Genomic DNA, 54,978 nt, shown 5'->3' on the forward strand with positions numbered 1-54,978 from the left:
GTCTGGAACATCGACTCCTTCGACCAGTGGGGCGTCGAGCTCGGCAAGGTCCTCGCCAAACGCGTCGAACCCGCCCTCACCGAGGGCGCCGACGTGCCTGGGCTGGACGAGTCGACCAAGGCGCTGGTCGCCAAGTACCGCGAGCTGCGCGGCCGTTAGGCCCGATGCGGGGAAGCGGGCGGCGGGAGTCCGCCCGCTTCCCGTACGATCCCCCGCGATCACGTTGGACATCGTTCGGGGGAGCGGAAGTTGGCCGGCTCACGGGGGAGACGGACGAGCGACACACTGACGGCGCGGTCCCTGCTGCGGCCCAAGCAGGTGGCGAAGGCCGTGTTCCATCCGGCATGGATCGTCTTCATCCTGGGCGCCCCGGTCACGGTCACCGCCATCGCCGCCCTGGAGATGAACCGGCTGCGCCGCCGCTACGGGATCAGGCTGGGCGCGCACCCCGCGACCCTGCCGACACCCCGTCCCATGAGCCCGCCCGTCAGGCCGCCGCGCTGAGGGTGTCCGCCAGCCGGCGGCGGGCCGCTCGGGCGGCCGGCAGGGCGGCGAGTGCTGCGGCGCCCAGCACGGCGGCGCCGCCGAACAGCAGCAGAAGCAGGGCGGACGGTCCCCGCGCGACGCCCGCGCCGATGCCGCTCGACCTGCTCTGGGCATCGATCAGCCAGTGCGCGAGGGGCAGCCCCAGAGCCGTACCGACGACGACCGCCGCGAAAGCCGTGCACCCCGTGGCCGTCACGGTGATGGTGGTGATCTGCCGCGGCGTCAGCCCGATCGCCTTCAGCGCCAGCAGATCCCGCTCGCCCTCGCGGACCATGCCGCCGATCGCGGTGAGCAGCTCGATGAGCCCGATCAGGGCCAGTACGGCGATCAGTCCCACGACGACTCCGCGCAGCGGCGAGAGCCCGTCGGCGGGGTTCGTCACGGCGTGCACGTCGAAGCGTCCGTGCGCTGCGGTGGCCAGCTCCGCGGCCACCCGGTGCGGGTCCGCGCCGGGGCGCAGCTGGAGCTGGTAGAGGGTCGGCCGGAGTTCCGGGTCGTTCTCCTGGAGGGTGTCGAGCGAGGTGGAGATGACCCGGCCGCCGTTCTCCGGCTCGATGCTCCGCCCCACGATGTGCAGGACCTGCGGTTGAGTGCCCACGGTCACGCGCACCCAGTCGCCGACCCGCACATCCAGCAGGTCGAGCAGGCCCTGACCGGCCACCGCCTCGTCGGGCCCGCGCGCGGGGCGGCCCTCGGCCAGCGAGAACGGATAGGGGTCCTGGAGTGTGCCGAGGCCGCGCAGCGCGATCGTGCCGGTCTGGCTGGGGACCAGGGCGGGCACCTGGATGCCCGGGTGGACGCCGGTGACCTGCGGGTTCCGGTCGAGCAGGGCCCGTACGCCGGAATCGCTCAGACTCCCGTCCGGCCGGACGGTGAGCGCGGCCGCGAGACCGAGCTGGTCGGGCCTGCTGTGGAAGCGGTCGATGGTCGTCCAGGCGCTCATGGCCACCACGATCAGCAGCAGGGGCAGCGCGAGACGGGCGACCGTGGCCGGCGAGCGCGGCCGACGGGTGAACGCCTTGTGCCAGCCCAGGACCAACGCGGACGGCAGCCCCAGACCCAGCGCCCCGCGTGCCAGACGCGGCAGCCCGCCACCGAGCGGTGCCGCGGCGCGCAGCCCCGGCACCGGTGACACCCGTCCGGCCCGCCACGCGGCGAGCCCGGTCGTCGCGGCGATGAACAGCACCGCGCCCGCGGGCACCGAGAAGAGTGCCGCGGTGTGTCCCGGCAGTCCCTGCCACACACCGACCGCGTCCCCGAGACGCCCCGGGACCCGGCTGCCCAGCGCCTGCGTGAGCGCGCCCGCGAGCACGGCGCCCAGCAGGGCGAACGCCACGTGCTGCAGCAGGAAGATCCGTACCACCTGGCCCGGCGTGAAGCCGATCGCCTTCAGTACCGAGATGTCCCGCAGATGGCCACGGATACGGGTGCCGATCGCACCGTGCACGGCGAGCCCGGCGGCGACCAGCGCGCCCAGGCCGAACAGGCCGAGAACCTGCCCGAGCAGCCGGTTGTCGCCCTGCGCCTCGGCGCGCGCCTGCTGCCAGGGGGAGACCTCGGTGACCACACCGGCGCCGAGGAGGGTGGCGGCCCGCTGGACCGCGTAGTCCGTGTCGCCGGGATCGGTCAGCCGCAGCCCGATCACCTGCCCGGCGCGTCCGGCGGTGCCGTGCACCGCCGACGGGAGCGCCCACACCAGGCCCGACCGCTCACCCGGGCTGTACCGGGGCTCGGCGCTGTCGGCCACACCGAGCACGGTCAGCTCCCGGGAGGTGCCGGGCACGGTGAGGGTGTCGCCCGGTTCGGCCCACAGCGCCCGGGCGAGGCTGCTCTCCAGCACCACGCCGTCCGCCTCCGTCGGGTCGAGCCAGCGTCCGGAGGCGAGCAGCGGGCGCCCCATGGCGGGCTGCTCGGTGGCGCCGCGCAGTTCGACCACGGCACGGGCTCCCCGTGACTCGACGGCGGTCGCGGCCGTGGGGTAGGGGCCCGCGACGGAGTCCACGCCGTCCACGTCGGCGAGTCGGTGCGCGTCCGAGGACGGTCCGGTGTGGATCCACACGTGCGCGCCGTGCGACTCGGTGAACACCCGCTGCCAGGGGTTGGTCGCGTAGCCGAAGAGCGCGGTGGCCAGCAGCAACGAAGCGACGATCCCGGCGGTGGCGAGCACGATGAACAGCGCCTCACCCCGGTGGGTGCGCAGATCGGCGTGCGCCCAGCGCAACGTGGCACGCATCCCGGCTCAGCCTCTCGGCTCGCGGGCGGAGGGGGCGGAGGGGGCGGAGGGGGCGATGGGAGCGACGGGGGTCGCGGGTGCGAGGGAAGCGACCAGGCGCACGGGGGCCGAGGGCCTGGGGGACGGGGCGACCGGGGTCGCGCGTGCGGGGGAGGCGACGGGGGCCACGGAGGTCGAGGGTGCCAGGGAGGCCGGGGGTGCCAGGGAGGTGAAGCGGGCGGCCGGGGGCGCCGGTGCGAGGGAGGAGAAGGGGAGGTTGCGCATGTCGCCTCAGTCCTTCAGTTCCAGCACGCCGGATATCCCCAGGCCCCGCGACGGCGTGCCGTCGAGTTCCGCGTCGTCGGCGATCCGGCCGTCGAAGAAGCTGATCACCCGGTCCGCGGCACTCGCGAGCCGCGCGTCGTGGGTGACCAGCACGATCGTCTGGCCTCGCTGGTGGAAACGGGACAGCAGCCGGGTCACCTCGCGGGTGCCCTTGCTGTCCAGGCTGCCCGCGGGCTCGTCCGCGAGCAGCAGGGGTGGATGGTTGACCAGCGCCCTGGCCAGCGCGACGCGCTGCTGCTCACCGCCGGACAGCTCACCCGGCATGCTGCGCTCCTTGCCCTGAAGTCCCAGCTCGGCGAGCAACTGTTCGCGCTCGACGCGCGCCTGCTTGGGGGAGACCCCGGCGAGCAGGGCGGGCAGCTCGACGTTGTCGGCGACGGACAGGTTCGACACCAGGTTGAAGAACTGGAACACGATGCCGATGCGGCGCCGGCGCTCGACCGCCCAGCGGGCCTCGCCGTAGCCGTCCGTGCAGACGCCGTCCAGCCAGATGCTGCCGGAGTCCGGCCGCTGGAGCCCGCCGAGCAGATGCAGCAGGGTCGACTTCCCGGCGCCCGAAGGCCCGGTGACGGCCACGAACTCGCCCCGCCGTACGGAGAGGTCGACGCCGCGCACGGCGTGCGCGGGAGCCCCTTCGCCGTAGTGGGTCTTGACCAGGTTCTCCGCGCGCAGCAGAGCGGTCTCCCCGGCACGCGGAGAAGGGCTCTCGGGCCGCGCCGACGGGTTCTCGGCGCGCGGCGCGGGAGGGGTGCGGCTCATTGCTCCTCCAACTCCTCCTGGCAGCGTTCCAGCCAGTCGAGATCGGCCTGCAGATGCAGCATGGCGCCCTCGATGAGCAGCTGGGAGATGCGGTTGTCCCGGTTCTCGGTCGTGGCGAGCTTCGACAGTTCGCGCATGGTGTTCAGATACCGGCGCCGCTGCTTGTTGATCAGGGCGATCTGGTCGGCGAGACCGGTCTGCGGCGCGAGCGCGAGCTTCATGAAGAACTCGTCCCGTACCCGCGGTTCGTCCGCCGTCTCCTCGTACCAGGCGCGCAGCGCCTCACGCCCGGCGTCGGTGAGGTGATAGATCTTCTTGTTGGGCCGGCTCGACTGCTCGACTTCCTCGCCCTCGATCAGTCCCGACTTCTCGAGGCGGCCGAGCGTCACATAGATCTGGCCGACGTTCGGCTGAGGGTACGCGGAGCCCAGCAGTTGCTCAAGGTCCTGCTTGAGCTCGTAGCCATGGGCCGGGCCGCGCGCCAGCAGGGCCAGGAGGGGCAGCCGCACTCGTGCTCTCCTCCCCCTCTTCTCTCTCTTTTTCTCGGTTCGCCCTCGGGGCGTCCCGGCCGCTCACGGCATGCTCGTCATGTGTTGCGGGCCCATGTACCAGACACCCATGAACCGGGGGCCAATGTGCCGCAGGCCCTAGTATCGCCCATACCTAACAGGTATACATGGCCTCTGACTCCGGGCGAAGGTGCCCGGTGCCGGTGTACAGGGAGGAACCTATGCGGTGGATACGCGCCGCCGGTAGGGGCCTCCTGGTCGTCGCGGTGGTCCTGTCCGGTTACGTCGCCTCGGGCTCGCCAGGCGGCGGGGCGCGCGGGGGCGGGCGCGGTCCGCTGACGCTGGCCACCGCCGGTGACCTCACCAACTATCTCGGGCCGCTGCTCGACGACTGGAACCGCGCGCACCCCGGCGAGAAGGTCACCCTCGTCGAACTCCCGGACTCCGCGGACGAGACCCACGCGCAGATGACCACCGACCTGCGCGGCGGTGACCGGAGCCGCTTCGACGTCCTCAACATCGATGTCGCGTGGACCTCGGAGTTCGCCGCCGCGGGCTGGATCTCCCCGCTGCCCCGCGACCGCTTCCCGCTCGACGGCTTCCTGCCTCCGGTGGCCGACACGGCGAGGTACGACGGGAGGCTGTACGCCGTCCCGTACGTCACCAACGCCGGACTGCTCCTCTACCGCAAGGACATCCTGGCCAAGGAAGGCGTCGCACCGCCGCGGACCTGGGCCGAGCTGGAGAAGCAGGCGAGGACCATCGCGCCGAAGTACGGACTCGACGGATACGCGGGCCAGTTCCTGCCCTACGAGGGCCTCACCGTGAACGCCGCCGAGGCGGTCTACTCGGCGGGCGGCACGATCCTCGGTGACGAGGGCGAGCGCGTCACGGTGGACTCCGCGGCGGCCCGCGAGGGCATCGGCTTCCTCGCCGACGGCGTCCGCGACGGCTGGATACCGAGGAAGGCGCTGACGTACAAGGAGCAGGAGTCCAAACAGGCCTTCCAGGACGGCCAACTCCTCTTCCTGCGCAACTGGCCCTACGCCTACGTCAGCGCCTCCGCCCCGGGATCGGCCGTCGCGGGGAAGGTCGGCGCGGTTCCGCTGCCCGGCCCCGACGGGCCGGGGACGAGCGTGCTCGGCGGTTCGAACCTCGCGGTCAACGCGCGGGCCGGGCATCCTGATTCCGCCGCGCGTCTGATCGCGTACCTCACGAGTGAGCGGGTGCAGCGGCAGGTCCTCACCAAGGGCGCGCTGCCGCCCGTACGGGCCGACCTCTACGAGGATCCTGAGCTGATCCGGGAGTTCCCGTACCTGCCGACGCTGCGGGCCGCTGTGCGCGCCGCGGCGCCGCGCCCCAAGAGTCCTCGCTACGACCAGGTGAGCCTCGCCGTGCAGGCCGTGGTGCACGACGCGATGACCGGGCACCAGACGCCCGAGGCCGCCGTGCGCCGGCTGGCGCGCGAGCTGGCCGACATCTCGCGCCGGGGCTGAGCCCCTTCCTCGTCGCATTCCGTGAGCTCTTCCTAGTTACATGTTATGTAACGCCGTCATCTCATCTCGAGCCTGACAGGCGTAAAAATGCGCATTTAAAGGGCCGACTTCTCGCTACCTCCTGCCTACTCGTTGACATCTCCGTGACACGCCTACCTAACATGCATGCATAACCGAAGGCACGCACAGACAGGTCAACGGGTGACGCTCAACACGCACCGCTGGTGGCGCGACGCAGTGATCTACCAGGTGTACGTCCGGAGCTTTCTGGACAGCACCGGGGACGGCATCGGTGATCTCGCCGGCGTCCGGGCCGGACTGCCGTATCTGAAGAAGCTCGGGGTCGACGGCATCTGGCTGAGCCCCTTCTACCCCTCGCCGCAGCACGACCACGGCTACGACGTCGCCGACTACTGCGACGTGGACCCGCTCTTCGGCGACCTCGCCGAGTTCGACCTGCTGATGACGGACGCCCGGCGCCTCGGCGTCCGGGTGCTCCTGGACATCGTCCCCAACCACTGCTCCAGCGAGCACCCGTGGTTCCGTGAGGCGCTGGACCCGGCACCCGGCAGCACCGCCCGCGCCCGCTTCCACTTCGCCGACGGCCGGGGACCGGACGGCGCCGAACCGCCCAACAACTGGCACGCGATGTTCGGCGGCCCCGCCTGGAGCAGGGTCACCGAGCGGGACGGCACCCCCGGACAGTGGTACCTGCACATGTTCACGCCGGAGCAGCCCGACCTGAACTGGCGCAACCCCGAGGTCGGCGGTCACTTTGACCACGTACTGCGCTTCTGGCTCGACCGGGGCGTCGACGGCTTCCGCATCGACGTGGCCGCCGGGCTCTACAAGCACCCCGGCCTGCCGGACTCGGACGACCCCGAGGCCGACGCCCGCACCCGAGACTCGGTCAACCCCCTCGCCTGGAACCAGCCGGAGGTGCATGACGTCTGGCGCCACTGGCGGTCGGTGTGCGAGGAGTACACCGCGGAGGACGGCCGGGAACGGCTGCTCGTCGGCGAGGTCTCCGTGCCGACCGCCCGCGAACACGCCCGGTACGTACGCCACGACGAGCTGCACCAGGCCTTCTTCTTCGACCTGCTGAGCGCGCCCTGGAACGCCGACGCCTTCCGCAAGGTCATCTCCGAGGCCATGCAGGACATCGCCGGCACCGGCTCGACGGTCACCTGGGTGCTCAACAACCACGACCAGGTCCGCACGGTCACCCGCTACGGCGAACTGGGCACCGAGGGCAGCGGCCTCGGTGCCGCCCGCGCCCGCGCCGCCGCGCTGCTGATGCTGGCGCTGCCCGGAGCCGCGTACATCTACCAGGGCGAGGAGCTCGGGCTGCCCGAGGTCGTCGACCTTCCCGACGACGTGCTCACCGATCCGATATTCCGCCGCACCGGAAGCCGCGCACGCATCCGCGACGGCTGCCGGGTGCCGCTGCCGTGGTCGGGGCACGCGTCGCCGTTCGGCTTCACCTCGGGTGCGGAGAGCGCCAAGCCGTGGCTGCCGCAGCCCGCCTACTTCGCCGAGTACGCGACCGACCGCGCCCTCGCCGACACCCGCTCCTTCTGGCACCTCTACCGCGACGGACTCCAACTGCGCTCCGCTCTGCCCCAGTTGGGGGAGGGCGAGCTTCGCTGGCTGGACACCCAGCCCGGTGTCCTCGGCTTCGTCCGCGGCGACGGTCTGGTGTGCGCCGTCAACTTCGGCTCGGCGCCCACACCCGCGCCGGTCTCCGGAACCCCGCTGCTCTCCAGCGGCCCCTGCGCGCCCGGCGTCCTGCCCGGCTCGACGGCCGCCTGGTGGATCAGCGACTCCACCAACCCCTGAGCCCTCCGACCGAGTTCCTGTCCACGGCATTCCCTCCGAGCCCCCGCTCTCTCCGCTCAGCACTCCTTGACGATCCGTCAACTGTCATTTCCCCGAAGGGACATCAACGATGATGCGACGACGTACGACCCTGCTCGCGAGCTGCACCGCCCTCGCCCTGGCGCTCGGCGCGACCGCCTGTGGAGGCGGTCCCGTCTCCGCGGGCGGCGGCGACAAGTCGCTCGACGGCCAGGCGATCACCGTGGCCGGTGTCTGGTCCGGCAGCGAGCAGAAGAACTTCCAGAAGGTGCTGGACGCCTTCACCGAGAAGACCGGCGCCAAGACGCAGTTCGTCTCCACCGGAGACAACGTCTCCACCGTCATCGGCAGCAAGATCGAGGGCGGCAAGGCCCCCGACGTGGTGATGGTCCCGCAGGTCGGCGTACTCCAGCAGTTCGCGAAGCAGGGCTGGCTCGAGCCGCTCTCCAAGACCGCCGGAGCGGCGGTCGACGCCAACTACGCGAGCGTGTGGAAGGACTACGGCAGCGTCGACGGCACGCTGTACGGGCTCTACTTCAAGGCCGCGCACAAGTCCACCGTCTGGTACAGCCCCGACGCCCTCGACCAGGCGGGCGTCGAGCCGCCGACGACCTACGACGCGATGCTGAAGGCCGGGCACACGGTCTCCGACTCGGGTCTCGCGGCCTTCTCCGTCGCCGGACAGGACGGCTGGACGCTCACCGACTGGTTCGAGAACATCTACCTCTCCCAGGCCGGGCCCGAGAAGTACGACGCCCTGGCCACCCACAGGATCAAGTGGACCGACCCGACGGTGGTCGAGGCCCTCACCACCCTCGGCAAGCTCTTCAAGGACAAGCAGCTGATGGCCGGGGGCCAGAAGGGGGCCCTGAACACCGACTTCCCGGGATCCGTGGAGAAGGTCTTCGGGCCCAAGCCGGAGGCCGGCATGGTCTACGAGGGCGACTTCGTCGCCGGGGTCGCCAAGGACCAGTTCGGGAGGAAGATCGGCGAGGACGCGAACTTCTTCCCCTTCCCGGCGGTCGCCGGCGGCAAGGCCCCCGTGGTCAGCGGCGGCGACGCGGCCGTCGTCCTCAAGGACGGCAAGAACCAGAAGGCCGCCATGCGGTTCCTGGAGTACCTGACGACCCCCGAGGCGTCCGCGGTCTGGGCCGGGGCGGGTGGCTTCCTGTCCCCGAACAAGAAGCTCGACCTCGCCTCCTACGGTGACGACGTCACCCGCGAGACCGCCAAGTCCCTCGTCGCGGCCGGGGATTCGGTCCGCTTCGACATGTCCGACCAGGCGCCGGCCGCGTTCGGCGGTACCAAGGGTGCCGGTGAGTGGAAGATCCTCCAGGACTTCCTGCGCGACCCGTCCGACCCGAAGGGGACCGCGGCCGAGCTGGAGAGCGCGGCGGCCAAGGCGTACAAGGGCTGATCGCGCATGACCGCCACGCTCCTGAAAGAGACGGGCCCGCCGCCGGTCACCCCGGTCGACCGCAGACGGCGGGCCCGGCGCCGCGGCCGGGTCGTCGCCCTCGCCTTCGTCCTCCCCGCCCTGCTCCTGCTCGGCGCGCTCGTCGTCTACCCCGTGCTGTTCTCCGTGGGCCGCAGCTTCTTCGACGCCTCCGGCACACGGTTCGTGGGCGGCGACAACTACACCGAGATGTTCCGCGACCCCGCCACGGTCAAGGCCGTCCGCAACACCGCGATCTGGGTGGTCGTCGCACCGACCCTGCTCACCGGCCTCGGCCTCGTCCTCGCCGTCCTCGTCGAAAAGGTGCGTTGGGCAACGGCGTTCAAGCTGCTGCTGTTCATGCCGATGGCGGTCTCCTTCCTCGCCGCGGGCATCATCTTCCGGCTCGCCTACGACGAGGACCCCGGCAAGGGCGTGCTGAACGCCGCCGTCGTCTCCGTGCACGACGCCTTCACGGGAACCTCGACCTACCCGACCGCCCGCGCCCGCGACGGCCAGGGCCTCACCAAGGGCGCCGACGGCTCGTACGGCACGACCGCTCCCACGTCGCCGGGCCACACCGTCGGCCTCGGCCTGGTCGGCGTACTCCCCGAGGACCTGCCGCAGGGCGCGCGGTCCGCGTACGCCGCCGCCCGGCGCCCGGCGGCGTCCGACGAGCTGCGCGGTGTCGTCTACCTGGACTTCACCCGTGGCGGGGGAGGGGAGCAGGGCAAGGCCGACCGGACGGAGAGCGGACTGCCCGAGATGACGGTCGAGGCGGTACGCGACGGTCACGCGGTCGCGAGCACCGGCACCGCGGCCGACGGCTCCTTCCGCTTCCAGGACCTCGGCCCGGGCCCGTACACCGTGCGGCTGCCCGCGTCGAACTTCGCCCCGCCCTACGAGGGCGTGTCCTGGCTCGGACCCGCGCTCGTCACGCCGGCCGTCATCGGCGCCTACCTGTGGATCTGGACCGGCTTCGCCATGGTGCTCATCGGCGCGGGGCTCGCCGCGCTGCCGCGTGACGCGCTGGAGGCGGCCCGGATGGACGGGGCGAACGAGTGGCAGATCTTCCGCCGGATCACGGTACCGCTGCTCGCACCGGTGCTGACCGTCGTCTTCGTGACCCTCGTCATCAACGTGATGAAGGTCTTCGACCTCGTCTACATCATCGCGCCGGGCCCGGTGCAGGAGGACGCCACCGTCCTGGCCACCCAGATGTGGCTGGTGTCCTTCGGCGGCGGCAACAACCAGGGCCTCGGCAGCGCGCTCGGTGTCCTGCTCCTGCTCCTGGTGATCCCCGCCATGGTCTTCAACGTCCGCCGTTTCCGAGGGAGTCAACGATGAACGCGCTCAGGCGTGGACTCGGCAGCAGCCTGGTGCAGGCGTTCCTCGTCGTCGTGGGCCTGGTGTGGCTCACCCCGCTCGCGGGCCTGTTCCTGTCCTCGCTGCGGTCGGCGCAGGACACCGCGCAGGGCGGCTGGTGGACCGCGCTGAAGAGCCCCGGGCAGCTGTCCTTCGACAACTACTCCGCCCTGCTGGGCAACGCGGGGATGACACAGGCGTTCTGGAACACCGTCCTGATCTCCGTCCCGGCGACCGTCCTCGTCGTCGTCATCGCCGCGCTCGCCGGATACGCCTTCGCCTGGCTGGACTTCCCGGGGCGCGACGCGGTCTTCCTGCTGGTGGTCGCGCTGTTGGTGGTGCCCGTGCAGATCGGCCTGCTGCCGGTGGCCAAACTCTTCGGGCAGCTGGGGCTGTTCGGCACGATCCCCGGCGTCGTCCTCTTCCACGTCTCGTACGGCCTGCCGTTCGCGATCTTCCTGCTGCGCAACTACTTCGCGGAGATACCGAAGGAGATGCTGGAGGCCGCGCGCATGGACGGGGGGAGCGAGTGGCGCATCTTCACCCGGCTGGTACTCCCGGTGGGCCGGCCGGCCATCGCCAGCCTCGCCATCTTCCAGTTCCTCTGGGTCTGGAACGACATGCTGGTCGCGCTGCTCTTCGCCGACAGCTCCGCACAGCCGCTCACCGTCGAACTCCAGTCACAGATCCGGCAGTTCGGAAGCAACATCGATGTGCTGGCCCCGGGAGCGTTCCTGTCCCTGGTGGTCCCGGTGGCGGTCTTCTTCGCCTTCCAGCGGCACTTCGTGCAGGGGGTGATGGCGGGGTCGGTGAAGTGACGCCGAGCCCGCCGCCTCGCCCCTGTCCGCTTCCGGAGTTCCGCTCCGGGCCCCGCACGGCGAACGCCGGAGCAGCTGAGGATCAGCTGCTCCGGCGTTCGATGGAGCGGGTCCGGTCAGGCGGAAGCCGGCGGATAGAGGGACCGCGGCAGCTGTGAGGCCGCTGCCGCGTCCAGGAGCCACAGGGTGCGGGAGCGGCCCCGGGCGCCGGCGGCCGGGGCCTGGATCTCGCCCGCGCCGGACAGGGCGATGGCGGCCGCCTGCGCCTTGTCCTCGCCGGCCGCGAGCAGCCACACCTCGCGGGCGGAGCGGATCGCGGGCAGGGTCAGCGAGATCCGGGTCGGCGGCGGCTTGGGCGCTCCGTGCACGCCGACCACCGTCCGCTCCGTCTCCCGCACCGCGGGCAGCTCCGGGAAGAGCGAGGCCACGTGGGTGTCCGGGCCGACGCCCAGCATCAGGACGTCGAAGGCGGGAACCGAACCGTGGTTCTCCGGCCCGGCGGCCTTGGCGAGCTCCGCCGCGTACGCCTCCGCCGCTGCCTCCACATCGGCGCCGTACGGACTGTCGGACGCCGGCATCGCGTGCACCCGCGCCGGATCGAGCGGCACCGAGTCGAGCAGGGCCGCGCGGGCCTGCGTGTCGTTGCGGTCGGGGTCGCCCCCGGGGAGGTACCGCTCGTCGCCCCACCACAGGTCGAGGTGCGCCCAGTCGATGGCGTCCCGGGCGGGCGCGGACGCGAGTGCCGCGAGGAGCCCGTTGCCGTTGCGCCCGCCGGTGAGCACGATCGAGGCGTAACCGCGCGAGGCCTGCGCGTCCACGATCTTCGTGATCAGCCGCGCCGCCGCGGCCTGGGCCATCAGTTCCTTGTCGCGGTGGACGACGAGCTGCGGGGTGTTCACTCGGCGGCCGCCCTGTCCGCCGCGGCCTTCTTGGCGAGCGCCTTCTGGGCCACCCCCGCGGGGGACTCCTTGGCGGCCGGGGCCGCCTTCGTGGCGGTCGCGGTCCCACCCGGGGACCCGGCCTCGCCTGTGGCCGCCGCGTTCAGCCGGTCCACGCCGTAGCGCAGCGCCGAGGCGTAGGTGTCGTCCGGGTCGAGGCGGCGCAGCTCCTCCGCCATCAGCTCGGCCGTGTCGCGGCGCTTGAGCGCCACCGCGCGGTCGGGCTGACCCTGGATGGACAGCGTCGCGAGCGTGCCGTCGGCGCGGTCCAGGACGATCGGGCCGCAGCTCGTGTCCAGCCGCACCGCGGTGAGGCCGGGGCCCGAGGACAGCGAGCGCTTGACGGGGACGTCCAGCCGTTCCGCGAGCCACATCGCGAGCAGCTCGCAGCTCGGGTTGAACTCCTCGCCCTCCACCTCGACCGCGTCCACGTCGCAGGTGACCTGGTCCAGGGCCGCGGCCAGCATCGAACGCCAGGGCGTGATGCGGGTCCACGACAGGTCCGTGTCGCCGGGGGTGTAGGCGTCGGCGCGGGCGTTGAGCTCCCGTACCGGGGCCTCGGCCGCGTAGGTGTCGGTCACGCGGCGCTGGGCGAGCGAGCCGAGCGGATCCTTCGCCGGGTCGAGCGGCGCGTTCACCGGCCACCAGACGACGACGGGCGCGTCCGGCAGCAGCAGCGGCAGGACGACCGACTGGGCGTGGTTGATCACCTCGCCGTACAGGCGCAGCACCACCGTCTCGCCGGTGCCGGCCTCCGCCCCGAGCCGCACCTCGGCGTCGAGTCGCGACTTCGTGCGGTCGCGGGGTGAGCGGGAGACGCGCTTGATGACCACGAGGGTGCGCGAGGGGTGCTCGCGCGAGGCCTCGTTGGCGGCCTTCAGGGCGTCGTAGGCGTTCTCCTCGTCGGTGACGATGACGAGGGTGAGGACCATGCCGACGGCGGGGGTGCCGATGGCACGCCGGCCCTGCACGAGCGCCTTGTTGATCTTGCTGGCCGTGGTGTCCGTGAGATCGGTCTTCATGGGCGACGCCAGCTCCGTCCGTCTCGCTCGAGCATCTCGTCGGCCTCGACGGGACCCCAGGTGCCCGAGGGGTACTGCGCGGGCTTGCCGTGCTTGTCCCAGTACTGCTCGATCGGGTCGAGGATCTTCCAGGACAGCTCGACCTCCTCGGTGCGCGGGAAGAGGTTCGAGTCACCGAGCAGCACGTCGAGGATCAGACGCTCGTACGCCTCCGGGCTCGACTCCGTGAAGGACTCGCCGTAGGCGAAGTCCATCGAGACGTCCCGGATCTCCATGGAGGTGCCGGGCACCTTGGAGCCGAAGCGGACCGTGACGCCCTCGTCGGGCTGGACGCGGAAGACGATCGCGTTCTGGCCCAGCTCCTCCGTCGCCGTGTGGTCGAAGGGGGAGTGCGGGGCGCGCTGGAAGACGACCGCGATCTCGGTGACGCGGCGGCCCAGGCGCTTGCCGGTGCGCAGGTAGAACGGGACTCCCGCCCAGCGGCGGTTGTCCACCTCCACCTTGATCGCGGCGAACGTGTCGGTCTTCGACTTGGGGTCGATGCCGTCTTCCTGGAGGTAGCCGACGACCTTCTCGCCGCCCTGCCACCCCGCCGCGTACTGGCCGCGGACCGTGCTCTTGCCCAGATCCTTCGGCAGCCTGGTCGCGCCGAGCACCTTGGTCTTCTCCGCGGCGAGCGCGTCCGCGTCGAAGGAGGAGGGCTCCTCCATGGCGGTCAGCGCCATCAGCTGGAGCAGGTGGTTCTGGATGACGTCACGGGCGGCGCCGATGCCGTCGTAGTAGCCGGCCCGGCCGCCGATGCCGATGTCCTCGGCCATGGTGATCTGCACGTGGTCGACGAAGGACCGGTTCCAGATCGGCTCGAACATCGTGTTGGCGAAGCGCAGGGCCAGGATGTTCTGGACGGTCTCCTTGCCCAGGTAGTGGTCGATGCGGAAGACCTGGTCCGGGGCGAAGACCTCGTGGACGATCGCGTTGAGATCCTCGGCCGACTTGAGGTCGTGACCGAAGGGCTTCTCGATGACCGCGCGACGCCAGGAGCCGTTCGACTGGTCGGCCAGCTTGTGCTTCTTCAGCTGCTGGATCACCACCGGGAACGCGGACGGGGGCACCGACAGGTAGAAGGCGAAGTTGCCGCCCGTGCCCTGTGCCTTGTCCAGCTCGTCGATCGTGGAACGCAGCCGGTCGAAGGCGTCGTCGTCGTCGAAGGTGCCCTGGACGAACCGCATGCCCTGGACGAGCTGCTGCCAGACCTCCTCGCGGAAGGGCGTGCGGGCATGCTCCTTGACCGCGTCGTGGACCTCCTGGGCGAAGTCCTCGTGGGCCCACTCGCGACGGGCGAAGCCGACGAGGGAGAAGCCCGGCGGCAGCAACCCCCGGTTGGCGAGGTCGTACACGGCGGGCATCAGCTTTTTACGTGACAAATCGCCCGTGACGCCGAAGATGACCAGGCCCGACGGCCCCGCGATACGCGGGAGCCGTCGGTCTGCGGGGTCACGCAGCGGGTTGCTGCTCGACAAGATTTCAGCCCTCCGAAGGGGCGAGGCGCTGGAGCTCCGCCTCGGTCGACTTGAGCAGGTCGTTCCAGGACGACTCGAACTTCTCGACGCCCTCGTCCTCAAGGAGCTGGACCACGTCGTCGTACGCGATCCCGAGCTTCTCGACGGCGTCGAGTTCGGCGCGGGACTGCTCGTACGTGCCGGCGATGGTGTTGCCTGTGATCTGCCCGTGGTCCTCGGTGGCCTCGAGAGTGGCCTCCGGCATGGTGTTCACGGTGTTCGGCGCGACCAGGTCGTCGACGTACAGGGTGTCCTTGTACGCCGGGTCCTTGACGCCGGTCGAGGCCCACAGCGGACGCTGCTTGTTGGCCTGAGCCCTGTCGAGGGCGGCCCAGCGGTCGGAGGAGAAGACCTCCTCGTACGCCTCGTAGGCCAGCCGGGCGTTGGCGACGCCCGCCTTGCCGCGGGCGGCCTTGGCCTCGGGGGTGCCGAGGGCGTCGAGCCGCTTGTCGATCTCGGTGTCCACGCGGGACACGAAGAAGGACGCCACGGAGTGGATCTTCGAGAGGTCCAGGCCGCGGTCCTTGGCCTTCTCCAGGCCGGCGAGGTAGGCGTCCATGACCTCGCGGTACCGCTCGAGCGAGAAGATCAGCGTGACGTTGACGCTGATACCGAGACCGATGACCTCGGTGATCGCCGGCAGACCCGCCTTGGTGGCCGGGATCTTGATGAGGGTGTTCGGGCGGTCCACCAGCCACGCCAGCTGCTTGGCCTCGGCGATGGTCGCCGTGGTGTTGTGCGCCAGCCGCGGGTCGACCTCGATCGAGACCCGGCCGTCCTGGCCGCCGGTCGCGTCGAAGACGGGGCGCAGGATGTCGGCGGCGTCGCGGACGTCCGCCGTGGTGATCATGCGGATGGCCTCTTCGACCGTGACCTTGCGGGCGGCGAGTTCGGAGACCTGCTGCTCGTAACCGTCCCCGCTGCTGATCGCCTTCTGGAAGATCGACGGGTTGGTGGTGACGCCCACGACGTGCTGCTGGTCGATCAGTTCGGCGAGGTTGCCGGACGTGATCCGCTTGCGCGACAGGTCGTCCAGCCAGATCGCGACGCCTTCCTCGGAGAGGCGCTTGAGTGCGTCTGTCATGGAAATTCCATCTCCTACGTGTCGTATGTCAGCGTCAGCTCTGGGCTGCGGCGATCGATTCCCGGGCGGCGGCGACGACGTTCTCGGCAGTGAAGCCGAATTCGGCGAACAGCGTCTTGGCGTCGGCGGAAGCACCGAAGTGCTCCAGCGAAACAATGCGTCCGGCGTCCCCGACGAATCGGTGCCAGGTGAGACCGATTCCCGCCTCGACGGAGACGCGGGCCTTCACCGATGGCGGCAGGACGCTGTCCCGGTAGCCCTGGTCCTGCTCGTCGAACCACTCCACGCACGGCACGGACACGACCCGCGTGGGGATGCCCGCGGCCTGGAGCTGCTCACGCGCCTCGACGGCCACGTGCACCTCGGAGCCGGTGCCGATCAGGATGACCTCGGGCGAGCCGCCCTCGGCCTCGAACAGCACGTAACCGCCCTTGGCGGCGTCCTCGTTGGACTCGTACGTCGGCACGCCCTGACGGGTCAGCGCGAGACCGTGCGGGGCACCCTTGCCGAACACCTTGGTGTAGCGCTTGAGGATCTCGCGCCAGGCGATCGCCGTCTCGTTCGCGTCCGCGGGGCGGACGACGTTGAGGCCGGGAATGGCGCGCAGCGAGGCGAGGTGCTCGACCGGCTGGTGTGTCGGACCGTCCTCGCCGAGGCCGATCGAGTCGTGCGTCCAGACGTACGTCACCGGCAGGTGCATCAGGGCCGACAGACGGACCGAGTTGCGCATGTAGTCGGAGAACACCAGGAAGGTGCCGCCGTAGACGCGGGTGTTGCCGTGCAGCGTGATGCCGTTCATCTCCGCGGCCATGGAGTGCTCGCGGATACCGAAGTGGATCGTGCGGCCGTACGGGTCCGCCTCCGGCAGCGGGTTGTCCGCCGGGAGGAAGGAGCTGTTCTTGTCGATCGTGGTGTTGTTCGAGCCGGCCAGGTCGGCGGAGCCGCCCCACAGCTCGGGGATGACCGCGCCGAGGGCCTGCAGCACCTTGCCGGACGCGGCACGGGTGGCGACACCCTTGCCCGCCTCGAAGACCGGGAGCTTCTCCTCCCAGCCGGCCGGCAGCTCGGTCGCGGCGATGCGGTCGTACTCGGCCGCGCGCTCCGGGTTGGCGGTGCGCCAGGCGGCGTACCCCTTCTCCCACTCGGCCTTGGCCTGGGTACCCCGGTCCAGGGCCTGGCGGGTGTGGGCCAGCACCTCGGCGGCGACGTCGAAGGACTTCTCCGGGTCGAAGCCGAGGACGCGCTTGGTGGCCGCGACCTCGTCGTCGCCGAGCGCCGAGCCGTGCGCGGCCTCGGTGTTCTGCGCGTTCGGCGCGGGCCAGGCGATGATCGAGCGCATCGCGATGAACGACGGCTTGTCCGTCACCTTCTTCGCGGCCTCGATGGCGTTGTAGATGGCGTGCGGGTCGAGGTCGCCGTCCGGCTTCGGGGCGACGCGCTGCACGTGCCAGCCGTAGGCCTCGTAGCGCTTGACCGTGTCCTCGGAGACCGCGGTCTCGGTGTCGCCCTCGATCGAGATGTGGTTGTCGTCCCACAGCAGGACCAGGTTGCCGAGCTGCTGGTGCCCGGCCATGGAGGAGGCCTCCGCGGAGATGCCCTCCTGGAGGCAGCCGTCACCGGCGATCGCGTAGATGAAGTGGTCGAACGGGGACTCGCCCTGCGGTGCGTCCGGGTCGAACAGGCCGCGCTCGTAGCGGGCGGCCATCGCCATGCCCACCGCGTTGGCGACACCCTGTCCGAGCGGACCGGTCGTGGTCTCCACGCCCGGGGTGTGACCGTACTCGGGGTGCCCGGGGGTCCTGCTGCCCCAGGTCCGGAAGGACTCCAGGTCCTCCAGCTCCAGGCCGAACCCGGCCAGGTAGAGCTGGGTGTAGAGGGTCAGGGACGAGTGGCCGGCGGACAGCACGAAGCGGTCGCGTCCAACCCAGTCGGTGTCCGCCGGGTCGTGCCGCATCACCTTCTGGAAGAGGGTGTAGGCGGCGGGCGCCAGGCTCATGGCCGTACCGGGATGGCCGTTGCCGACCTTTTGTACGGCGTCGGCGGCCAGGACGCGGGCGGTGTCCACGGCCCGCTGGTCCAGCTCGGTCCACTCGAGGTCTGTGGTGGTCGGCTTGGTGCTCACCCTGGGTCAGGGCTCCTCTCCACATGTCACACATGTCGAAATGCCGGTGCATTGGGCGCCCCGGCCGTTGTCGAGCCTACCCCCGTAGGTACGTGCGTTTTTTCGACTCATTCCAGACTGCCGGGACTCGACGCGATCCGCCTCCCGACTGGGTCGTTCCGTGTTCGGCAAGTGAATACGGAGCCGCTCGTCCGAGTGCTCAATCGAGTGGCGATCAGCTCTTCCAGCGCCGCTGCCCAACACGAGCCCACCCCCGCGAATGCCGGGGTCTGGGCAACGTCTACAGTGGCGTGGTACGCGCGAGCCTTTACGGGGAGTTCACACCCGAGGCTTGCTGGGATGTCTCTGTCAGGGGTGTGCGTGACGGCCGTCGAATCCCGTCCAGCCGGTGTGCTCGGGACGAGCAGCAGCCGGGGCCAGCGGCCATTCGGGGCCCGTGTCAAGGCGTTCGTGGCGCTGACCAAGCCACGGATCATCGAACTGCTGCTGATCACCACCGTTCCGGTGATGTTCCTGGCGCAGCAGGGAGTGCCCGACCTGACGCTGGTCCTCCTCACCTGCCTCGGCGGCTACCTGTCCGCGGGCGGCGCCAACGCGCTCAACATGTACATCGACCGCGACATCGACGCCCTCATGGAGCGCACCTCGCAGCGCCCTCTGGTCACCGGCATGGTCAGCCCCCGTGAGTGCCTGGCCTTCGGCATCGCCCTGGCCGTCGTCTCGACACTGCTGTTCGGTCTCGCCGTCAACTGGCTGTCCGCCTGGCTGTCGCTCGGAGCGCTCCTCTTCTACGTCGTCGTCTACACGATGATCCTCAAGCGCCGTACGTCGCAGAACATCGTGTGGGGCGGCATCGCCGGCTGTCTGCCCGTGCTCATCGGCTGGTCGTCCGTCACGAACTCCATGTCGTGGGCGCCGGTCATCCTCTTCCTCGTCATGTTCTTCTGGACGCCGCCGCACTACTGGCCGCTGTCCATGAAGGTGAGGGAGGACTACGCGCGTGTCGGTGTGCCGATGCTGCCGGTGGTCGCGAGCAACAAGGTGGTCGCCCGCCAGATCGTCCTCTACAGCTGGGCGATGGTCGCGGTCTCGCTGCTGCTCACCCCGCTCGGCTACACGGGCTGGTTCTACACCGCGGTCGCGCTCGGCGCGGGCGGGTTCTGGCTGTGGGAGGCGCACGGTCTGCAGAACCGTGCCAAGGCCGAGGTGAAGGGCGGCAAGCTCAAGGAGATGCGGCTGTTCCACTGGTCGATCACCTACGTGTCGATCCTCTTCGTGGCCGTCGCGGTGGACCCCTTCCTCCGTTAGACACGGCTGCCAGACACGGCTGCCGCTTCCCCGCGGGTGGTGAGGGTGGCCGCCGCCCGAGCGGGGCCGAGAGTCCCGGGGAGCGTGGTCAAAGCCACGCACCCCTCCCGTCGCCGACCGGTCTACCCGTCGGTAGCATCCTGGCCATGGCAGACACCCAGCAGATCGACGAGACCCCCGGCGCCGTCCAGGACCCCAAGGCCGAGCGCGCCGCAGCCAAGCTCGCCCAGCGGATCGCCGCCTTCTCCAAGGCGCACGGCGGAGCCGAGGCGCAGGTCGCCTACATCGGGCAGCGCGGCGCCCGCATCGTGCTCGTCGGCGAGGACGGCGGCTGGGGCGACCTCGTGGCGGAGAGCTACGAGATCGCCGAGAGCGCCGTGCAGAAGGCCGGGATCACCGTTCACGAGGCGTTCGACGGTGAGTTCGCCGCCAAGGTGAAGACGGGCCCGTACGAGTGGAAGCGCATGGCGGGCATCCAGGTCGGAGGACCCTCGAACGGCTGACACTCTCCGGAGGCCGACGGGTCACCCGTCGCACGGACGGCCGACAATCGTCGGCTGTTCGCACGGGGTGTGCGGGACCAACACCTGACACCCGGCTCAACCGTTAGGACCTGAAAAGGAACGGTCCAGTCGCGGGGAGTCCGGATGATCGAAACGCCGTCCCTGGTGGACCAGTACTGCCACGGCGTACTGCGGACGGAGCTGGGCCTCGGCACGTTCGAGGCCCACCTCGCCAGAACCGAGGGGCCCCCGGCCCCCGGCACCACCTTCTTCGACACCCAGACCGGGTTCGCCTTACGGCGCTGGTGTCCTCCCCTGCTCGGGCTCGAGCCGCACTGCACGCCCGCCCGCTATCTGGCCCGGCGCCGTGAGCTCGGCGTACTGGAATCGGGCCGCAGACTGCTGCGCGGGAGCGGCATCACCACGTATCTCGTCGACACCGGGCTGCCCGGCGACCTGACCGGGCCGGGCGAGATGGCCTCCACGGGAGCCGCCGGGGCACACGAGATCGTCCGTCTGGAACTGCTCGCCGAACAGGTCGCCGACACCTCCGGAACGGTCGAGTCCTTTCTCGCCAATCTCGCAGAGTCCGTCCACGGAGCCGCCGCGAACGCCGTGGCCTTCACCTCCGTGGCGGGTGTGCGGCACGGCCTGGCACTGGCACCCGAACCGCCGGGGCCCGGGGAGGTGCGGGGCGCGGCGGGCCGCTGGCTGGCCGGCCGCCGGGTGGGCGGCACGCTCACCGACCCCGTCCTGCTCCGCCATCTGCTGTGGATCGCGGTCGCGTCCGGCCTGCCCCTCCAGCTGCACGCCGGACTCGGCGAGCCCGGCCTGCGCATCGACCGCACCGACCCCGTCCTGTTCACCGACTTCGCCCGTGCCACGGCCGGCCTCGGCACCGACCTGGTCCTCCTGCACGGCTACCCGTACCACCGGCACGCGGCCCACCTCGCCGGGGTCTTCCCGCATGTGTACGCCGATCTGGGCGCCGCCCTCGTCCGCACCGGCGCACGGGCCGCGGCCGTCCTCGCCGAGATCCTGGAACTGGCCCCCTTCGGCAAGCTCCTCTTCTCCAGCGGAGCACATGGCCTGCCCGAACTCCATGTGATCGGAGCACGCCTCTTTCGCGAGGCGCTCGCACGGGTGCTCGGCAACTGGGTCGACGAAGGAGCCTGGTCGCCGGCCGACGCGCAGCGGGTCGCGGCGCTGATCGCGGCGGGCAACGCGCGGCGGGTGTACGCGCTGGAGTGAGGCGACGGCCCTCGGCGGGCGCCCCGGCGGGCGAGGTCGCGGGAGCCGGTCGTGGGCCCTCTTCACCGGAGTGCCGGGCGGTTACAGACTGTGCGGATGACCGATGAAGCCACCGCCCGGTTGCTCGACCGTTTCCTCGCCGATCTGCGCGCCCTCGACCCGGTCGCCCTGTGGGCGCACGGTTCGCTGGCCGGCGGCGACTACCAGGAGGGGCGCAGCGATCTCGACCTGATCGCCGTGCTGGACGACCCCGTCCGGCTCGGCACCGTACGCGAACTGATCCGGCTGCACCGGCGGCTGCGGGCCGACGAGCCGCTGGCCGGGCAGCTGCACTGCAGCTATCTGACGCCCGGGACGGCGGCCGGCACCGAGACGTCGTACATCACCTGGGCCCACAACGGTCCGATGCGACGGCCGGTCACCCCCGTCACCCGCCGTGAGCTGCACGCCTTCGGACGCGTCCTGCACGGAGGACGGCCGGCGGACCTGCTGCCGCCGGTCCCGGACCCCGAGCTGCGCGCCTTCGTCGTCCGGGACCAGAAGGAGTTCTGGCGCCCCGCGGTAAACAGGGCCCGGCTGTGGACACGGGACGTGTGGGTCTGTCTGGGCACGATCACCTTCGCGCGGGCGACGGTGACGCTGCGGGACGGGCGGCTGATCTCCAAGGGGGAGGCCCTCGACCTTCTCCCCGGGCTCGGGGCGCCGGTGGAGGTGGTCGACGACATCAGGGAACGGCGCTACGGGAATCCCGCGCCGCCGGCACCGGAGTGGGCGGAGCGCAGGGGCGAGCTGACGAGAGGCTTCCTCGGTCCCGCGATCGACGGCCTGGTGACCGCCTACGCGGCCGCTACGCGCGCGTGAGCGCCGATTACGCCGATCCGGCCGCTACGCGCGCGTGAGCGCCGATTGCGTGGCGGGACCCGGCAGGTCCGCCACGACCTCCGGACGCTCGCGCAGGGCCAGCAGGACGCGCAGCACCCCGATCCACACCAGGCAGGAGCCGAGCATGTGCAGGGCGACCAGGGCCTCGGGCAGGTCGGTGAAGTACTGGACGTAACCGATGACGCCCTGGGACAGGAGGATCAGGAACAGGTCGCGGGTGCGCCGCAGGGGACCGGCGGGAGCGTCCACCGCCTTGAGGACGAACCAGAGGGCGAAGGTCAGCGTGACGACGATCCAGGCCAGCACGGCGTGCAGCTTGGTGACGTTCTCCCAGCTGACGTCCATGCGGGCGACCTCGCTGGAGTCGCCCGCGTGCGGGCCGGCGCCGGTGACGACCGTGCCGACCGCGATGAGCAGGACGGCGGCGGCGACCAGGAACCACACGAGCTGCTGCACCGACTTGCCGACGAGCGGACGCGCTGGCGCGTCGCCCTCGCGGGTGCGCTGCCACAGGAGCGCGGCGACGGTGATGAGCGCGGTGGAGAGCAGGAAGTGGGCGGCGACCGTGTAGGGGTTCAGGCCGACCAGGACGACGATGCCGCCGAGGATCGCGTTGCTCATGACGATCCAGAACTGGGCCCAGCCGAGCCGGGTGAGGCTCCGCCGCCACGGCTTCTGCGAGCGGGCGGCGACGATCGCCCACCCGACGGCGGCGCACAGGACGTACGTCAGCATGCGGTTGCCGAACTCGATGGCGCCGTGGAAGCCCATCGCGCTCGTCGCCGTGAGCGAGTCGTCCGTGCACTTGGGCCACGTCGGGCAGCCGAGGCCGGAGCCGGTGAGGCGCACGGCACCGCCGGTGACCACGATGACGACCGCCATGACGAGCGCGGACAGGGCCGCGCGCTGCACCGTCCGGGATGTCGGGGTCCAGCGTTCGGCGATGAAGGCGAGGGGGTTGCGCACCGCGCTGAGGGCGTCGGCTCGGGTCAGATTCGGCACGCGCACCATCGTAGGGGGCCGCTTGTGCACGCTTTCACGAGGGTCCGCCCCGCGGCAGTGCGTTCGGTCACTCCCAGCGGAAGAACCTGCCGGCCGCGCCGAGCCCCACGACCGCCCAGACGGCCAGGATCCCGAGGTCGGCCCAGGGCGTCCCGGCGCCGTGCTGGAGCACGTCCCGCAGTCCGTCGGAGAGCGCCGAGATGGGCAGCAGACCGAGAACGTCCTGGACGCCCGCGGGGAACTTGTCCATCGGCACGATCACCCCGCCGCCGATCAGGAACAGCAGGAAGACGAGGTTGGCGGCGGCCAGCGTCGCCTCGGCCTTCAGCGTGCCCGCCATGAGCAGGCCGAGTCCGGAGAAGGCCGCGGTGCCGAGGATCAGCAGGAGCAGCACGGCGAGCGGGTTGCCGTGCGGTGACCAGCCCAGCGCGAAGGCGATCACCGTCAGCAGGATCACCTGAAGGATCTCCGTGACCAGGACCGACGCCGTCTTCGCGGTCATCAGGCCCCAGCGCGGGAGCGGGGAGGCGGCCAGCCGCTTCAGGACGCCGTACCGGCGCTCGAAGCCCGTGGCGATCGCCTGGCCGGTGAACGCCGTCGACATCACGGCGAGCGCCAGGATGCCCGGCGCCAGGAAGTCGACCGCCTCGCCCGCACCGGTGTCGATGACGTCGACCGAGCTGAACAGGACGAGCAGGAGCGTCGGGATGACGACCGTGAGGAGGAGCTGCTCGCCGTTACGGAGCAGCATCCTCGTCTCCAGCGCGGCCTGCGCGCCGATCATGCGGGACAGCGGGGCGGCACCCGGCTTCGGGGTGTACGTACCGGCGGTGGTCACGAGCGCAGCTCCTTGCCGGTCGGTTTCCAGCTGTGCCTGGTTCATGAGCGCAGCTCCTTGCCGGTCAGCTCCAGGCTGTGCTGTCCCGGGGGACAACCCCCGGACCCCCGGCCGTTGTGCGGTCGAGCCTGGTTCATGAGCGCAGCTCCTTGCCGGTCAGCTCCAGGCTGTGCTGCCCCGGGGGACAACCCCCGGACCCCCGGCCGTTGTGTGGTCGAGCCTGGTTCATGAGCGCAGCTCCTTGCCGGTCAGCTCCAGAAAGACGTCTTCAAGGGTGTGGCGTTCGACCGAGATCTTCTCCGGCATCACACCGTGCTGGGCGCACCAGGACGTGACGGTCGCCAGCAGCTGGGGGTCGACCTTGCCGCCCACGCGGTAGGCCCCCGGTGTCAGCTCGGCCGCCGTGCAGTCCGTCGGGAGGGCCTTCAGCAGGGAGTGCACGTCGAGTCCGGGGCGGCCGGTGAAGCGCAGGGTGTTCTCGGCGCCGCCGCGGCACAGGTCCTCGGGGGAGCCCTGGGCGATGACCCGGCCCGCGTCGATGATCGCCACGTCGTCGGCGAGCTGCTCGGCCTCGTCCATGTGGTGCGTGGTGAGGATCACGGAGACGCCGTCGGAACGCAGGTCGCGGACCAGGTCCCAGGTGGCGTGCCGGGCCTGCGGGTCGAGGCCCGCGGTCGGCTCGTCCAGGAACACCAGCTCGGGGCGGCCGACGACCGCCATGGCGAGCGCGAGGCGCTGCTGCTGGCCGCCCGACAACCGCCGGTACGTCGTCCGGCCGCAGCTCTCCAGACCGAGCCGCTCGATCAGCGCGCCCACGTCCAGCGGATGGGCGTGCAGTTTCGCCACGTGGCGAAGCATCTCGTCCGCCCGGGCGGACGAGTAGACGCCGCCGGACTGGAGCATCACGCCGATGCGGGAGTGCAGCTCCCCGGACTGTCTCACCGGGTCGAGGCCCAGGACGCGCACCGTGCCGGAGTCCGGCTTCCGGTACCCCTCGCAGGTCTCGACCGTGGTCGTCTTCCCGGCGCCGTTGGGTCCGAGTACGGCGGTGATGCCCGCCGTGGCCACCAGGTCGAGGCCGTCCACCGCGGTCTTCGTGCCGTACCGCTTCACCAGGGCCTGGACCTGGACCACGGGCTCGCTTCGCATGAGGCGCAAGTCTAGGGACGTCCGCGCGGCCCGGAACCGCCGGGGGCCGCATCCACGTACAGGTCCCGCGGCCGGTGCAGCGGCAGCCACCGCTCCGCGTACGCCACCGCGTCGGCCACCGGGAACAGCCGCGCCCGGGCCGCGCCCACGGTGCCGCGTACGACGGGGCGGTCCCGCTCGAAGTCGGCGCCCAGCTCCTCGAACAGCTCGGAGGTGATCGACACCTCCCGGACCTTCTCCCAGCCCGTCGGGGACGGCCGCCCGACCTCCACGACGGGCGAGGGGACGCGGTATTCGGCCAGGTGGAAGCTGGTGCAGGTGTCGTAGCCCGCGCCGAGCAGCAGGACGCGGGCGCCGCCGGCCTCCAGGCGGGCCAGCGGGCTGCGCTCGCCGAGGCGGCAGTCGGGCGCGTGCCCGCCCACGACCGCCGTCGCGCGCGGGCCGAGCGCCGCGAAGGAGGTCTCCGGGTGCGCGCTGCGCAGGGCGCCGGGCCAGGTGCGGACGGTCTCGGGTATCACGCCGACCCCGCGGGAGGGCGTCACGCGGGGGTCGTAGGCGGGCATGGTCGCCCGAATGGTCGGCCACCACTCCTCGGGTACCGGCGGACGGCTCCACAGCGCCGGATCGGAGAGGTCGCCGGACTGTGTCGGCACCACCAGGGTGCCGTGCGGACCGAGTGCGTCGAGCAGTCCCTGGACGACGGCCACGGGTCCGCCGTTCACCCAGCCGAGGGCGCTGAGCGAGGAGTGGACAAGAAGCGTTTCTCCGGGTTGTACGCCCAGGGCACGCAGGTCCCCGGCGAGGGTGTCCCGGGTGACTAGTGGGCCGGTCGGAGGGGGTGTCGACATGGTTCCGGAGTCTCCCCGAGAGCCTGCCCGGACGCCACCCAATTGATCGATCAAAGATCGTTTGCCCAGGTCACGTTAGGTATACCTAAGTGATGCAGCGCACCGCCCGCTCCGGAGGGTGCGGCTTGTCAGGCCCTGAGGAATTACGCAACAATGGTGTTGTGAAAAACGTTGGCGAGGCTCGGGAGACCCCCACGGGGGCCCCGCAGGAGGAACTCGCGACCGGTGAGCGCTCGACGCGCAACCGGGTCGCGCGGTCCATCCTGGACCACGGCCCGTCGACCGTCGCCGACCTGGCGGGCCGACTGGGCCTGACCCATGCCGCCGTGCGCCGTCATCTCGACGCGCTGGTCGCCGACGACGTCGTGGAAGCACGTGAGCAGCGGGTCTACGGAGCGCGCACGCGCGGCCGTCCCGCCAAGGTGTTCGCCCTGACCGACTGCGGCCGGGACGCCTTCGACCAGTCCTACGACAAGCTCGCCGAGGACGCCCTGCGCTGGATCGCCGAGCGCGAGGGCGGGGACGAGGCGATCCTCTCCTTCGCCCGCGCCCGGATCGCCGAGCAGTCCGGGGCGTACCGCGAAGCCGTCGAGGCCGCGACCCCCGAGGAGCGCACGGAAGCGCTGGCCAAGGCACTGAGTGCCGACGGGTACGCTGCCACGGCGCGCAGCGCACCGGTCGGCGAGCAGCTCTGCCAGCACCACTGCCCGGTCGCCCACGTCGCCGAGCGGTTCCCGCAGCTGTGCGAGGCGGAGACGGAGTTCTTCTCCCAGTTGCTCGGCACGCATGTCCAGCGGCTGGCCACCATCGCCCACGGCGACGGGGTGTGCACGACGTTCATCCCCAAGATTTCGCAAACCACTCACAACGCATCTGCAAGCACCGCCGGGAGGAACCCCGCATGACGCTCCCCATCGAGGAGACTGCCCACCCCGAACTCGAGGGTCTGGGTACGTACGAATACGGCTGGGCCGACTCCGACGTGGCCGGTGCCTCCGCCAAGCGCGGCATCAACGAGGACGTCGTCCGCGACATCTCCGCGAAGAAGAGCGAGCCGGAGTGGATGACCAAGCTCCGTCTCAAGGGGCTGCGCCTCTTCGGCAAGAAGCCCATGCCCAACTGGGGTTCCGACCTGTCGGGCATCGACTTCGACAACATCAAGTACTTCGTGCGCTCCACGGAGAAGCAGGCGGAGTCCTGGGAGGACCTGCCCGAGGACATCAAGAACACGTACGACAGGCTCGGCATCCCGGAGGCGGAGAAGCAGCGCCTCGTCGCCGGTGTCGCGGCCCAGTACGAGTCCGAGGTCGTCTACCACCAGATCCGCGAGGACCTGGAGGAGCAGGGCGTCATCTTCCTGGACACCGACACCGCTCTCAAGGAGCACCCGGAGCTCTTCAAGGAGTACTTCGGCACGGTCATCCCGGTCGGTGACAACAAGTTCGCGTCGCTGAACACCGCCGTGTGGTCCGGTGGCTCCTTCATCTACGTGCCGAAGGGCGTGCACGTCGAGATCCCGCTCCAGGCCTACTTCCGTATCAACACGGAGAACATGGGCCAGTTCGAGCGGACGCTGATCATCGTCGACGAGGACGCCTACGTCCACTACGTCGAGGGCTGTACGGCGCCGATCTACAAGTCGGACTCCCTGCACTCCGCGGTGGTCGAGATCATCGTGAAGAAGGGCGCCCGCTGCCGTTACACGACCATCCAGAACTGGTCGAACAACGTCTACAACCTGGTCACCAAGCGCGCCGTGGCGTACGAGGGCGCGACCATGGAGTGGATCGACGGCAACATCGGCTCCAAGGTCACCATGAAGTACCCGGCCGTCTACCTGATGGGCGAGCACGCCAAGGGCGAGACCCTGTCCATCGCCTTCGCGGGCGAGGGCCAGCACCAGGACGCCGGCTCCAAGATGGTCCACATGGCGCCGAACACCTCCTCGAACATCGTGTCGAAGTCGGTGGCGCGTGGTGGCGGCCGTACGTCCTACCGCGGTCTCGTCGAGATCGGCGAGGGCGCCCACGGCTCCAAGTCGAACGTGCTCTGCGACGCGCTGCTCGTCGACACCATCTCCCGCTCGGACACGTACCCCTACGTGGACGTCCGCGAGGACGACGTGTCCATGGGCCACGAGGCGACCGTCTCCAAGGTCTCCGAGGACCAGCTCTTCTACCTGATGAGCCGTGGTCTGACGGAGTTCGAGGCGATGGCGATGATCGTGCGCGGCTTCGTCGAGCCGATCGCCAAGGAGCTGCCCATGGAGTACGCCCTCGAGCTCAACCGGCTGATCGAGCTGCAGATGGAAGGCGCGGTCGGCTGACACCCGCCCTCCGCACCAGCAGCCAGTGATTTCTGACGTAGGAAGAGAGCAGACCGACAGCCATGGCTGAGGCTCAGAACGCCCCCAAGTCCTCAACTCCGTTCGGACAGGGGGGACCCCCACCGATGGGCAGCACGACCGCCGGCCAGATCGCGGTGGCCGCCGAGTCGACCGTCGCCACGCGCATGAGCGCGCCCCCGTCCTTCGACGTGGCGGACTTCCCGGTCCCCCACGGCCGTGAGGAGGAATGGCGGTTCACCCCGCTGGAGCGCCTGCGCGGGCTGCACGACGGCACCGCCGTCGCGACCGGCGAAGGCGTACGGATCGATGTGGAGGCCCCCGAGGGCGTCACCGTCGAGACCGTCGGCCGTGACGACGCCCGGATCGGCAGGGCCGGCGCCCCGGTGGACCGCGTCGCCGCCCAGGCGTACTCGGCCTTCGAGAAGGCCGGTGTCGTCACCGTCCCCAAGGAGACGGTGCTCACCGAGCCCATCCGGATCGCCGTGCACGGCGAGGGCGGGGTCGCCTACGGCCACCAGGTCATCGAGCTGGGAGCCTTCGCCGAGGCCGTCGTCGTCATCGACCACACCGGTGACACCGTGCTCGCCGCCAACGTCGACTACATCCTGGGCGACGGCGCCAAGCTGACCGTCGTCTCCGTCCAGGACTGGGACGACAAGGCCGTGCACGTCGGCCAGCACAACGCGCTGATCGGCCGGGACGCCACCTTCAAGTCGTTCGTGGTCACCTTCGGCGGCGACGTCGTACGCCTCCACCCGCGCGTCGCCTACGCGGGCACCGGTGGCGAGGCCGAGCTCTTCGGCCTGTACTTCACGGACGCCGGCCAGCACCAGGAGCACCGCCTCCTGGTCGACCACAACACCCCGCACTGCAAGTCCAACGTCATGTACAAGGGCGCGCTCCAGGGCGAGGGCGCGCACGCGGTGTGGATCGGCGACGTGCTCATCGAGGCCAAGGCCGAGGGCACGGACACCTACGAGATGAACCGCAACCTGGTTCTGACCGACGGTGCCCGCGTCGACTCCGTGCCGAACCTGGAGATCGAGACCGGCGAGATCGTCGGCGCCGGCCACGCCTCCGCGACCGGCCGCTTCGACGACGAGCAGCTCTTCTACCTGATGGCCCGCGGCATCCCGGCCGACGAGGCCCGGCGTCTGGTGGTCCGCGGCTTCTTCGCCGAGCTGGTCCAGCAGATCGGTGTCGACGACATCGAAGAGCGCCTTCTCGTGAAGATCGACGAGGAGCTGGAGGCGTCGCTCTGATGCCCGACTCTTTCGACCGTGCCCATTTCCTTCGGGCCTGTGGGCTGAGCGAGCTGGAGGAGAACACCCCGAAGCGGGTGGAACTCGACGGCACGCCGGTCTCCGTCGTGAAGACCGAGGGGGAGGTGTTCGCGATCAACGACATCTGCTCGCACGCGAACGTCTCGCTCTCCGAGGGCGAGGTGGAGGACTGTCAGATCGAATGCTGGCTGCACGGCTCCGCGTTCGACCTCCGCACCGGCAAGCCGTCCGGCCTTCCCGCGACGCGCCCCGTCCCCGTATACCCCGTACAGATCGAAGGGGACGACGTGCTCGTCTCCCTCAACCAGGAGTCCTGAGGAACCCATGGCAACGCTTGAAATCCACGACCTGCACGTCACCGTCGAGGCCGACAACGCCACGAAGGAGATCCTCAAGGGCGTCGACCTGACCGTGAAGCAGGGCGAGACGCACGCCATCATGGGCCCCAACGGCTCCGGCAAGTCGACCCTCGCCTACTCGCTCGCGGGCCACCCGAAGTACACGATCACCGGCGGCACCGTCACCCTCGACGGCGAGGACGTCCTCGAGATGTCCGTCGACGAGCGCGCCCGCGCGGGTCTGTTCCTGGCGATGCAGTACCCGGTCGAGATCCCCGGCGTCTCGGTCTCCAACTTCCTGCGCACCTCCGCCACCGCCGTCCGCGGCGAGGCCCCCAAGCTGCGTACGTGGGTCAAGGAGGTCAAGGAGACCATGGAGCGACTCTCCATGGACCCGGCGTTCGCCGAGCGCAACGTCAACGAGGGCTTCTCCGGCGGTGAGAAGAAGCGCCACGAGATCCTTCAGCTGGAGCTGCTCAAGCCGAAGATCGCGATCCTCGACGAGACCGACTCCGGCCTGGACGTCGACGCCCTGCGCGTCGTCTCCGAGGGCGTCAACCGCGTCCGCGAGACCGGTGACGTGGGCACCCTGCTCATCACCCACTACACGCGCATCCTGCGCTACATCAAGCCCGACTTCGTGCACGTCTTCTCCGGCGGCCGCATCGTCGAGTCCGGCGGCGCCGAACTCGCCGACAAGCTGGAGAACGAGGGCTACGAGTCGTACGCACTCGACGCGAAGGGTGGCGTATCCGCGTGACACAGCTGCCGGGCCTCCTCGACACCGAGGCGATCCGCAAGGACTTCCCCATCCTGGACCGCCAGGTCCACGACGGTAAGAAGTTGGTGTACCTGGACAACGCGGCGACCTCGCAGAAGCCGCGTCAGGTACTGGACGCCCTCAGTGGTTACTACGAGCGCTACAACGCCAACGTCCACCGCGGTGTGCATGTGCTCGCCGAGGAGGCCACGGCGCTGTACGAGGGCGCGCGCGACAAGGTCGCCGCGTTCATCAACGCGCCGAGCCGCGACGAGGTGATCTTCACCAAGAACGCCTCCGAGTCGCTCAACCTCGTGGCCAACATGCTGGGCTGGGCCGACGAGCCCTACCGGGTCGACCACGAGACCGAGATCGTCATCACGGAGATGGAGCACCACTCCAACATCGTTCCGTGGCAGCTGCTGTCGCAGCGCACCGGTGCGAAGCTGAAGTGGTTCGGTCTCACCGACGACGGCCGCCTCGACCTGTCGAACATCGACGAGGTCATCACGGAGAAGACGAAGATCGTCTCCTTCGTGCTGGTCTCGAACATCCTGGGCACCGTGAACCCGGTCGAGGCGATAGTGCGCCGCGCCCAGGAGGTCGGCGCCCTGGTCCTGATCGACGCGTCACAGGCCGCGCCGCACATGCCCCTCGACGTCCAGGCCCTCCAGGCCGACTTCGTGGCCTTCACCGGTCACAAGATGTGCGGTCCGACAGGCATCGGCGTCCTCTGGGGCCGCCAGGAGCTCCTCGAGGATCTTCCGCCGTTCCTCGGCGGCGGCGAGATGATCGAGACCGTGTCGATGCACTCGTCGACGTACGCCCCCGCGCCGCACAAGTTCGAGGCGGGCACCCCGCCGATCGCGCAGGCGGTCGGTCTGGGCGCGGCGATCGACTACCTCTCCTCGATCGGCATGGACAAGATCCTCGCCCACGAGCACGCGCTCACCGAGTACGCGGTGAAGCGGCTCGCGGAGGTCCCCGACCTCAGGATCATCGGCCCCACCACGGCCGAGGACCGCGGCGCCGCGATCTCGTTCACGCTGGGCGACATCCATCCGCACGACGTGGGCCAGGTCCTCGACGAGCAGGGCATCGCGGTCCGGGTCGGCCATCACTGCGCCCGTCCGGTCTGCCTGCGGTACGGAATTCCTGCGACCACACGAGCGTCGTTCTATCTGTACTCCACGCCCGGCGAGATCGACGCTCTCATCGACGGCCTGGAGCACGTACGGAACTTCTTCGGCTGAGGGGCTGGCTGAGAACGTGAAGCTGGATTCTATGTACCAGGAAGTCATCCTGGACCACTACAAGCACCCGCACGGGCGCGGTCTCCGGGACGGCGACGCCGAGGTGCACCACGTCAACCCCACGTGCGGTGACGAGATCACCCTGCGGGTGAAGTACGACGGCGAGCGGATCGAGGACATCTCGTACGAGGGCCAGGGCTGCTCGATCAGCCAGGCCTCGGCCTCCGTACTGAACGACCTCCTGGTCGGCAAGGACCTGTCCGACGCGCAGAAGATCCAGGAGACCTTCCTGGAGCTGATGCAGTCCAAGGGCCGGATCGAGCCCGACGACGCGATGGAGGAGGTGCTGGAGGACGCGGTCGCGTTCGCCGGTGTCTCCAAGTACCCGGCCCGGGTCAAGTGCGCCCTCCTCAGCTGGATGGCGTGGAAGGACGCGACGGCCCAGGCTCTGGGCGAGAGCGCCGAGAGGAAGACGGCATGAGCGAGAACACTGTGACATCGGACGAGACCGCTGTGACCTCGGACGAGACCGCTGCGGCAGTGGACAAGGCCGCCGCGGCGTCGGACACGAGCGTTGTGGCGTCGGGCGAGACCCTGACGACGAAGCCGGCCTCCGAGGAAGAGGTCCGCGAGGCGCTCTATGACGTCGTCGACCCCGAGCTGGGCATCGACGTCGTCAACCTCGGGCTCATCTACGGCGTCCACATCGACGACGCGAACATCGCGACGATCGACATGACCCTGACGTCCGCGGCCTGTCCGCTCACCGACGTCATCGAGGACCAGGCCAAGTCCGCCACGGACGGCCTCGTCAACGAGCTGCGCATCAACTGGGTCTGGATGCCGCCGTGGGGCCCGGACAAGATCACGGACGACGGCCGCGAGCAGCTTCGGGCACTCGGCTTCAACGTCTGAGCCCTCGGGGCTTCGGCACGTCGTACTTCGGCACCTCGGTACTCGGGTGCCCCGGTACCTCGCATGGGGCGGCACCTTCGGGTGCCGCCCCATCGTGCTTTCCCCGGCGGGACTCGGGACTTGGGCTGGGCTGGGGCTCGGGTCTCAGGCCCAGCCCCGCACCAGGCGGAACGCCGAGTCCGCCCGGTAGAGCCCGCTGCCGTCGGAACGCTCCAGGCGGAGCTGGAAGTCGCGGTGGCGCAGGAAGCGGCCCGGGTAGTTGACCGCTTCCAGCATGACGGCGCCCGAGGAGGACGCGCGGGGGCAGAAGGTCGCGTCCTTCCGGAACAGGGCGGAGCCGTCGTCGCGGTCGGCGCGCAGGACGAAGTCGCGGTGGCGCAGATAGGCGCCGTCGGCGGTGGTGAAGGAGTAGCAGGAGGAATTCGCCAGCCCCGCGACCACCTTGAAGCTGGAGGCCCGCCGGGTCGCGGCCGAGCTGCCCGCGCCCACCGGGTCGAGCCGGACCTTTCCGTCGCTCAGATGCCAGAAACGGTCGGGGTAGTTGACCGCCTGGACCGACTTCCAGGAGGAGGCCGGCCGGGGCGGGGAAGCGGCGCCGGAGGGCGCGGACGTTCCGGGGACGGAACGGCCGTCCGAGCCCTGCTCCGACGGCCCTGGCGAGGCGGAACCGTGTGCGGTGGAACCCTGTGAGGCCGTGTCCTTGGTCCCGGGCGAGGACAGCGCGTTCTTGCCCGTCGGGGCCGTGGTCGCTCCGGCGGGCGCGCTGGGGGCTCCGGGGAGGAAGGGGTTCGTCGTGTCGGCCGCGGTCCTGTTGTCCGCCCGATTCTGTGATGGATCGTCAGAACGGTTGCTCTGTAGGGTGATCGCGGTCACGGCGACGATGGTCACGGCCGCCGCGAGCCCGCCGGCCAGCCAGAGCCGGCGTGTCCCGGGCAGCCTGCCCTCGTCGCCGGCCCTCTCCCAGGACGCCCGGGGTATCGGAACGAGATCGGTGGTCACCGGGTAGGGCGCGCCGTGCGGCGTGGGGCGCCAGGGCGTCAACTCCCTGGAGGGGCCGGGCTGTTCGGGCCCGGTCCCGGGCGTCACTTCGGGCATACGCGTTCCTAAGGGGGGAGGGTGGGCGCGCGAGAGGGCGACGCGAGGTGCGGAGAGTGCGGGCACACGGAGCGGGCGCGGTCATGGAGGCCCGGTGCGCGACTGGTGAAACAGTAGTGGAACTGGTGACTTCTGAGCAGTCGTTTCCGGCAGCGATACCGGCGAATTACCCGCCAGTACAGGGGAGTTGTCCGACAGTTCCGGGGAATCCCACGAAGCCGGGCGGCGGCGTGTGGTGCCGTGCCCGGTCCTGGTCTCGCTCGCGGTCGCGCGGCTCGATCGTGCTCCCGGTCCCGGGGGCCGGGGTTCACGGCGCCTCCTCGGCGCGATGGCCGGCCCGGCCTCATCGCGTCAGGACAGCGCGGCGCCGTGTCCGGTTCTGTGCGACCTCTCTTCGCCCTCGGCTGTCCCCGGGACCACGCTGCCGCGGCTGAAGGCGTCGCTAGTGGAGTGAGCCGGGCGCACCCGGAGCGCCCGGCGTCTCCGGCCCACCGGGCGTCTCCGGAACCCCGGCCACGCGTATCAGCACGTCCGCCAGGCCCTCCCGGCGGATGCGCTGGTCGATGTACAGAAGATTCGTCACCAGCGGCATGAACACCATGGAGAACAGCTGGGTGACGATGCCCGCGATCACCGTGAGCACCAGGTAGGGCCCGAGGTCGGGCACGCTCTGGTGGAAGGCGTCCGTGATGTCCGTGGGCGGCGGCGCCGAGGGGTCGTACGGCTGAGGGCTCGGCATGGCGAACATGACCGGCAGTCTGACCACGAGCGACCCGATGACCACGATCAGGCCGCCGAGCAGCGAGATGCCGAAGGTGCGCCACCACGCGCCGCGCATCAGCCGGACCGAACGCCGCATCGCCGTCAGGGGAGAGGCCGCCTCCAGCACGGCGGCGGCCGGGGCGAAGCTGAACAGGACGTACAGCCAGACCGTCAGCGGTACCGAGAGCAGCAGGAGCAGGAAGGCGACCCCGGCGGGCAGGAACGGCTCGGAGGCCAGGGACGCGAGCAGCGTCATGAGCAGCAGGGCGAACAGCGCCATCGGAACCAGCATGATCAGGCTCATCAGCAGCGTCACGCCGAGTACGGACGGGGTGCGCGGCCAGGCGCGCCGCCAGACGGCACCGATGCGGGCCCGCCGCCCGAGTACGGCCTCGTGCAGGGTCGCCGCGGACGAGGCCTGCATGAAGGCGTTGGCCATCAGGGTGGCCAGCATCCCGACGACCCACAGCGCGCCGAACGTGATCAGGACGGGCCGGGCGTCGGCCCACTCCGCTGAACCGGAATCCCTGAAGAGCCGGTGCAGATGGTCCGCCTCCGAGACGTAGGCGATGCCCCCCAGGCCCACGGTCAACGCCCCCAGGACCAGGCAGGCCAGGGCGGCGAGCCCGAACAGCGGCCGCGCGTAACGGCGCATCGTGACGAAGGCGCCGCCGAGGACCGTGTCCACGCCGAGCGGGGCCAGGGGGATCACCCCGGGCTTGGGCGGTGGTGGTGGCGGCATCCAGCCCCAGCCGCCCGGAGCGCCTCCGTACGGCCCCGACGGTCCCCACCCAGAACTGTCCGACATGCCTCGTGCGCTCCGTTGCTTCGGGAATCTGTGCGATTCCGGCCCCCACTGTGATCGCGAACGATATCCGGTGGGGTGCATGGTGCCCATGGGGTTTACGGGATCACTTTGTGTACGGATGTACACAGCGATGTGTACGCTTGTACGCATGGGATACGTACTGCTCGCCGGAGCCATCGCGGCGGAGGTCGGCGCGACCACCGCGATGAAGTACACGGAAGGTTTCAGCAGGCTGTGGCCGTCGCTGCTGACCGTCCTCGGATACGTCGTCGCCTTCGCGCTGCTCGCGCAGACCCTGAAGACCGTCTCGGTCGGCACCGCCTACGCGATCTGGGCCGGCGTCGGCACCGCCGCCATCGCGGCGATCGGCATGCTGTTCCTCGGCGAGGGGCTCACGACCGCGAAGGCCGCCGGGATCGCGCTGATCATCGGCGGAGTCGTGCTGCTGAACCTGGGCGGGGCACACTGATGGCCGGGTGCGGCGCGGCGGACGGTGGTCCGTGATGGCGCGCCGGTACGACCCCGGGCGACGGCAGCGGATCATCGACGCGGCGATCCGTGTCGTCGGCGCCAAGGGCATCGCCGGGCTCAGCCACCGCTCCGTCGCCGCCGAGGCCGATGTGCCGCTCGGCTCCACCACGTACCACTTCAGGACCCTCGACGAACTCATGGTCGCCGCCCTGCGCCAGGCGAACGAGGGCTTCGCCAAGGTGCTCGCAGCGCGCGGCGCCCTGGAGGACACCCGTGCCGACCTGGCCGCCGAACTCGCCGGGCTGATCGGCGAGTGGCTGGCCGGGGACCGGACGGGCGTCGAGCTGGAGTACGAGCTCTACCTCGCCGCCCTCCGCAGACCCGCCCTGCGTCCGGTCGCCGCCGAGTGGATCGACAGCCTCGTCGAGCCGCTGACCCGGCGCACGGATCCGGTCACCGCGCGGGCGCTCGTCGCGCTGCTGGACGGGATCTGCCTCCAGGTGCTGCTGACGGGGACGTCGTACGACGAGGGGTACGCGCGCGAGGTGCTGGCGCGGGTCCTGGTGTGAGGCGGGGCGGGCGGATGCGGTCCGGGATGCCACCCGGCGGCCCGGTACCTGAGACGTCCCGCGTACCGGTTCGCCCGGGCGGGCCCCGCCAAGTTAGGTTTCACCCATGACCGACTCGACTGCTTCTCGTACCACCGGCGCCGTCGCCGCCGGGCTCGCCACCCTCACCGCCGACGGCACCGTTCTCGACACCTGGTTCCCCGCCCCCGAACTGTCCGCCGAGCCCGGCCCGGCCGGTACCGAGCGGCTGTCCGCCGAGCGCGCCGTGGAACTGCTCGGCGAGGGAGCCGCGCAGGCGATCGGCCCCGACGCCCGCCGTGGCGTCGAGGTGGTCGCGGTCCGTACGGTCATCGCGTCGCTGGACGACAAGCCGCTCGACGCGCACGACGCGTACCTGCGCCTGCACCTCCTGTCGCACCGCCTGGTCAAGCCGCACGGCCAGAACCTGGACGGCGTGTTCGGGCTGCTCGCCAACGTCGCCTGGACCTCGCTCGGCCCGGTCGCCGTCGACGACGTCGAGAAGGTCCGGCTGAACGCGCGCGCCGCCGGTCTGCACCTCCAGGTGACCTCCATCGACAAGTTCCCGCGTATGACGGACTATGTCGCGCCCAAGGGCGTCCGTATCGCCGACGCCGACCGGGTCCGCCTCGGCGCGCACCTCGCCGAGGGCACGACCGTCATGCACGAGGGCTTCGTGAACTTCAACGCGGGCACGCTCGGCACCTCCATGGTCGAGGGCCGCATCTCCGCCGGTGTCGTCGTCGGCGACGGTTCGGACATCGGCGGCGGCGCGTCCACCATGGGCACCCTCTCGGGCGGCGGCAACGTCCGCATCACCATCGGCGAGCGCTGCCTCGTCGGCGCGGAGGCGGGCGTCGGCATCGCCCTCGGCGACGAGTGCGTGGTCGAGGCCGGGCTGTACGTCACCGCCGGAACCCGCGTGACGATGCCCGACGGAGACATCGTCAAGGCCCGCGACCTGTCCGGGGCATCGAACATCCTGTTCCGCCGCAACTCGGTCACCGGGACCGTCGAGGCGCGCCCGAACAACGCGGTCTGGGGCGGCCTGAACGAGGTCCTGCACAGCCACAACTGACCATCGGCGGCCGTGACTTGCGGCCGCTTACCGGATCAGCGTTCTGAACTGCCGCCGAGCTGTCGGCAGTTGTCGACGTTGGTCACCATCGAGCACCCTTCCACGGCCCCAGGACGGCCCGGGAGGGTGCTCGTGCGTTGGGGGATAGCGGCCTTGTAAGGGCGGACTTAACCCCAGGTCACTCCGGCTGCAACGACCCCCCAGGTCATGCGGCATCCCTGGAGCAGCATGCCGGGGTCTTTGCACGCCGACTTCGGCGCATGGGGCTGCACGGAGTAGAACCTCTTGGGCTGGAACGAATGGTGCAGCTCCTCCGCGAGCATGGCCGGCCGGTGCGCGGAGGGCTGATCGATTCTGCCGATCAGAAACGGACCTTCCTGCTCTACCTCACCGAAGACGGCAGCACACTGGTGGCCTGCGCCCGCCTGCAGCGGTGGGTCGAGCGATCACCGCTTCAGGAGTTCGATCCATGGGCCGTTCGGACCGCCCTGGACCCGGTCCGCATCGTGGTCGTCCTGCCCACCGTCCTCCCAGAGGCACACGGGGCAGATCTCGTAGCTCCCACGCTCATGGAGCGTCAGGAAGCCGCAGCAGGGACAGCGGTACGGGCCGTCCTCGGCTTTCCGTCATGTCGTCTCGCGCAGGTTGGGGAACAGGGCGCGGGGGCGGTCGGGGTCGGGTGAGATGAAGATGCCGTCCGCTGCCACCAGGGGTGTGGAGGGGTCGTGTTCCGTGGTGATCGAACCGGTCACTCAGGTCTTGCGTTCCTCGATTCCCGTGACGTGGGCGAGAACCCGCAGGGGGTGTCCAGGGGAACGGGGTGGTGGTACCGCATCTGCAGGGAGACGGTCATCCCGGGCCTTCCGGCGGCGCCACAGGCCCAACCCGTCAGCTCATCCAGGAGCATGGCACTGATGCCGCCGTGTCTGTAGCCGGGCGGTCCTTCGTGGGCGATGCCGAGGAGGCACTGTCCCACAAGGCCGCCGTCCCCCGCCGTGACGCGCATGGGCGGCGCGAGCGGGCTGCCGGCGCCGGTTACGGGGCTGTACATCGGCATTCCTCCGGGGAACTCATCCACGGCAGGGATCTCTGAACGGGTGCGCATCGGTTCCGTGAGGTCGGCGGCCAGTCGGCGGACGTCGTCTGCCAGGCGGTGCAGGGTGTGTGCCGGAGCGGTCGTGCCACGGCGATGTCGACCAGTGCCCGAAGCTCGTGTCCGAGTGCGGCGACGGCGGATCATTGGTGTTCCAGTTCGCTTTCCGTCTGTCGTCGGGGGCCGGAGTTCGTCGCCGGAGGGTCGGTCAGCTCTGCGTTCACCGGCTTTCTCGGTGTGGCGAGGTGGTGGGGTCGGGCGGCTCAGTTGACGGTGCGTACGAAGACGGGTTTGAGGTGGTTCTCCGGAAGCGCGTCGGGGAGTTGTTCCCAGTCGAGGACGTGGGAGACGACGCGTTCGGGCGCGACCTTCCCCGTGAGGGCGAGGTCGAGGGCATCGGGGATGTGCGCGCGGACGTTGTCGCGGGCGATGCGCAGGGTGACGCCGGTGAGGTACATGTCGAGCAGCGGCAGTTCGCCGGGCCGGAAGTGGTTGCCCGCCGATTCGCAGATGCCTTCGGGGGCGAGGGAGCGTACGGCGAGGGCGAGTTGGTCGACGCGGCCGGTGGCCTCGACGGCGAGGTCGAAGCCGTGCCGTACCGGTTCGAGGGTCTCGGCGGTGCGGGCGCCGTAGCTCTCGGCGAGGGCACGGTGCGTGGGGTCGGGGTCGACGTAGAGGACGTCGGAGGCGCCGAGGGCGCGGGCGATGTCGCACACGTACAGGCCGATGCTGCCGCGCGCGACGACCAGGACGCGTGCTCCGGGGCGGGTCTTGAGGTGCGGGGCGACCAGGCGCCAGGACAGGGACCAGTTGTCGCTGGCCGAGGCCATGGCCACCGGGTCGAGCCCCGCGGTCAGCGGCACCAGCATGGCGTCCGCGTAGGGGACGCGGACCAGGTCGGAGAAGAGTCCGCCCCAGCTGCCGCCGATCGGTGCGCCGTACATGGCCATGTGCGGCACGGATCCGCAGTGGGCAGTCAGTCCTGTGCGGCAGTGGTCGCAGGTGCCGCAGTTGATCGACCAGGGGACGACGACCAGGTCGCCGGGGGCTACGGAGGTCACCGCGTCGCCAACGTCGACGACCCGGGCCACGCACTCGTGGCCGAGTGCGAACGGCGGGTCGATGAAGCCGTGTCCGGCCAGGATCATGGAGTCCACGTCGCAGGAGGCGGCCGCGATCGGTGCGACGATCACCTCGCCGGCCGACCGGACCGTTGGATCGGGGGCCTCGCGCCACTCGACGGTGCTCCGGGCGGCGTAGATCAGTTCACGCATCGGCCTGTCCCTTCGCGAGAGCCACCAGGGCGGCGTAGCGGATCACCGAGCCGCCGGCGCCCCAGGTGCCGTCGGGCTGCTCGTGGACCAGTACCCACACACGCAGCGCCTCGGCTGGTGACAACCCGGCGGCCGCGAGCACGGTCTTGGTGGCGCCCTCGACAAGGCCGCTCTTGCGGCGCTCGGACAGCGCACCCTGAGGAACCGTCACCTCCACGAGGAAGCGGGGCGCGTCGTCCTCCGCGGTCACCTGGGCGCCCTCGGGCAACTCGGTCAGGTAGCTCCACGCCTGAGCGCGGAAGAAGGCGGTGTCCGGCGCTCCTTCCCAGTGCAGCAGCACCCGGGCCAGGTCGCGCTGAACGGTCGCGCGTCCCTGGTCGGTGAGGGCACCGGTCGGGACGGTCAGCCTGATCATCGGCATGGCAGCTCCTCCATCTCGCGACACCGTCACGCTATGACGGTCGTTATAAGCGATGGCCACGCTAGACTATGACGAGCGTTATAGCCAGAGGAGAGTGGAGCCAGGTGCCCAAGAGCAGCACGCCGTCCCGCGCACGGATCGTGGCCGGCGCCGCGGACATGATCAGCCGGCGTGGCCTGAGCGCCACGAGCATCCGAGAGATGGCCAAGCACGCCAAGGCGCCGCTCGGCTCGACGTACCACTACTTCCCCGAGGGCAAGCAGCAACTGGCAACGGAGGCCGTCCGGTACACGGGCGATTGGGTGGCCCGCAGCCTGCGCAACGAGCTGGAAGCGGGCCCGGCCGCCGGGCTGAACGCCTTCCTCGCCCTGTGGCGGAAGATCGTCGTCGACACCGACTTCCATGCCGGCTGCCCCGTCCTGGCAGTCGCCATCGAGGAACCCCCCGCCGACGAAGTCCCGCCTGCCCTGGCCGCCGCCGCAGAGGTCTTCGAGCAGTGGGAGGACCTGCTCGCCGGCTCCCTGCGGGAGCACGGCGCCGACAACGAACGGGCCGCGCAGATCGCCACGCTCATCGTCGCCGCCGTCGAGGGCACCGTGGCCATGTGCCGCGCCAAGCGCAGCACCGAGCCCCTCGACCGCACCGCGGCCCAGCTCCAGGCCCTCATCGCCACGGTCGTCGGGGAATGAGCGGGCCGCCGGCCTGCGGGCATCGCGCGGTTCGCCGGCCGAGCGCCCTTTGTGCGGATCAGAGTGCGAACGGCTCGTAGGCCAGAGCGCGATCGATGATCTTCTCGGCGGTCGGTTCCGGGTCGAAGTCCCAGTAGATGTAGTCGCTGATGTGAGGGCAGGCGAGTCCACGTTCGAGCTTGACCATGGCCTCGCTCGCCTCGTCCTCGTCGGTGAAGTCGGCGGCCATGAGGCGTCGCACGAGGGAGAGAGCTTCCTCGCGGTCCATGCTGCGGGGCGTTGCCACAGTCCGCCAGCTCCTATCCGATGTAGGGCTTCTGCCGGCCTGCCACGCCGTGCTCGATCCGCATGCGCTTGGACGGGTGGATGTTCAGCTCATCCAGCCTGCTCGGGTCCACGAAGGCAACTTCCTTGCTCTCGCTGCTGGTCCGCAGCTCGCCTCCGGCGATCCGGGCCGTGAAGCAGACCGAGAACTGCTGGCGCACCTCGCCGTCGTCATCGGCCATGACGTGACCGGGGTTCGTGCAGAGCCCGACCAGGCCTGTCACCTCGAGGTCGAAGCCGGTCTCTTCCTTCGTCTCCCGTACCGCCGCATCCGCGCGGACAAGTCGCGGTTGCAGGCCGCTCGCGGGCGGACGGGCGCGTACTCCCCGGCGGTTCATTCGCAAACTCGACTGGACGGCGGGACCGGGGACCACATGCCGAGCCACTGCTCGGCGCCCCAGGCCTCGAACCGCTCTACCTCGGTGAACCCCAGCTTCGCCGCGAGACGCATCGAGCCGACGTTGGCGGTCTGGGTGGTGAGCACCACCGGCTCACCGGGAAGCGCGCCGGCCAGCCAGCCGAGTGCCGCCGCGCACGCCTCGGCGGCGTACCCGAATCCCCACGCCCGCGGCAGGAACAGGTAGCCGAGATCGATCTTCCCCTCGGCAACCGGGCGACGGTGCTCGGGTGTTCTCCTGAGCAGGATCTGGCCGATCATCGACCCGTCGAGGTCAACGACGAAGCTCCCGGGCCACCGCTCGGGCGCCCCGGACATCTCGCGCTCAAGCGCGTCACGCGATCGGGGGCCGCCGAGGTAGGTGTGCACCTCCGGCGAGGCGAGCAGCTCGGTGAACGCCGCACGGTCCCGGGGCTCGGGCTCACGGAGCACGAGCCTCGCGGTCCTGATCGGCCCAGGCGGCCAGGCCACGGGTCCCAGATCTTCCATCCGCGCACGCTAACAGGTGGTCAAACCACCGAAAGGGAAACGCTTGACTCCACCTGGATCCGAACCCCGAACAGCACCTGGGCGGCTCGGCCTCGCTCCCACGCGTAGTCGAAGCTGCGCATGCAGTGCCGGAAGGTACGGGCACCGGGGATGTCGAGCGCCCTTCCGCGGCAGGAGCACGCCAGGGAGGGTGCTCGTGCGTCCGCCGGAGGCCTGCGGACGCACGATGCCGTGTCAGAGGGTCGTGGCGAACTCCCTCAGAGCCTCGAAGTCGGTCTCGCGCAGGCCGAGTCGGGGGTCGACGTGACGCAGCAGAGCGGGTGCGCGATGGTGGGCGGCGACGAACGCCTCGTCGGCCGGGCTCTGTTCGTCGTCCACCCAGGCGAAAGGGCGTCCCGCGGCGTGGGCCACGATGCGTTCCGTCTTCCAGTGGACGCCGTCGGGGCGCTCGGCGAACAGAGCGCCGGTGAAGTCGACGTACGGGAGCTCGGGGAGGCCGATCACGGGGGCGATCCAGCGGTTGGCGGCGTCCATCCAGGTGGTGGCCCAGCACAGGTCGTAGCCGAGGGCGAGCAGGGCGCGACCGTGGCCGGGATGGAGCCAGACGCGCAGCCGCCGGCCGGGTTCCAGGGCGACCCGGATCGTCGTGTACCCCTCGGGCCGACGCTCCTTCTGGGCCGCGTACGGGTTGAGGGGGCCGTCGACGTCGAGATACAGCAGCGGTCGGCTCACCTCGACAACGTACGGCAGGAACGGCGTGGTCCCGCGGGAATTACGCCTCGTACGGAGGCGGAGAGTCCTCCTTCGCCGGCGGGCCTCTGGATTTTCTCGCCGGGGCAGGCATAGCGGCGGGCGGGCGCGCGCGTCACAAGGGGCACAGGGGCCGGGCACAGAGCCCGCCGGGGAAGAGAAGGTGACGATGGATGCCGAAGGCCAGGAGAGTTTCCGGGAGTTCGTGGCGAACCGGTCGTCCGCGCTGCTGAAGACGGCCGTCCTCCTCAGCGGCGGGGACCGGCACGCCGCCGAGGACCTGCTGCAGAACGCGCTGATCAAGGCGGCGGGCCGCTGGAACCGGATCGACGAACCGGAGGCGTACGTACGCCAGATCCTCTACCGGCAGCAGGTCAGCCGCTGGCGGCTGAAGTGGCCGCGGCGCGAACTGAGCGTCGCCGAGCCGCCGGAGGCGAGCGCGGGAGCGGACACCGTGTCGGCTGCCGAGCTGCGCCTCGTGATGCGCGGGGCGCTGGCCCGGCTGACCGCCCGGCAGCGCACGGTTCTCGTCCTGCGCTACTTCGAGGATCTGCCCGAGGCCGACGTGGCCCGGATCCTGGGGTGCTCCGTGGGGACCGTACGGTCCACGACGCACCGCTCGCTGGCCCGGCTGCGCACCCTCGCGCCCGAACTCGTGGCGCTCGGCCCGGCCGAGGCCGAGACCGAACAGCCCCCGTCCCGTGACTACTCGCCCGTGGAGGTGCGTCCGTGAACGTCGATCAACTGGTGGGCGACGCCTTCCGTGAGCAGGCCGCCGACAGCATGCCCGCGCCTCCGTACTTCGCCGACCGGGTCCTGGCCGTACGGCGCCGCCGCCACACCCGCAGGCTCGCGGCCGTCGCCGTGGCCGCCGTCGCTGCTGTCGCCGTCGCGGTGGGTGTACCCCGCCTCGGCGGGGGCGGGGACGATGTGCGGCCCGCGAGCGAGATGAACAAGAGCGACATCATCGCCCACCCGGGCCAGACACCGCCCCGGGACCTGGTCGCGGCGGGGGACACGGCGCTGGCGGCCTACTACATCCGGGACAGGGTCGAGAAGTCCGCGAAGGTCGCCGTCAACGAGCGCACCTACCGCCTTCTCGACCAGAGGACCGGCAAATACGTGAAGACCACCAAGTGGTCGTATCTCAGCGTGGCACCCGGGATGCGGACCGCCGCCGTCCTGGAGAAGGAACTGCCGGCCAAGCGGATCGGCCTGCTCGACCTGCTCACCGGCAAGGTCGAGCGCTGGATCCCCGTGGACCACGGTGTCGCATCGGTCGAGTTCTCCTCCGACGGCCGCAAGCTCGTCGCGACGACGTACGCCAAGAACCCGGATCTCGTCCACAAGGTGGACTACGACGCCGACGGGGACGGCAAGAAGAACGACTGGAGCCCGCACTACGACGCATCGGACCGGACCGGTTTCTCCATCGTCGACGTGAGCACCGGCAAGAGCTCCTGGAGCGAGGTCACCGACAGACAGGACCTGAACACCCGCCAGGACTTCGGCTTCAGTCACGACGCCCAGCTGGTCTACTCGGGGCTCACCACCGCGCCCGACAACCAGTTCTACGACCTCGACGGCAACAAGGTCGCCACGCCGGCGAACGAGAAGTACCTGCACTGGTTCGTCCAGGCGCGGCTGTCCCCGGACGGCAAGCTCGCCGCCGGTGACTTCGCGGGCGGGCGGAAGACGACGGCGTCGGAGATCAACGACCCGTACACCGGCGAGCGGGTCGCCAAGGTGCGCGGGCAGCAACTGCTCGCCTGGGCCGACAACAAGCGGCTGATCGCCTGGGACATCGCGCCCGGCACCAACGAGTTCCACCAGCGGCTGGTGCTCATCACCATCGGCAGCGACACCGAGGTCCCGCTCACCGGTTTCCGCAAGGGCAACGACGGCGCGGACGGGCGCTGGAATCCGGTCTTCGCGCAGCGCTGAGGGGCCGGGCCAGGGGGCGGCGGGACCGGTCGGAGACCACCGTCGCCCCGTCCTGACGGCAGGGGGCGGACGGGGGTCGGTCCCACCCGTCAGGACACCGCGGCGACCAGCTCCTCGTAGGTCGCCAGCAGCCCGTCGGCCGTCTCCCGGCCGGCGGGCCGCAGCGGTGCGCGGACCGGGCCCGCGGGCAGACCGAGCCGGCCGAGCAGCGCCTTCGCCGTGACGCTGCCCGGCAGCCCGGCCGACATCATCGACTCGATGAGCGGGACGGCCTGTCGCTGGTGGCGCGCCGCGCCCGCCGGGTCGCCCGCGTCGAACGCGTCGAGGATCGACCGGAAATGACGCGGCACCGCGTTCGCGACCGTGCTGACATACCCGGCCGCGCCGATCGCGTACAGCGCGAGGACGTACTCGTCGCAGCCCGCGTAGTACGCCAACTCCGTGCGGGCCAGCACCTTCTGGGTGCCGAGGAGGTCGTACGCGCAGTCCTTGACCGCCACGATCCGCGGATGCTCCGCCAGCCGGATCATCGTCTCCGGTTCGATCCGGGTCCCGCTGCGCCCGGGGATGTCGTACAGCACGAGGGGCAGCCCCGAGGCGTCCGCGATCTCCCGGAAATGAGCCTCGACCGCGTCCTGCGGAGGCCTGCTGTAGTACGGCGTGACCACCAAAAGCCCGTCCGCGCCCGCCTTTTCGGCCGCCAGGGCCAGCTCCACGGTGTGCCGGGTGTCGGCCGTCCCCACCCCCGCCACGATCGACGCCCGGTCGCCGACGGCCTCCCGCACCGCCCGCACCAGCGCGGCCTTCTCGGTGTCCGTCGTGGTCGGCGACTCGCCCGTCGTCCCGGAGAGCACGAGCCCGTCGCAGCCCTCGGCCACCAGCCGCCCGGCGAGCCGCTGCGCGCCGTCGGCATCCAGCGCACCCGCCTCCGTGAACGGCGTGATCATCGCGCAGAGGGCACGGCCGAAGGCGGGAACGGGCCGCGTCGCGTGCCGGGCGGCCGGGGAGGCGGTGACGGTGGCGGCGGTCGGGGGAACGGTCCTCGAATCGGTCATGGAAGTAGTCTCGGCCGCTCGACTGTGAAGCTCCACTTAATTCTTCTACGAGGTAAAGGCAACGGATGCTACGCCTTTCGGGGATGGCGGCGAAGGCGGAGGCGGGGACGGGGGCTGCCGCGGGCCGGCCGGGTCCGCCGGAGCCGGGTCGAGGCACTGGTGCCAAACCGGCCCGTCATGGGTCACCATGGCGAGGACGGCAGTCGTCGGCAGAGCGGGAGGCGTCATGAGGCTGGGCAAGGCACTCGCCACCGGAGTCGCGGAAGAGCAGGCCCACACCCCCGGGGACGAGTTCGAACTCCCCGAGATCATCGAGGAGTCGGAGGCGTCCGTACCCGAAGACGTTCCGGCCGGACGATGAGGCTGCGGCTCCCCGAGGAACGTCCGACGGAGCCGCCGACCGGATACAAGATCGCCCACCCGGTGCTGTCCCAGGACGGCACCCGGGCCGGGTTCACCGGCGTATCGCTGGGCCGCGCGCTGCCGTACGGAGTCCTGGACGAGGCGCGCTGCGTCTACGGACGGCGGCACCGCGCGCCGCACCGCCGCTGCGACTGCGGCTTCCACTGCGTGCACGACTCCACCACCGCCGAGGCGATGCTGTGCACGGCCGAGCACCGGGCGGCCGTCCTCCTCGAAGTCTCCGTCCTCGGCGCCTACATCCGCTTCGAGCGGGGTTTCCGCTACGCCCGCCAGCGGGTGCGCACCGCCACCGTAGGCCCCTGCGCCTGCGGCGCCGTGGCCGGAGCGCTGGCCGACGCGGGCTGGGGACGTCCGGGCCGGCGCGCGCTGACGGCCGCCTGCGCGGGATGCGTTCGGGGTCGTACGTCCCTCTCGCTCGCCTCCTTCGCACGGCTGGCGGGTGACGGCTTGCGGGTCCGGGCCGCCGGCGGTCCCGTGGTCGCCACGTCCGGCCCCGGGGTCACCACGGCCGGTCCCGGGGTCTCCGAACTGGTCGCGGAGGCGGCACTCCTTCAAGCCCGACTCGACTGGTTCCAGAGCCAGTTGGCCCGTCTGAACGATCCGGGCCCGCAGGGATAGCCCGGGCGGCTCCGGGTACCCGTGCCTCCGCGAGCGAGCGAGTGCAGGCGGGGTCCTCCTCGCCGTGAGCCCGCTCCGAGGGCGGTTCAACGGTCGTCGAGGGCGCCGTTGGGGGCCCCGTCCCAGGAGCTGGAGGGGAGCGATGCGGCGGCGGACCGGACACCGGTCCGCCGCCGCATCGTGTGCCGTCCTCCCCGTCCCGGCGTCACACCCGCTCGGCGGCGTCCCGCTCGGGTCCCTTGCGCATCGGCGTGATTCCCGTCTCCACCTTTTCCCGGGCCGCGCGCAACGCCTGCAGACGCGGGGGCCACTTGCGGGTGTCGCGGGGCTCGACGTAGGGCTCCTCGGACGGGAGCCTGCCGTGGGTGATGGCCCGCTGGCGGGCGAGTTCCGCGTCGAACTCCAGGCCCAGGAGGATGGCCAGGTTGGTGAGCCAGAGCCACACGAGGAAGATGATGGCGCCCGCGAGCGTGCCGTACGTCTTGTTGTAGGAGCCGTAGCCGGCGGCGTAGACGGCGAATCCCGCGGACGCGCCCAGCCAGATCACCGTGGCGACGACGCTGCCGGGACTGAACCAGCGGAAGCCGCGGCCGGAGACGTTGGGAGCGGCCCAGTACAGCAGGGCGATCATCAGCTCGACGAACACCAGCAGGACCGGCCACTTGGCGATCGACCACGCCGTGATCGCCGCGTCGCCGAACCCGATCGCGGTGCCGGCCCGTTCGGCCAGCGGCCCGGTGAACACCACGATGATCGCGCTCGCGGTGAGGAGCAGCATCAGCGTGACGGTCAGTACGAGCCTCAGCGGGGTGATCTTCCAGACCGGACGGCCCTCCGGCAGGTCGTACACCGCGTTGGACGCGCGGATGAACGCGCCGACGTAGCCGGACGCGGACCACAGCGCCACGAGCAGTCCGACGATCGCGAGCACGCTGCCCGTCCCGCCGCTGTCGCCCAGTTGCGCCACCGCGTCACGCAGGATCTCGCGGGCCGGGCCCGGCGCCAGGTCCCCCACGTTGTCGAGGAGCCTGTTCGTGACGCGCTGCCCCATGACGCCCAGCAGGGACACCACCAGCAGCAGGGCGGGGAACAGCGACAGCACGCCGTAGTACGTCAACGCGGCCGCGCGGTCGGCGAGTTCGTCGTCCCGGAACTCCTTCACCGTGCGCCATGACACGGCCCACCAGGCCCGTGCGGGCAGCCGGGCGGGACGGTCCTTCTCGGCGGACCCCGCCGTCTCCGTGTCCGTGCCCGTGTCCGGAAGAGCCTGCCGCTTCGATTCCGGTCGCTTCTCGTCCATGACCGGCGTGTTGCCCGAATCCGGCCGATGAAGCCCCCGGGGGCATCCGGGCCGGGGAATTCCGGTCGCCCAGCCACCCCGGCCGCCGCGGGACGGCGACTCGCCGACGACTTGTGTCGTCTGGACAAAAAAAGTTTTCGGTGGGATGGTGGAGTCATGTTGGACGTGACCGTGATCGAGGACGCCGAGGCCGCCGCCGCATCGCTGGACCCCACCAGGGCCCGGCTGCTGGCCGAGCTGGCCGCGGGACCCGCGTCGGCCGCCATGCTGGCCGGCAGGGTCGGCCTGCCCCGGCAGAAGGTGAACTACCACCTCAAGACGCTGGAGCGGCACGGTCTGGTCGAGCTGGCGGGCGAGCGCCGCAAGGGCAATGTCACCGAGCGGCTGATGCGCGCGACCGCGGCGTCGTACGTCATCTCGCCGCTCGCGCTGGCCGCCGTGCAACCGGATCCGGACCGCTTCCGCGACCAGCTGTCCGCCCGCTGGCTGCTCGCGCTCGGCGCCCGGCTCGTCCGGGACGTCGGCTCGCTCATCACCGGCGCCGCGAAGGCCCGCAAGCGGCTGGCGACGTACGCGCTCGACGGCGAGGTGACCTTCGCCTCGGCCGCCGACCGGGCCGCGTTCATCGAGGAGCTGACGGCCGGGGTCGGCGCGCTCATCCGCAAGTACCACGACGGGGACGCGGAAGGCGGGCGCCCGCACCGGATCGTCCTCGCCGTCCACCCCACGGTCAAACCGGAGGCCGTGGCCGGACCCGAAGCCGTGGCTGGACCCGAAGCCCCCGCGGACGGCGAAGCCGCCCACTGATCACTCAGGAGTCATGATCATGCCCAAGGAATTCGAGATCGCCCGCGAGTACGAGGTCGACGCCACGCCGGACCAGATGTGGGACGCGATCACCAGCGGCAGCGGCGGCTGGCTGTGGCCCATGGAGTACGAGCCCCGCGAGGGCGGGGCCGGCCCCTTCGGCAGCACCATCACCGCCTGGGACCCGCCGCACCGGCTGACCGTGCGCAGCGAGGACGTCGGGTTCCCGACGCAGAGTCTCAACCAGATCGACCACACCATCGAGGCCCGTGACGAGGGCCGGCGTTCCTGGGTGCGCTATGTGCACAGCGGCATCTTCACCGACGACTGGGACAACCAGTACGACGGAGCCGACAAGCACACCGACTTCTACCTGCACACCCTGCGCGAGTACGTGACCCACTTCGCGGGCCGCCCGGTCGCCTTCGCGACCTTCGAGGGGCCCGGCGCGTCCACGGCGTCCGACGCCTTCGCCGCCGTCGGACGGGCCCTCGGCCTCGCGGACGACACCGCCGAGGGCGCGCGGGTCCGGGCCCAGGGACCCGGCGGCCAGGTCTTCGACGCCGTGGTCGACTACCGCAACCCGTACTTCATCGGGCTGCGCACCGACAACGCGCTCATCCGCTTCTTCGGGCGAGGCCGCTGGGGCGCGCCGGTCGGCATCAGCCTCCACGACTTCGCGCCCGACGCCGACGCCAAGGGCAACGAGACCGCCTGGAAGGGCTGGCTCGACGGAGTCTTCGCCGGCTGACCCGCACCAGGGCGGGCACGACGAGCCCGGCCGGGCGGGAGTTCCGGTGGGCGAGGAGAGCCGTCGCCCGCGGAAGTTCCCTCGGGCGACGAGATCCGCCCGCCGGGACTCCGCGCAGGCGACGAGATCCGCCCGCGGGACTCCACGCAGGCGAAGAGCCCGGCCCCCCGGACGACGGGGCCGGGCTCTCGCGTACCCGGGCGACTACGGACGGAACCGCAGCACCTGCGGGTCGTGGTCGCTGATCTGGTCGGAGAACTCCGAGTTGATGTGCACGCTGTCGTACTCCAGGTCGCAGCCCTTGCGGATCGAGGGGCTGACCAGGATCTGGTCGAGGACCTGGGCGTTGCCCTGGTAGTCGTACGTGTAACGCTCGCTCTTCGGCAGCGACTTGATCGCCGACCAGAGCTCGCCGTCGCCCTCCAGGATCTTGGCCGTGTCGGAGAACTCGAAGTCGTTGATGTCGCCGAGCGTGATGACGTCGGCGTTCTTCTGCGACTTCAGGATCTCGTCGACGAAGGCGTTCACCGCGGTCGCCTGGGCGTGCCGCTGGACCTCCGAGCTGCGCGCCGGGGGCTGGTACTGCGCGGTCAGCCCCTGGTCGCCACCCTTGGAGTTGAGGTGGTTGGCGATCACGAAGACGGTGTGGCCGCGGAAGACGAACTCGCCCGCGAGCGGCTTGCGGCTGCTCTTCCAGGCCGTGTTGGCCGGGTCGACGCGTCCGGGGGACGCGGTGAGCTGCGCCTTGCCGTGCACCTTCGTGACACCGACGGCGGTCGTCGAGTCGCCGCCCGCGCGGTCGGTGAAGGAGACCCGCTCGGGGTTGAAGAGGAAGACCTGGCGGATGTTGCCGCCGGGCTCGCCGCCGTCCTGGTCGTTGACCGGGTCGATGGAACGCCAGTCGTACGCCGGGCCGCCCGCCGCGACGATCGCGTCGATCAGCTTGCGCACCGTCTGGTCGGCGGAGACCGTGCCGTCGTCCGTCGCGCCGTTGTCGTCCTGGATCTCCTCCAGGGACACGATGTCGGGCGACTTGAGGTTGTTCACGATCGCGGACGCGTGGGCGTCGAAGGTGGCGTCGCCCGGGTCCAGGTTCTCGACGTTGTACGTCGCCACCGCCAGCTCGCCGCGCGCCTGCTTCTGCGTCGTCTCGCGCTCCAGGCCACCCTTCTCCAGGGTGCCCAGCTGGTTGGCGACGAGGGTGTATCCGCCGAACTGGTTGTAGTCGAGCGGACCCGCGGTGGTGCCGGCGAGCTTGTCGCCGACGTTCGCGGTCGGGAAGTCGGCCGTCGCGCCCAGGGACTGGATCTGTATCCGGCCCGTGTTCTGCGAGGTGTACGAGCCGTACACCGTGCCGCCGCGGTGGGTGGCGTGCTCGCGCGGCTTCACCGTGACCCACAGCTCCGTGTACGGGTCGGTGGCGGTGACCACACGGGTGTCGGAGACCTGGACGTTCATGCCCTCGAGGGACTCGTAGTAGTCCAGGGCGTACTTCGCCGGCTCCAGGGTGAGGCCGTTGACCGAACCGCTCGCGGCGGTGTCGCCGGTGGGGGCGTAGGCGTTCGGCACGGACCTCGCGTCGACGACCGTCGCGGCCGGGACGGCGTTGCCGCTGGAGACGACGGTGACCGTCGGCTTGGTGATCTCCGTGACGGACTGGTTGCCGGTGGAGGCGCCGCCCGGGACGTACTCCGAGACCGTGCCCGTCACCGTGACCGAGTCGCCGACGGCGACCTTGGGGGCGGAGCTGGTGAAGACGAAGACGCCCTCACTGGTGGCCGGGTCGGCGTCCGGGGCGGAGTCCTGGAGCCAGAAGCCCTTGGACGAACCGTAGGTCCGCACGCCGGTGACGATGCCGGCCACGTCCGTGACCTTCGCACCCGCGAGCGGGGAGGTCCGGGTGGTGCCCTGGATGTCGTGGATGTGGACGGTGTCCGCGTGGGCCGGTGTGGTGAGCACCACGGCGGAGATGGTGGAACAGACCGCGGCGACGGTCAGCGCGCCGATGCGCGCGGTTCTCTTGCTCGGCAAGGGAATCCCTCCGGGGACGTTCATGAGCGCCGGGACGAGGGTGGACTGTGGGGGGAACGCGCACTGCGTGCGGGCCAGTGACGCGCGTAGAAGTGGGCGGACCGCATGGCCGTTGAACTTCTACGCGCGTCAATCTCGTGTGTGGTGAGGGGAGTTGTCAAGGTTTCAGCGGTGTACGAGACCTGTCGGACACATGAACCGGGCGGCATGGGTGGAAATCCGTCTAGGCTGAGCCGTTGGCACGGATTTCCCGGGCCGCCTTCGGATTCCCGAGTCCACCGGCGCCCGGCGGGATGCGATGCCCGCCGCGGTCGACGGTGCCCGCCACCGTTCGGCGCGGCTTCGGGCGAACCCCCGCCCGAACCGCTTGCCCTGCTTGTCGTGGTTGTTCGGAGGAGAACTCAGCCGATGTCAGACAGCTCTTCCCTGCCGCCCGTGCGGCTGCACTCCGAGGCGCGGCTGGCGCGGGACGCGCTCGCCGCGCCGCTGCTCTCCCGCGCCGCGCGGCTGGCCCGCTGGGCAGGCCCCGGCACCCGGGTGGGCGCGGGGGGCGAACTCGTCGACGAGCAGCTTCCCGAGGCGGCCGGTGTCCTCGGCCTGTCCGGCGACGACGCGGCCGCCTTCGCCGGTGAGGCCTGGCGGGTGGCCGTCGACACCGGGCTCGTCGAGATCGTGGACGAGCAGGAGGGCACCGTCGAGGCGGGCGAGGACCTCGCCGCGCTCACCTCCGGCGCCCCGCAGGACGTCCTCGGCGTCTGGCTCGGCGCACTCGACACCGTGCTGGCCGACGCGAGCGTGCCCGACCTCGACGATCTCGTCGAAGCCATGGGCGAGGGCGGCGAGATCGACCTCTCCTCCCTGGACTGGGACCCCGAGGCGGAGGCCGAGTTCCTCGACGGAGTGCTCGGAAATCTGTATCTGCTGACCGTCGGCGAGAACGCGCTCGGCGAGGTGCCGGTGCCGCTGCCCGCGCTCGCCGCCTCGATGATCGTGCCCGACGACATGGGAGAGCCCACCAACGACGTCCTGGAGCAGGTCTCGGACGCCATGATGCGGCTCGACGACCAGTTCCGGCTGCTGGAGCCCATCGGCCTCGTCGACTTCCAGCCCGTCGACGAGGCCCTGATGGCGGACGCCGACGAGGAGCCGGCCGCCCCCGTCGACGACACGGACGTATCGCGGTACGGCGTGGTCCGCCTGACACCGCTCGGTCTGTACGGACTGCGCGCCCGGCTGACGGAGGCGGGCTTCTCCGCCCCCGTGGTGGGAGAGCTGGCGGACAAGGGCGCGGACACGCTGCTGGACGGGACGGCCGGCTTCCCCCCGGCCGCCGCTCAGGCCGAGATCGAGCAGTGGCTCGCCCGGCGCGAACCGCTCCCCGCCGCCCGGGAACTGCTCTCCGCGGCACGCGGCGCCGACCCGGGCGGCCCGCTGCGCCGCCTGCACTGCCAGCAGGCGCTCTCGCTGGTCGGCATCGAGGCCGAGCCCGCGCTGCGCGAGGTCCTCGACGACGCCGAACTGGGCGGCCTCGCCCGCGTCTGGCTCTCCGAGAACGGCGCCCCCGACGTGCCCCCGCCGTCCGAGACGATGGTCTTCTGGCTCACCATCGACACGGTGGCGGCACAGCTCGCCGCCGAAGGGAACTCCACCGAACTCCAAGCCCTGGTCGAGGGACTGGCCCAGCAGCACAGCGGCTTCTTCGACATGGCCTGGCGGGTCGAACACCCCGCCGCCCCGGACGTCCTGGAAGCCATGGGCCGGCTGCACCCCGACAAGAAGGTCGCCAAGGAAGCCCGCAAGGCGGCGTTCAAGGCACGGTCGCAGCAAGGAGGGTGAGCGGCCGGTGACGCCGGGCGCCCGGCGCCCGGACGGACTGCTCCCCGGAGGCACGCGTTCCCCCGCGCCGGTCGGGTGGATTCACGGAAGCGGGACCCCTGAAGTCGGCGGGCGTTCAACTCGCGTTCAGACGGGGGCGGGACCGTGTGGCCGCGAACCGAGGCCGCCACCCGCCCCCCACGCAGTCCGAGCCCACCGTCACAGGAGACATCACATGTCGCTCACCCGCAGGGACTTCGCCAGACAGTCCGCGATCACCGGTGCAGGCGTGGCCCTGGTCGGCAGCGTAGGGGCCCTCGCCACCGCCCCCAACGCTCTCGCCGCCACGGAGACGGACACGGACGCCACGGCCGGGGAATCGGTGGCCGCCGGGCACGGAGGCGTCGGCTACGGTCCGCTCGTCACCGACCCGCAGGGCCTTCTCGCGCTGCCCGCCGGGTTCTCCTACCGCGTCATCACCTACAGCGGCAGGACCAAGCTGGAGTCGGGCGAGTTCACGCCCTCCAACCACGACGGGACATCCACCTTCGAAGGCCCGCGCGGCGCCACCCTCCTGGTCAACAACCACGAGCTCTCCGGCGCCCGCTCCAAGTGGCCCTACCCGGTGCCGCTCACCGAGGGCCTCGTCTACGACCCCGCCGCCTCGGGCGGCTGCACGGTCGTCGAGGTCCGCAGGGAAAAGGTCGCCGAGTGGGTCGGCATCGCGGGCACCGCCACCAACTGCGCGGGCGGCAACACTCCTTGGGGTACCTGGCTCACCTGCGAGGAGACCGAGGACAAGGCCGGCGTGAACGGCATGACCAAGGATCACGGCTACGTCTTCGAGGTCGACCCGGAGGACCGCCGCCGCAACAGGAACCCCAAGCCCATCAAGGCGCTCGGCCGCTACGCGCACGAAGCCGTCGTCGTCGACCCCCGGCGCGGCCGGGTCTACCTCACCGAGGACGCCTCGGGCCCCAACGGCCTGCTCTACCGCTGGACGCCCCCGCAGGGCTTCGAGCACGGCCACGGGCAGCTCCGCACCCTCGCCGACGACGCCGGATCGCTCCAGGCCTTCAAGTGCTTCGACTCCGGCGGCAAGTTCGTCGACGACCTCTCCCGGGCCACGAAGATCGGCACGGTGTACGGCGTGGACTGGGTCGACGTCCCGGACCGTGACGCCAGGACCGTGTCCGTCCGCAAGCAGTTCACCGACGGCCAGGTCACCCGAGCCCGCAAGCTCGAAGGCATG

Annotated in this window: 57 protein-coding genes (1 of these 57 only partly in view); 31 read left to right on the forward strand and 26 right to left on the reverse strand. The window is 70.7% G+C overall.

What is annotated here, in order from left to right; genetic code table 11:
* Nucleotides 1–159: hypothetical protein (locus tag ACWD68_RS21690; protein WP_451808157.1), on the forward strand; the 159-nt coding region annotated here is incomplete at its 5' end.
* A gap of 90 nt (nt 160–249) precedes the next feature.
* Nucleotides 250–504 (forward strand): hypothetical protein, encoded by a 255-nt coding sequence (locus tag ACWD68_RS21695; protein ID WP_451808165.1) that lies wholly within the window; start codon nt 250–252, stop codon nt 502–504.
* On the opposite strand, the gene ACWD68_RS21700 is transcribed toward ACWD68_RS21695, so the two are convergent.
* Genes ACWD68_RS21700 through ACWD68_RS21715 form a run of 4 tightly spaced genes read right to left on the reverse strand, consistent with a single transcriptional unit; the run spans nt 488 to nt 4,371 of the window.
* A complete protein-coding gene (locus tag ACWD68_RS21700; protein WP_451808061.1) occupies nt 488–2,779 on the reverse strand; it encodes an ABC transporter permease in 2,292 nt (763 codons plus the stop codon). The two genes, ACWD68_RS21695 and ACWD68_RS21700, sit on opposite strands and share 17 nt — an antisense overlap.
* 6 nt (nt 2,780–2,785) lie before the next feature.
* Nucleotides 2,786–3,043: a hypothetical protein gene (locus tag ACWD68_RS21705; protein ID WP_451808062.1), complete on the reverse strand. Its 258-nt coding sequence runs from the start codon at nt 3,041–3,043 to the stop codon at nt 2,786–2,788.
* A 6-nt stretch (nt 3,044–3,049) separates the two neighbouring features.
* Nucleotides 3,050–3,862, reverse strand: a complete 813-nt coding sequence (locus ACWD68_RS21710) for an ABC transporter ATP-binding protein (protein ID WP_451808063.1) — start codon at nt 3,860–3,862, stop codon at nt 3,050–3,052.
* Complete coding sequence (locus ACWD68_RS21715) at nt 3,859–4,371, reverse strand: PadR family transcriptional regulator (protein ID WP_151470323.1); 513 nt, start codon at nt 4,369–4,371, stop codon at nt 3,859–3,861. The genes ACWD68_RS21710 and ACWD68_RS21715 overlap by 4 nt, the downstream gene beginning before the upstream one ends.
* Before the next feature lie 221 nt (nt 4,372–4,592).
* Between ACWD68_RS21715 and ACWD68_RS21720 the strand changes: the two genes are divergently transcribed.
* The 5 genes from ACWD68_RS21720 to ACWD68_RS21740 all read left to right on the forward strand — a co-directional run bounded on the left by ACWD68_RS21720 (nt 4,593) and on the right by ACWD68_RS21740 (nt 11,342).
* Nucleotides 4,593–5,867 (forward strand): ABC transporter substrate-binding protein, encoded by a 1,275-nt coding sequence (locus ACWD68_RS21720; protein WP_451808064.1) that lies wholly within the window; start codon nt 4,593–4,595, stop codon nt 5,865–5,867.
* Nucleotides 5,868–6,032: 165 nt separating this feature from the next.
* The gene (locus ACWD68_RS21725; RefSeq protein WP_451808065.1) at nt 6,033–7,706 is read left to right on the forward strand and encodes a glycoside hydrolase family 13 protein; all 1,674 of its coding nucleotides are present in this window, start codon (nt 6,033–6,035) and stop codon (nt 7,704–7,706) included.
* A 109-nt stretch (nt 7,707–7,815) separates the two neighbouring features.
* The gene (locus ACWD68_RS21730; RefSeq protein ID WP_451808066.1) at nt 7,816–9,141 is read left to right on the forward strand and encodes an ABC transporter substrate-binding protein; all 1,326 of its coding nucleotides are present in this window, start codon (nt 7,816–7,818) and stop codon (nt 9,139–9,141) included.
* 6 nt (nt 9,142–9,147) lie between these two features.
* Nucleotides 9,148–10,506 carry an ABC transporter permease subunit gene (locus tag ACWD68_RS21735; protein ID WP_451808067.1) on the forward strand — a complete coding sequence of 453 codons (1,359 nt, stop codon included), beginning with the start codon at nt 9,148–9,150 and terminating at the stop codon, nt 10,504–10,506.
* Nucleotides 10,503–11,342, forward strand: coding sequence for a carbohydrate ABC transporter permease (locus tag ACWD68_RS21740; RefSeq protein WP_451808068.1), 840 nt, complete (start codon nt 10,503–10,505; stop codon nt 11,340–11,342). The genes ACWD68_RS21735 and ACWD68_RS21740 overlap by 4 nt, the downstream gene beginning before the upstream one ends.
* Nucleotides 11,343–11,458: 116 nt before the next feature.
* On the opposite strand, the gene pgl is transcribed toward ACWD68_RS21740, so the two are convergent.
* Genes pgl through tkt form a run of 5 tightly spaced genes read right to left on the reverse strand, consistent with a single transcriptional unit; the run spans nt 11,459 to nt 18,067 of the window.
* Nucleotides 11,459–12,241: a 6-phosphogluconolactonase gene (gene pgl, locus ACWD68_RS21745; RefSeq protein WP_451808069.1), complete on the reverse strand. Its 783-nt coding sequence runs from the start codon at nt 12,239–12,241 to the stop codon at nt 11,459–11,461.
* A complete protein-coding gene (opcA, locus tag ACWD68_RS21750) occupies nt 12,238–13,302 on the reverse strand; it encodes a glucose-6-phosphate dehydrogenase assembly protein OpcA (protein WP_451808070.1) in 1,065 nt (354 codons plus the stop codon). Before opcA ends, pgl begins: the two co-directional genes overlap by 4 nt.
* Nucleotides 13,299–14,825 (reverse strand): glucose-6-phosphate dehydrogenase, encoded by a 1,527-nt coding sequence (zwf, locus tag ACWD68_RS21755; protein ID WP_451808158.1) that lies wholly within the window; start codon nt 14,823–14,825, stop codon nt 13,299–13,301. The genes opcA and zwf overlap by 4 nt, the downstream gene beginning before the upstream one ends.
* Nucleotide 14,826: 1 nt before the next feature.
* Nucleotides 14,827–15,945 (reverse strand): transaldolase, encoded by a 1,119-nt coding sequence (tal, locus tag ACWD68_RS21760; protein WP_451808071.1) that lies wholly within the window; start codon nt 15,943–15,945, stop codon nt 14,827–14,829.
* A 34-nt stretch (nt 15,946–15,979) separates the two neighbouring features.
* Nucleotides 15,980–18,067, reverse strand: coding sequence for a transketolase (tkt, locus tag ACWD68_RS21765; protein WP_451808072.1), 2,088 nt, complete (start codon nt 18,065–18,067; stop codon nt 15,980–15,982).
* Nucleotides 18,068–18,421: 354 nt separating this feature from the next.
* Here tkt and ACWD68_RS21770 point away from each other — a divergent pair, with 354 nt between their 5' ends.
* The 4 genes from ACWD68_RS21770 (at nt 18,422) to ACWD68_RS21785 (ending at nt 21,990) form a co-directional block, all read left to right on the forward strand.
* Complete coding sequence (locus ACWD68_RS21770) at nt 18,422–19,375, forward strand: heme o synthase (protein WP_451808159.1); 954 nt, start codon at nt 18,422–18,424, stop codon at nt 19,373–19,375.
* A gap of 146 nt (nt 19,376–19,521) precedes the next feature.
* Complete coding sequence (locus ACWD68_RS21775) at nt 19,522–19,878, forward strand: hypothetical protein (RefSeq protein ID WP_451808073.1); 357 nt, start codon at nt 19,522–19,524, stop codon at nt 19,876–19,878.
* Between the two features lie 144 nt (nt 19,879–20,022).
* Nucleotides 20,023–21,129: an amidohydrolase family protein gene (locus tag ACWD68_RS21780; RefSeq protein WP_451808074.1), complete on the forward strand. Its 1,107-nt coding sequence runs from the start codon at nt 20,023–20,025 to the stop codon at nt 21,127–21,129.
* Nucleotides 21,130–21,225: 96 nt separating this feature from the next.
* The gene (locus ACWD68_RS21785; protein WP_451808075.1) at nt 21,226–21,990 is read left to right on the forward strand and encodes a nucleotidyltransferase domain-containing protein; all 765 of its coding nucleotides are present in this window, start codon (nt 21,226–21,228) and stop codon (nt 21,988–21,990) included.
* Nucleotides 21,991–22,014: 24 nt separating this feature from the next.
* Here the strand turns inward: ACWD68_RS21785 and ACWD68_RS21790 are convergent, their stop codons facing one another.
* The 4 genes from ACWD68_RS21790 to ACWD68_RS21805 all read right to left on the reverse strand — a co-directional run bounded on the left by ACWD68_RS21790 (nt 22,015) and on the right by ACWD68_RS21805 (nt 25,848).
* A complete protein-coding gene (locus ACWD68_RS21790; protein WP_451808076.1) occupies nt 22,015–23,022 on the reverse strand; it encodes a COX15/CtaA family protein in 1,008 nt (335 codons plus the stop codon).
* Between the two features lie 58 nt (nt 23,023–23,080).
* On the reverse strand, nt 23,081–23,896 hold the full coding sequence (locus ACWD68_RS21795) for an ABC transporter permease (protein WP_451808077.1): 816 nt from the start codon (nt 23,894–23,896) through the stop codon (nt 23,081–23,083).
* Nucleotides 23,897–24,076: 180 nt separating this feature from the next.
* Nucleotides 24,077–25,000, reverse strand: coding sequence for an ABC transporter ATP-binding protein (locus ACWD68_RS21800; protein WP_451808078.1), 924 nt, complete (start codon nt 24,998–25,000; stop codon nt 24,077–24,079).
* Between the two features lie 11 nt (nt 25,001–25,011).
* On the reverse strand, nt 25,012–25,848 hold the full coding sequence (locus ACWD68_RS21805) for an aminoglycoside N(3)-acetyltransferase (protein ID WP_451808079.1): 837 nt from the start codon (nt 25,846–25,848) through the stop codon (nt 25,012–25,014).
* Between the two features lie 161 nt (nt 25,849–26,009).
* On the opposite strand from ACWD68_RS21805, the gene ACWD68_RS21810 reads away from it, so the two are divergent.
* The 8 genes from ACWD68_RS21810 (at nt 26,010) to ACWD68_RS21845 (ending at nt 32,744) form a co-directional block, all read left to right on the forward strand.
* Entirely contained in the window at nt 26,010–26,753 is a 744-nt protein-coding gene (locus ACWD68_RS21810; protein ID WP_451808080.1) for a helix-turn-helix transcriptional regulator, read from the forward strand.
* Nucleotides 26,750–28,174, forward strand: coding sequence for a Fe-S cluster assembly protein SufB (sufB, locus tag ACWD68_RS21815; RefSeq protein ID WP_451808081.1), 1,425 nt, complete (start codon nt 26,750–26,752; stop codon nt 28,172–28,174). The genes ACWD68_RS21810 and sufB overlap by 4 nt, the downstream gene beginning before the upstream one ends.
* Before the next feature lie 62 nt (nt 28,175–28,236).
* Nucleotides 28,237–29,457, forward strand: a complete 1,221-nt coding sequence (sufD, locus tag ACWD68_RS21820) for a Fe-S cluster assembly protein SufD (RefSeq protein WP_451808082.1) — start codon at nt 28,237–28,239, stop codon at nt 29,455–29,457.
* A complete protein-coding gene (locus ACWD68_RS21825; protein ID WP_451808083.1) occupies nt 29,457–29,795 on the forward strand; it encodes a bifunctional 3-phenylpropionate/cinnamic acid dioxygenase ferredoxin subunit in 339 nt (112 codons plus the stop codon). The genes sufD and ACWD68_RS21825 overlap by 1 nt, the downstream gene beginning before the upstream one ends.
* A gap of 7 nt (nt 29,796–29,802) precedes the next feature.
* On the forward strand, nt 29,803–30,576 hold the full coding sequence (sufC, locus tag ACWD68_RS21830) for a Fe-S cluster assembly ATPase SufC (protein ID WP_451808084.1): 774 nt from the start codon (nt 29,803–29,805) through the stop codon (nt 30,574–30,576).
* Nucleotides 30,573–31,829: a cysteine desulfurase gene (locus ACWD68_RS21835; protein ID WP_451808085.1), complete on the forward strand. Its 1,257-nt coding sequence runs from the start codon at nt 30,573–30,575 to the stop codon at nt 31,827–31,829. Before sufC ends, ACWD68_RS21835 begins: the two co-directional genes overlap by 4 nt.
* A gap of 16 nt (nt 31,830–31,845) precedes the next feature.
* A complete protein-coding gene (sufU, locus tag ACWD68_RS21840) occupies nt 31,846–32,310 on the forward strand; it encodes a Fe-S cluster assembly sulfur transfer protein SufU (RefSeq protein WP_356470336.1) in 465 nt (154 codons plus the stop codon).
* 95 nt (nt 32,311–32,405) lie between these two features.
* Nucleotides 32,406–32,744 (forward strand): metal-sulfur cluster assembly factor, encoded by a 339-nt coding sequence (locus ACWD68_RS21845; RefSeq protein ID WP_451808160.1) that lies wholly within the window; start codon nt 32,406–32,408, stop codon nt 32,742–32,744.
* Nucleotides 32,745–32,888: 144 nt separating this feature from the next.
* Here the strand turns inward: ACWD68_RS21845 and ACWD68_RS21850 are convergent, their stop codons facing one another.
* Both ACWD68_RS21850 and ACWD68_RS21855 read right to left on the reverse strand, forming a co-directional pair.
* Nucleotides 32,889–33,839 (reverse strand): AbfB domain-containing protein, encoded by a 951-nt coding sequence (locus tag ACWD68_RS21850; RefSeq protein WP_451808086.1) that lies wholly within the window; start codon nt 33,837–33,839, stop codon nt 32,889–32,891.
* Nucleotides 33,840–34,281: 442 nt separating this feature from the next.
* Nucleotides 34,282–35,409, reverse strand: coding sequence for a DUF7847 domain-containing protein (locus ACWD68_RS21855; RefSeq protein WP_451808087.1), 1,128 nt, complete (start codon nt 35,407–35,409; stop codon nt 34,282–34,284).
* A gap of 148 nt (nt 35,410–35,557) precedes the next feature.
* On the opposite strand from ACWD68_RS21855, the gene ACWD68_RS21860 reads away from it, so the two are divergent.
* From ACWD68_RS21860 to dapD, 3 genes are all read left to right on the forward strand, one after another.
* A complete protein-coding gene (locus ACWD68_RS21860; RefSeq protein WP_451808088.1) occupies nt 35,558–35,878 on the forward strand; it encodes a DMT family transporter in 321 nt (106 codons plus the stop codon).
* A 34-nt stretch (nt 35,879–35,912) separates the two neighbouring features.
* Nucleotides 35,913–36,449: a TetR/AcrR family transcriptional regulator gene (locus ACWD68_RS21865; RefSeq protein WP_451808089.1), complete on the forward strand. Its 537-nt coding sequence runs from the start codon at nt 35,913–35,915 to the stop codon at nt 36,447–36,449.
* Between the two features lie 106 nt (nt 36,450–36,555).
* Nucleotides 36,556–37,545: a 2,3,4,5-tetrahydropyridine-2,6-dicarboxylate N-succinyltransferase gene (gene dapD, locus ACWD68_RS21870; RefSeq protein ID WP_451808090.1), complete on the forward strand. Its 990-nt coding sequence runs from the start codon at nt 36,556–36,558 to the stop codon at nt 37,543–37,545.
* A gap of 446 nt (nt 37,546–37,991) precedes the next feature.
* On the opposite strand, the gene ACWD68_RS21875 is transcribed toward dapD, so the two are convergent.
* The 4 genes from ACWD68_RS21875 to ACWD68_RS21890 form a co-directional block, all read right to left on the reverse strand.
* Nucleotides 37,992–38,126 carry a CPCC family cysteine-rich protein gene (locus ACWD68_RS21875; protein WP_451808161.1) on the reverse strand — a complete coding sequence of 45 codons (135 nt, stop codon included), beginning with the start codon at nt 38,124–38,126 and terminating at the stop codon, nt 37,992–37,994.
* Between the two features lie 45 nt (nt 38,127–38,171).
* Nucleotides 38,172–38,297 (reverse strand): hypothetical protein, encoded by a 126-nt coding sequence (locus tag ACWD68_RS21880; RefSeq protein WP_451808091.1) that lies wholly within the window; start codon nt 38,295–38,297, stop codon nt 38,172–38,174.
* A 604-nt stretch (nt 38,298–38,901) separates the two neighbouring features.
* Nucleotides 38,902–39,912 carry a zinc-dependent alcohol dehydrogenase gene (locus ACWD68_RS21885; RefSeq protein WP_451808092.1) on the reverse strand — a complete coding sequence of 337 codons (1,011 nt, stop codon included), beginning with the start codon at nt 39,910–39,912 and terminating at the stop codon, nt 38,902–38,904.
* Nucleotides 39,905–40,333, reverse strand: coding sequence for a tautomerase family protein (locus tag ACWD68_RS21890; protein ID WP_451808093.1), 429 nt, complete (start codon nt 40,331–40,333; stop codon nt 39,905–39,907). The genes ACWD68_RS21885 and ACWD68_RS21890 overlap by 8 nt, the downstream gene beginning before the upstream one ends.
* A gap of 104 nt (nt 40,334–40,437) precedes the next feature.
* Between ACWD68_RS21890 and ACWD68_RS21895 the strand changes: the two genes are divergently transcribed.
* The gene (locus ACWD68_RS21895; RefSeq protein ID WP_451808094.1) at nt 40,438–41,022 is read left to right on the forward strand and encodes a TetR/AcrR family transcriptional regulator; all 585 of its coding nucleotides are present in this window, start codon (nt 40,438–40,440) and stop codon (nt 41,020–41,022) included.
* A gap of 58 nt (nt 41,023–41,080) precedes the next feature.
* Here ACWD68_RS21895 and ACWD68_RS21900 read toward each other — a convergent pair whose 3' ends face one another.
* The 4 genes from ACWD68_RS21900 to ACWD68_RS21915 form a co-directional block, all read right to left on the reverse strand.
* Nucleotides 41,081–41,308: an e9imm peptide gene (locus ACWD68_RS21900; protein WP_451808095.1), complete on the reverse strand. Its 228-nt coding sequence runs from the start codon at nt 41,306–41,308 to the stop codon at nt 41,081–41,083.
* 13 nt (nt 41,309–41,321) lie between these two features.
* Nucleotides 41,322–41,684, reverse strand: coding sequence for an NUDIX hydrolase (locus tag ACWD68_RS21905; protein WP_451808096.1), 363 nt, complete (start codon nt 41,682–41,684; stop codon nt 41,322–41,324).
* A complete protein-coding gene (locus ACWD68_RS21910; RefSeq protein WP_451808097.1) occupies nt 41,681–42,232 on the reverse strand; it encodes a GNAT family N-acetyltransferase in 552 nt (183 codons plus the stop codon). The genes ACWD68_RS21905 and ACWD68_RS21910 overlap by 4 nt, the downstream gene beginning before the upstream one ends.
* A 234-nt stretch (nt 42,233–42,466) precedes the next feature.
* Nucleotides 42,467–42,964, reverse strand: coding sequence for a hypothetical protein (locus ACWD68_RS21915; RefSeq protein WP_451808098.1), 498 nt, complete (start codon nt 42,962–42,964; stop codon nt 42,467–42,469).
* A gap of 187 nt (nt 42,965–43,151) precedes the next feature.
* Here ACWD68_RS21915 and ACWD68_RS21920 point away from each other — a divergent pair, with 187 nt between their 5' ends.
* Entirely contained in the window at nt 43,152–43,715 is a 564-nt protein-coding gene (locus tag ACWD68_RS21920) for a SigE family RNA polymerase sigma factor (RefSeq protein ID WP_451808099.1), read from the forward strand.
* Nucleotides 43,712–44,926 carry a WD40 repeat domain-containing protein gene (locus tag ACWD68_RS21925; RefSeq protein ID WP_451808100.1) on the forward strand — a complete coding sequence of 405 codons (1,215 nt, stop codon included), beginning with the start codon at nt 43,712–43,714 and terminating at the stop codon, nt 44,924–44,926. Before ACWD68_RS21920 ends, ACWD68_RS21925 begins: the two co-directional genes overlap by 4 nt.
* An 89-nt stretch (nt 44,927–45,015) precedes the next feature.
* On the opposite strand, the gene dapA is transcribed toward ACWD68_RS21925, so the two are convergent.
* Nucleotides 45,016–45,981, reverse strand: a complete 966-nt coding sequence (dapA, locus tag ACWD68_RS21930; RefSeq protein WP_451808101.1) for a 4-hydroxy-tetrahydrodipicolinate synthase — start codon at nt 45,979–45,981, stop codon at nt 45,016–45,018.
* Between the two features lie 226 nt (nt 45,982–46,207).
* Between dapA and ACWD68_RS21935 the strand changes: the two genes are divergently transcribed.
* Together ACWD68_RS21935 and ACWD68_RS21940 are read left to right on the forward strand one after the other, a co-directional pair.
* Nucleotides 46,208–46,342, forward strand: coding sequence for a hypothetical protein (locus ACWD68_RS21935; protein ID WP_451808102.1), 135 nt, complete (start codon nt 46,208–46,210; stop codon nt 46,340–46,342).
* Nucleotides 46,339–47,022 carry a hypothetical protein gene (locus ACWD68_RS21940; RefSeq protein WP_451808103.1) on the forward strand — a complete coding sequence of 228 codons (684 nt, stop codon included), beginning with the start codon at nt 46,339–46,341 and terminating at the stop codon, nt 47,020–47,022. Before ACWD68_RS21935 ends, ACWD68_RS21940 begins: the two co-directional genes overlap by 4 nt.
* 205 nt (nt 47,023–47,227) lie before the next feature.
* Here the strand turns inward: ACWD68_RS21940 and ACWD68_RS21945 are convergent, their stop codons facing one another.
* On the reverse strand, nt 47,228–48,322 hold the full coding sequence (locus tag ACWD68_RS21945) for a YihY/virulence factor BrkB family protein (protein ID WP_451808104.1): 1,095 nt from the start codon (nt 48,320–48,322) through the stop codon (nt 47,228–47,230).
* Nucleotides 48,323–48,478: 156 nt separating this feature from the next.
* Between ACWD68_RS21945 and ACWD68_RS21950 the strand changes: the two genes are divergently transcribed.
* Entirely contained in the window at nt 48,479–49,129 is a 651-nt protein-coding gene (locus tag ACWD68_RS21950) for an ArsR/SmtB family transcription factor (RefSeq protein ID WP_451808105.1), read from the forward strand.
* A 19-nt stretch (nt 49,130–49,148) separates the two neighbouring features.
* The gene (locus tag ACWD68_RS21955) at nt 49,149–49,880 is read left to right on the forward strand and encodes an SRPBCC family protein (RefSeq protein ID WP_451808106.1); all 732 of its coding nucleotides are present in this window, start codon (nt 49,149–49,151) and stop codon (nt 49,878–49,880) included.
* Between the two features lie 204 nt (nt 49,881–50,084).
* On the opposite strand, the gene ACWD68_RS21960 is transcribed toward ACWD68_RS21955, so the two are convergent.
* On the reverse strand, nt 50,085–51,911 hold the full coding sequence (locus tag ACWD68_RS21960; RefSeq protein WP_451808107.1) for an endonuclease/exonuclease/phosphatase family protein: 1,827 nt from the start codon (nt 51,909–51,911) through the stop codon (nt 50,085–50,087).
* A 408-nt stretch (nt 51,912–52,319) separates the two neighbouring features.
* Between ACWD68_RS21960 and ACWD68_RS21965 the strand changes: the two genes are divergently transcribed.
* Nucleotides 52,320–53,747: a hypothetical protein gene (locus tag ACWD68_RS21965; protein WP_451808108.1), complete on the forward strand. Its 1,428-nt coding sequence runs from the start codon at nt 52,320–52,322 to the stop codon at nt 53,745–53,747.
* A gap of 214 nt (nt 53,748–53,961) precedes the next feature.
* Nucleotides 53,962–54,978, forward strand: partial view of an alkaline phosphatase PhoX gene (locus tag ACWD68_RS21970; RefSeq protein ID WP_451808109.1) — the 5' portion only. It continues 441 nt past the right edge of the window; the window shows 1,017 of its 1,458 coding nt (coding positions 1–1,017); its start codon is at nt 53,962–53,964; its stop codon lies beyond the right edge, outside the window.

It is taken from the genome of Streptomyces sp. NPDC005141, assembly GCF_053599975.1.

What these genes read in the sequence shown, in the direction of transcription:
- ACWD68_RS21735 (WP_451808067.1), top strand. Translation starts at nt 9,148, where the DNA reads ATGACCGCCACGCTCCTGAAAGAGACGGGCCCGCCGCCGGTCACCCCG.
- ACWD68_RS21850 (WP_451808086.1), bottom strand. Translation starts at nt 33,839, where the DNA reads ATGCCCGAAGTGACGCCCGGGACCGGGCCCGAACAGCCCGGCCCCTCC.
- ACWD68_RS21710 (WP_451808063.1), bottom strand. Translation starts at nt 3,862, where the DNA reads ATGAGCCGCACCCCTCCCGCGCCGCGCGCCGAGAACCCGTCGGCGCGG.
- ACWD68_RS21855 (WP_451808087.1), bottom strand. Translation starts at nt 35,409, where the DNA reads ATGTCGGACAGTTCTGGGTGGGGACCGTCGGGGCCGTACGGAGGCGCT.
- ACWD68_RS21725 (WP_451808065.1), top strand. Translation starts at nt 6,033, where the DNA reads ATGCATAACCGAAGGCACGCACAGACAGGTCAACGGGTGACGCTCAAC.
- tal (WP_451808071.1), bottom strand. Translation starts at nt 15,945, where the DNA reads ATGACAGACGCACTCAAGCGCCTCTCCGAGGAAGGCGTCGCGATCTGG.
- ACWD68_RS21775 (WP_451808073.1), top strand. Translation starts at nt 19,522, where the DNA reads ATGGCAGACACCCAGCAGATCGACGAGACCCCCGGCGCCGTCCAGGAC.
- ACWD68_RS21790 (WP_451808076.1), bottom strand. Translation starts at nt 23,022, where the DNA reads ATGGTGCGCGTGCCGAATCTGACCCGAGCCGACGCCCTCAGCGCGGTG.
- ACWD68_RS21780 (WP_451808074.1), top strand. Translation starts at nt 20,023, where the DNA reads ATGATCGAAACGCCGTCCCTGGTGGACCAGTACTGCCACGGCGTACTG.
- ACWD68_RS21950 (WP_451808105.1), top strand. Translation starts at nt 48,479, where the DNA reads ATGTTGGACGTGACCGTGATCGAGGACGCCGAGGCCGCCGCCGCATCG.
- sufC (WP_451808084.1), top strand. Translation starts at nt 29,803, where the DNA reads ATGGCAACGCTTGAAATCCACGACCTGCACGTCACCGTCGAGGCCGAC.
- ACWD68_RS21885 (WP_451808092.1), bottom strand. Translation starts at nt 39,912, where the DNA reads ATGCGTGAACTGATCTACGCCGCCCGGAGCACCGTCGAGTGGCGCGAG.
- ACWD68_RS21700 (WP_451808061.1), bottom strand. Translation starts at nt 2,779, where the DNA reads ATGCGTGCCACGTTGCGCTGGGCGCACGCCGATCTGCGCACCCACCGG.
- ACWD68_RS21905 (WP_451808096.1), bottom strand. Translation starts at nt 41,684, where the DNA reads ATGAACCGCCGGGGAGTACGCGCCCGTCCGCCCGCGAGCGGCCTGCAA.
- ACWD68_RS21705 (WP_451808062.1), bottom strand. Translation starts at nt 3,043, where the DNA reads ATGCGCAACCTCCCCTTCTCCTCCCTCGCACCGGCGCCCCCGGCCGCC.
- sufD (WP_451808082.1), top strand. Translation starts at nt 28,237, where the DNA reads ATGGCTGAGGCTCAGAACGCCCCCAAGTCCTCAACTCCGTTCGGACAG.
- dapA (WP_451808101.1), bottom strand. Translation starts at nt 45,981, where the DNA reads ATGACCGATTCGAGGACCGTTCCCCCGACCGCCGCCACCGTCACCGCC.
- ACWD68_RS21785 (WP_451808075.1), top strand. Translation starts at nt 21,226, where the DNA reads ATGACCGATGAAGCCACCGCCCGGTTGCTCGACCGTTTCCTCGCCGAT.
- ACWD68_RS21730 (WP_451808066.1), top strand. Translation starts at nt 7,816, where the DNA reads ATGATGCGACGACGTACGACCCTGCTCGCGAGCTGCACCGCCCTCGCC.
- ACWD68_RS21740 (WP_451808068.1), top strand. Translation starts at nt 10,503, where the DNA reads ATGAACGCGCTCAGGCGTGGACTCGGCAGCAGCCTGGTGCAGGCGTTC.
- ACWD68_RS21860 (WP_451808088.1), top strand. Translation starts at nt 35,558, where the DNA reads ATGGGATACGTACTGCTCGCCGGAGCCATCGCGGCGGAGGTCGGCGCG.
- opcA (WP_451808070.1), bottom strand. Translation starts at nt 13,302, where the DNA reads ATGAAGACCGATCTCACGGACACCACGGCCAGCAAGATCAACAAGGCG.
- ACWD68_RS21720 (WP_451808064.1), top strand. Translation starts at nt 4,593, where the DNA reads ATGCGGTGGATACGCGCCGCCGGTAGGGGCCTCCTGGTCGTCGCGGTG.
- ACWD68_RS21865 (WP_451808089.1), top strand. Translation starts at nt 35,913, where the DNA reads ATGGCGCGCCGGTACGACCCCGGGCGACGGCAGCGGATCATCGACGCG.
- ACWD68_RS21910 (WP_451808097.1), bottom strand. Translation starts at nt 42,232, where the DNA reads ATGGAAGATCTGGGACCCGTGGCCTGGCCGCCTGGGCCGATCAGGACC.
- dapD (WP_451808090.1), top strand. Translation starts at nt 36,556, where the DNA reads ATGACCGACTCGACTGCTTCTCGTACCACCGGCGCCGTCGCCGCCGGG.
- ACWD68_RS21805 (WP_451808079.1), bottom strand. Translation starts at nt 25,848, where the DNA reads ATGTCGACACCCCCTCCGACCGGCCCACTAGTCACCCGGGACACCCTC.
- ACWD68_RS21965 (WP_451808108.1), top strand. Translation starts at nt 52,320, where the DNA reads ATGTCAGACAGCTCTTCCCTGCCGCCCGTGCGGCTGCACTCCGAGGCG.
- sufB (WP_451808081.1), top strand. Translation starts at nt 26,750, where the DNA reads ATGACGCTCCCCATCGAGGAGACTGCCCACCCCGAACTCGAGGGTCTG.
- ACWD68_RS21795 (WP_451808077.1), bottom strand. Translation starts at nt 23,896, where the DNA reads ATGAACCAGGCACAGCTGGAAACCGACCGGCAAGGAGCTGCGCTCGTG.
- ACWD68_RS21800 (WP_451808078.1), bottom strand. Translation starts at nt 25,000, where the DNA reads ATGCGAAGCGAGCCCGTGGTCCAGGTCCAGGCCCTGGTGAAGCGGTAC.
- ACWD68_RS21935 (WP_451808102.1), top strand. Translation starts at nt 46,208, where the DNA reads ATGAGGCTGGGCAAGGCACTCGCCACCGGAGTCGCGGAAGAGCAGGCC.
- ACWD68_RS21940 (WP_451808103.1), top strand. Translation starts at nt 46,339, where the DNA reads ATGAGGCTGCGGCTCCCCGAGGAACGTCCGACGGAGCCGCCGACCGGA.
- ACWD68_RS21825 (WP_451808083.1), top strand. Translation starts at nt 29,457, where the DNA reads ATGCCCGACTCTTTCGACCGTGCCCATTTCCTTCGGGCCTGTGGGCTG.
- ACWD68_RS21945 (WP_451808104.1), bottom strand. Translation starts at nt 48,322, where the DNA reads ATGGACGAGAAGCGACCGGAATCGAAGCGGCAGGCTCTTCCGGACACG.
- ACWD68_RS21890 (WP_451808093.1), bottom strand. Translation starts at nt 40,333, where the DNA reads ATGCCGATGATCAGGCTGACCGTCCCGACCGGTGCCCTCACCGACCAG.
- ACWD68_RS21955 (WP_451808106.1), top strand. Translation starts at nt 49,149, where the DNA reads ATGCCCAAGGAATTCGAGATCGCCCGCGAGTACGAGGTCGACGCCACG.
- ACWD68_RS21920 (WP_451808099.1), top strand. Translation starts at nt 43,152, where the DNA reads ATGGATGCCGAAGGCCAGGAGAGTTTCCGGGAGTTCGTGGCGAACCGG.